37 protein-coding genes and 4 pseudogenes are annotated in these 43,103 nt (G+C 64.4%); 25 read left to right on the forward strand and 16 right to left on the reverse strand.

Annotated features, from left to right (window positions below; genetic code table 11):
• Nucleotides 1–130: 130 nt before the first annotated feature.
• Together FQ377_RS13360 and FQ377_RS15170 are read right to left on the reverse strand one after the other, a co-directional pair.
• Nucleotides 131–430, reverse strand: a pseudogene (locus FQ377_RS13360) (transposase); the annotation flags it as partial.
• Nucleotides 431–474: 44 nt separating this feature from the next.
• Nucleotides 475–876, reverse strand: a pseudogene (locus FQ377_RS15170) (class I SAM-dependent methyltransferase); the annotation flags it as partial.
• Between the two features lie 729 nt (nucleotides 877–1,605).
• Between FQ377_RS15170 and FQ377_RS13370 the strand changes: the two are divergent.
• The 4 genes from FQ377_RS13370 (at nucleotide 1,606) to FQ377_RS13390 (ending at nucleotide 6,472) form a co-directional block, all read left to right on the forward strand.
• Nucleotides 1,606–2,694 carry an IS110 family RNA-guided transposase gene (locus FQ377_RS13370; protein WP_148601719.1) on the forward strand — a complete coding sequence of 363 codons (1,089 nt, stop codon included), beginning with the start codon at nucleotides 1,606–1,608 and terminating at the stop codon, nucleotides 2,692–2,694.
• 13 nt (nucleotides 2,695–2,707) lie between these two features.
• Nucleotides 2,708–3,934 carry an IS256 family transposase gene (locus FQ377_RS13375; RefSeq protein WP_148601720.1) on the forward strand — a complete coding sequence of 409 codons (1,227 nt, stop codon included), beginning with the start codon at nucleotides 2,708–2,710 and terminating at the stop codon, nucleotides 3,932–3,934.
• Between the two features lie 225 nt (nucleotides 3,935–4,159).
• Nucleotides 4,160–5,386: a TniQ family protein gene (locus FQ377_RS13385; protein WP_136455056.1), complete on the forward strand. Its 1,227-nt coding sequence runs from the start codon at nucleotides 4,160–4,162 to the stop codon at nucleotides 5,384–5,386.
• Between the two features lie 492 nt (nucleotides 5,387–5,878).
• Nucleotides 5,879–6,472 (forward strand): recombinase family protein, encoded by a 594-nt coding sequence (locus tag FQ377_RS13390; RefSeq protein WP_136455057.1) that lies wholly within the window; start codon nucleotides 5,879–5,881, stop codon nucleotides 6,470–6,472.
• A gap of 76 nt (nucleotides 6,473–6,548) precedes the next feature.
• On the opposite strand, the gene FQ377_RS13395 is transcribed toward FQ377_RS13390, so the two are convergent.
• A complete protein-coding gene (locus tag FQ377_RS13395) occupies nucleotides 6,549–6,911 on the reverse strand; it encodes a hypothetical protein (protein WP_148601721.1) in 363 nt (120 codons plus the stop codon).
• A 239-nt stretch (nucleotides 6,912–7,150) separates the two neighbouring features.
• Between FQ377_RS13395 and FQ377_RS13400 the strand changes: the two genes are divergently transcribed.
• From FQ377_RS13400 to FQ377_RS13440, 9 genes are all read left to right on the forward strand, one after another.
• Complete coding sequence (locus FQ377_RS13400) at nucleotides 7,151–7,636, forward strand: hypothetical protein (RefSeq protein WP_136455059.1); 486 nt, start codon at nucleotides 7,151–7,153, stop codon at nucleotides 7,634–7,636.
• 110 nt (nucleotides 7,637–7,746) lie between these two features.
• Complete coding sequence (locus FQ377_RS13405) at nucleotides 7,747–8,691, forward strand: oxygenase MpaB family protein (RefSeq protein WP_246021307.1); 945 nt, start codon at nucleotides 7,747–7,749, stop codon at nucleotides 8,689–8,691.
• A 526-nt stretch (nucleotides 8,692–9,217) separates the two neighbouring features.
• Entirely contained in the window at nucleotides 9,218–9,688 is a 471-nt protein-coding gene (locus FQ377_RS13410; protein ID WP_136455060.1) for a hypothetical protein, read from the forward strand.
• A gap of 229 nt (nucleotides 9,689–9,917) precedes the next feature.
• On the forward strand, nucleotides 9,918–10,175 hold the full coding sequence (locus FQ377_RS13415) for a glutaredoxin family protein (protein WP_136455061.1): 258 nt from the start codon (nucleotides 9,918–9,920) through the stop codon (nucleotides 10,173–10,175).
• Between the two features lie 70 nt (nucleotides 10,176–10,245).
• Complete coding sequence (locus FQ377_RS13420) at nucleotides 10,246–10,809, forward strand: single-stranded DNA-binding protein (protein ID WP_148601743.1); 564 nt, start codon at nucleotides 10,246–10,248, stop codon at nucleotides 10,807–10,809.
• Nucleotides 10,810–10,949: 140 nt separating this feature from the next.
• A complete protein-coding gene (locus FQ377_RS13425; RefSeq protein ID WP_148601722.1) occupies nucleotides 10,950–11,594 on the forward strand; it encodes a DNA-binding protein in 645 nt (214 codons plus the stop codon).
• Nucleotides 11,595–11,658: 64 nt separating this feature from the next.
• Nucleotides 11,659–12,042, forward strand: coding sequence for a hypothetical protein (locus FQ377_RS13430; RefSeq protein ID WP_148601723.1), 384 nt, complete (start codon nucleotides 11,659–11,661; stop codon nucleotides 12,040–12,042).
• On the forward strand, nucleotides 12,039–12,296 hold the full coding sequence (locus FQ377_RS13435) for a ParB family protein (RefSeq protein ID WP_148601724.1): 258 nt from the start codon (nucleotides 12,039–12,041) through the stop codon (nucleotides 12,294–12,296). Before FQ377_RS13430 ends, FQ377_RS13435 begins: the two co-directional genes overlap by 4 nt.
• Nucleotides 12,297–12,875: 579 nt before the next feature.
• On the forward strand, nucleotides 12,876–13,976 hold the full coding sequence (locus FQ377_RS13440) for a DUF4192 domain-containing protein (RefSeq protein ID WP_148601725.1): 1,101 nt from the start codon (nucleotides 12,876–12,878) through the stop codon (nucleotides 13,974–13,976).
• A gap of 357 nt (nucleotides 13,977–14,333) precedes the next feature.
• On the opposite strand, the gene FQ377_RS13445 is transcribed toward FQ377_RS13440, so the two are convergent.
• From FQ377_RS13445 to FQ377_RS13470, 6 genes are all read right to left on the reverse strand, one after another.
• Nucleotides 14,334–14,528, reverse strand: coding sequence for a helix-turn-helix transcriptional regulator (locus tag FQ377_RS13445; protein ID WP_148601726.1), 195 nt, complete (start codon nucleotides 14,526–14,528; stop codon nucleotides 14,334–14,336).
• Nucleotides 14,529–14,530: 2 nt separating this feature from the next.
• The gene (locus tag FQ377_RS13450; RefSeq protein ID WP_148601727.1) at nucleotides 14,531–14,923 is read right to left on the reverse strand and encodes a hypothetical protein; all 393 of its coding nucleotides are present in this window, start codon (nucleotides 14,921–14,923) and stop codon (nucleotides 14,531–14,533) included.
• Nucleotides 14,924–15,110: 187 nt separating this feature from the next.
• Entirely contained in the window at nucleotides 15,111–15,917 is an 807-nt protein-coding gene (istB, locus tag FQ377_RS13455; RefSeq protein ID WP_136455815.1) for an IS21-like element helper ATPase IstB, read from the reverse strand.
• On the reverse strand, nucleotides 15,914–17,638 hold the full coding sequence (gene istA / locus FQ377_RS13460; RefSeq protein ID WP_148601728.1) for an IS21 family transposase: 1,725 nt from the start codon (nucleotides 17,636–17,638) through the stop codon (nucleotides 15,914–15,916). Before istA ends, istB begins: the two co-directional genes overlap by 4 nt.
• Before the next feature lie 217 nt (nucleotides 17,639–17,855).
• Nucleotides 17,856–18,767 carry a VOC family protein gene (locus tag FQ377_RS13465; RefSeq protein ID WP_148601729.1) on the reverse strand — a complete coding sequence of 304 codons (912 nt, stop codon included), beginning with the start codon at nucleotides 18,765–18,767 and terminating at the stop codon, nucleotides 17,856–17,858.
• 101 nt (nucleotides 18,768–18,868) lie between these two features.
• Nucleotides 18,869–19,438: an NADPH-dependent F420 reductase gene (locus FQ377_RS13470; RefSeq protein ID WP_148601730.1), complete on the reverse strand. Its 570-nt coding sequence runs from the start codon at nucleotides 19,436–19,438 to the stop codon at nucleotides 18,869–18,871.
• A 116-nt stretch (nucleotides 19,439–19,554) separates the two neighbouring features.
• Between FQ377_RS13470 and FQ377_RS13475 the strand changes: the two genes are divergently transcribed.
• Nucleotides 19,555–20,055 (forward strand): MarR family winged helix-turn-helix transcriptional regulator, encoded by a 501-nt coding sequence (locus FQ377_RS13475; protein WP_262364464.1) that lies wholly within the window; start codon nucleotides 19,555–19,557, stop codon nucleotides 20,053–20,055.
• Between the two features lie 368 nt (nucleotides 20,056–20,423).
• Nucleotides 20,424–21,676 (forward strand): annotated as a pseudogene (locus tag FQ377_RS13480) (IS256 family transposase).
• Here the strand turns inward: FQ377_RS13480 and FQ377_RS13485 are convergent.
• The gene (locus FQ377_RS13485) at nucleotides 21,673–21,969 is read right to left on the reverse strand and encodes a recombinase family protein (RefSeq protein WP_148601732.1); all 297 of its coding nucleotides are present in this window, start codon (nucleotides 21,967–21,969) and stop codon (nucleotides 21,673–21,675) included. The pseudogene FQ377_RS13480 and the gene FQ377_RS13485 overlap by 4 nt on opposite strands.
• 293 nt (nucleotides 21,970–22,262) lie before the next feature.
• Nucleotides 22,263–23,456 (reverse strand): alcohol dehydrogenase catalytic domain-containing protein, encoded by a 1,194-nt coding sequence (locus tag FQ377_RS13490; RefSeq protein WP_148601733.1) that lies wholly within the window; start codon nucleotides 23,454–23,456, stop codon nucleotides 22,263–22,265.
• A 148-nt stretch (nucleotides 23,457–23,604) separates the two neighbouring features.
• On the opposite strand from FQ377_RS13490, the pseudogene FQ377_RS13495 reads away from it, so the two are divergent.
• Both FQ377_RS13495 and FQ377_RS13500 read left to right on the forward strand, forming a co-directional pair.
• Nucleotides 23,605–24,500: pseudogene (locus FQ377_RS13495) on the forward strand (IS5 family transposase).
• 93 nt (nucleotides 24,501–24,593) lie between these two features.
• Nucleotides 24,594–25,157, forward strand: coding sequence for a GNAT family N-acetyltransferase (locus FQ377_RS13500; protein ID WP_148601734.1), 564 nt, complete (start codon nucleotides 24,594–24,596; stop codon nucleotides 25,155–25,157).
• Nucleotides 25,158–25,430: 273 nt separating this feature from the next.
• Here FQ377_RS13500 and FQ377_RS13505 read toward each other — a convergent pair whose 3' ends face one another.
• Nucleotides 25,431–25,844: an ASCH domain-containing protein gene (locus FQ377_RS13505; RefSeq protein WP_148601735.1), complete on the reverse strand. Its 414-nt coding sequence runs from the start codon at nucleotides 25,842–25,844 to the stop codon at nucleotides 25,431–25,433.
• A 305-nt stretch (nucleotides 25,845–26,149) separates the two neighbouring features.
• Entirely contained in the window at nucleotides 26,150–26,800 is a 651-nt protein-coding gene (locus FQ377_RS13510; protein WP_148601736.1) for an NAD(P)-dependent oxidoreductase, read from the reverse strand.
• A 96-nt stretch (nucleotides 26,801–26,896) separates the two neighbouring features.
• Here FQ377_RS13510 and FQ377_RS13515 point away from each other — a divergent pair, with 96 nt between their 5' ends.
• The gene (locus FQ377_RS13515) at nucleotides 26,897–27,271 is read left to right on the forward strand and encodes a winged helix-turn-helix transcriptional regulator (protein WP_222861883.1); all 375 of its coding nucleotides are present in this window, start codon (nucleotides 26,897–26,899) and stop codon (nucleotides 27,269–27,271) included.
• Nucleotides 27,272–27,282: 11 nt separating this feature from the next.
• On the opposite strand, the gene FQ377_RS13520 is transcribed toward FQ377_RS13515, so the two are convergent.
• Nucleotides 27,283–27,651 (reverse strand): hypothetical protein, encoded by a 369-nt coding sequence (locus tag FQ377_RS13520; protein ID WP_148601737.1) that lies wholly within the window; start codon nucleotides 27,649–27,651, stop codon nucleotides 27,283–27,285.
• A 599-nt stretch (nucleotides 27,652–28,250) separates the two neighbouring features.
• Between FQ377_RS13520 and FQ377_RS13525 the strand changes: the two genes are divergently transcribed.
• The gene (locus FQ377_RS13525) at nucleotides 28,251–30,179 is read left to right on the forward strand and encodes a ParB/RepB/Spo0J family partition protein (protein ID WP_148601738.1); all 1,929 of its coding nucleotides are present in this window, start codon (nucleotides 28,251–28,253) and stop codon (nucleotides 30,177–30,179) included.
• Between the two features lie 176 nt (nucleotides 30,180–30,355).
• On the opposite strand, the gene FQ377_RS13530 is transcribed toward FQ377_RS13525, so the two are convergent.
• Entirely contained in the window at nucleotides 30,356–30,784 is a 429-nt protein-coding gene (locus tag FQ377_RS13530) for a hypothetical protein (RefSeq protein ID WP_148601739.1), read from the reverse strand.
• Nucleotides 30,785–31,329: 545 nt separating this feature from the next.
• Between FQ377_RS13530 and mobF the strand changes: the two genes are divergently transcribed.
• Together mobF and FQ377_RS13540 are read left to right on the forward strand one after the other, a co-directional pair.
• A complete protein-coding gene (gene mobF / locus FQ377_RS13535) occupies nucleotides 31,330–36,108 on the forward strand; it encodes a MobF family relaxase (RefSeq protein ID WP_187393372.1) in 4,779 nt (1,592 codons plus the stop codon).
• Nucleotides 36,109–36,170: 62 nt separating this feature from the next.
• Nucleotides 36,171–37,214, forward strand: a complete 1,044-nt coding sequence (locus FQ377_RS13540) for a PDDEXK nuclease domain-containing protein (protein ID WP_148601741.1) — start codon at nucleotides 36,171–36,173, stop codon at nucleotides 37,212–37,214.
• A 123-nt stretch (nucleotides 37,215–37,337) separates the two neighbouring features.
• Here FQ377_RS13540 and FQ377_RS13545 read toward each other — a convergent pair whose 3' ends face one another.
• The gene (locus FQ377_RS13545; RefSeq protein ID WP_148601742.1) at nucleotides 37,338–38,735 is read right to left on the reverse strand and encodes a plasmid pRiA4b ORF-3 family protein; all 1,398 of its coding nucleotides are present in this window, start codon (nucleotides 38,733–38,735) and stop codon (nucleotides 37,338–37,340) included.
• A 301-nt stretch (nucleotides 38,736–39,036) separates the two neighbouring features.
• Between FQ377_RS13545 and FQ377_RS13550 the strand changes: the two genes are divergently transcribed.
• From FQ377_RS13550 to FQ377_RS13565, 4 genes are all read left to right on the forward strand, one after another.
• Nucleotides 39,037–39,429, forward strand: coding sequence for a hypothetical protein (locus FQ377_RS13550; protein ID WP_136455082.1), 393 nt, complete (start codon nucleotides 39,037–39,039; stop codon nucleotides 39,427–39,429).
• 163 nt (nucleotides 39,430–39,592) lie between these two features.
• On the forward strand, nucleotides 39,593–40,006 hold the full coding sequence (locus FQ377_RS13555; RefSeq protein ID WP_316245932.1) for a hypothetical protein: 414 nt from the start codon (nucleotides 39,593–39,595) through the stop codon (nucleotides 40,004–40,006).
• Entirely contained in the window at nucleotides 40,003–40,779 is a 777-nt protein-coding gene (locus FQ377_RS13560; RefSeq protein ID WP_136455086.1) for a hypothetical protein, read from the forward strand. The genes FQ377_RS13555 and FQ377_RS13560 overlap by 4 nt, the downstream gene beginning before the upstream one ends.
• 185 nt (nucleotides 40,780–40,964) lie before the next feature.
• On the forward strand, nucleotides 40,965–42,431 hold the full coding sequence (locus tag FQ377_RS13565) for a plasmid pRiA4b ORF-3 family protein (protein ID WP_262364465.1): 1,467 nt from the start codon (nucleotides 40,965–40,967) through the stop codon (nucleotides 42,429–42,431).
• Nucleotides 42,432–43,103: the final 672 nt, after the last annotated feature.

Consider the following 43,103-nt stretch of genomic DNA (forward strand, 5'->3'; position numbering starts at 1 on the left):
CCTTGCGGGCGACCGCTACCACGTCGCGGCGGAACTCTTCAGGAAAGGCCTTTGGCATGATGAATATCCTTCCACCCGCGAGGCTGATCCTCACAGGTCAGAAGTCAACCAAACCCTCAGCAGTCCCGAACTCTTCCCACGCGCTGTTCCAGAGCCGGGTGATCGCTGCGTACTTTTTGCCCCATTTCTCGTCGAGGTCCTCTAGCGCCGCCCTCGCGGCGATGTGGTTCGGGGCGGTGTAGATCGGTTTCACATCTCGCTTGAGCGCGTCCCAGTCCTTCTTCGACGCCAAGCGGAACGTGTTGCGAATCAAATGGATGATGCATGTCTGGACCGTCGTGCGGGGCCAGACGTTGCCCACCACCTCTGGAAGGCCCTTGAGCCCGTCGCAGACGAGGAAGAACGTGTCCGTGACGCCGCGTGCGCGAACTCTTCAATGACGGCGCTTTCGAAGAAGCCGAGGAGCAGCGCGCCGCCGGGGCGAAGCGCGCGGGCGAACTCCAGGAGGGGGATCCTGATCGTGCTGGGCTCGTGGTGGATGAGTGAGTACCACGACAGAATCCCGCTCACCGTTCCTGGTGCGGCATCAAAGGTCTCGAGGCTGTTGACACTGAACGGCACACCGGGATATGCGCTGCGCGCTCTGTCGACGAATTCGGGTACCAGATCCACACCATGTGCGGCAGCTCCGCGCTCACGAAGGAAGTTCGTCCAGTGGCCTGGCCCGCAGCCCGCGTCGATTATCTGGCCATCAATAGCATCAGCCCAAGAGGAAACGAGCTGACGGTCCAAGGGGTGCACTACATCCATCGAACCGAGGATCTCGGTGTACTCGGTTGCACGACGTGAGTATGCGTTGCCGACATCATCAAGCATGCATCCGAGTCTAGGCGGGGGCTACAGCTGACATCGCCGCCATGATCCCTATTGCCACTATTAGTTTTTTTAGTTCTAGGAGGACCAGTTCATGGTGTGCGCGACCACGTCGATGAGGAGGCTGTGCACATCCACCGTTCGCTCGAGGTGAGTGTTCCCGCGTTGGTGAGGTAGGTGGGTGTGTGCAGGCGGTCCGTTGGTTCCTGCTGTCCAGGTGTGTGCGGGACAAGCAGCGGAGCGTGGGGAGCTTGTGCCGTGCACAGGTGGGCAGGAGGCGAGCCTCTCTAGCGACCAGTGATTAACCCCGATCCTTTGAGCACCACTTAGTTCTGCTGTCATTTTCAGTAGTAGTGCCCCTTAGAGTGGTGTAGCGCATGGTGGCTGGGCTCGTCGATTGAGACGTGGACGCGGTCACCGTGTGGTCCTTCGAGAAAACTCTCACATCCACTCGAAAGGCATCTTCACGATGACCGCTCCTCATATTGTTGACAGTGATGATGGAGGTGGCATCCCCAGGAGGGGGTCTGACTCGATTGTCGACGGGCGTCGTTGACTGCCTTTGCATGGGATTTGTCGATCTTCGCCCTGGGGATGCCATGCACGTGACCGGTCGAACTGCGTGACCTCATAGGAGCGCGAGCAGAAGCCCTCATCACTGTCCTGTCCGCCAGCTCGGACCGGTACGTGCCAGTCCGCACGGTTGGCATTGAAAGGCAGGGATAGAGACGGATGACAAATGACCTTATGGCACTGGATGTGTTCGGCGGCGTGGATACTCACTCGCGAACTCATCATGTGGCAGTTGTTGATGGGCTCGGTCGGGAATTGGGAGATCGCGAATTTCCTGCAACGCCTGCTGGCTATGACGCACTGCATTCGTGGTTGGTGGGCTTCGGTCAGCTCGTGCTCGTCGGGGTTGAGGGCACAGGCTCGTACGGGGCGGGCTTGATGCGTACGCTCACCAGGGCCGGAACCAAGCTCGTCGAGGTGGATCGCCCTGACCGGACGGCCCGACGAGCTCAAGGAAAGTCCGATCCATTGGACGCCTACGCGGCCGCTCGAGCTGCGGCCTCGGGCCGAGCGGCCGGCACGCCGAAGTCGCGGGACGGGATTGTCGAATCAATCCGTTGCCTGCGGCTTGCGCAACGCTCGGCCATCAAGGCTCGGACGCAGTGCATCAACCAGATCCGGGCGCTGTTGGTCAACGGGCCCATCGACCTTCGTGAGCAGATGAGACCTCTATCCACCTCGCAGATGCTCAAGCGGCTCTCTCACCTACGCCCCACCGCTGATTTCACCCGACCGGACTCAGCATGCCGGCTAGCACTGAGATCGCTGGCACGGCGCCACGGGGACCTGGATCGTGAGATCAAAGAGCTCCACCATGTGATCGCTGATCTCACTGAACAAGCCGCACCGGAGCTACTCGAACGCCCCGGCGTAGGTGTTCAGGTCGCGGCGCAATTGCTGATCACGGCAGGCGATAACCCCGACAGGCTCGGATCCGAAGCCTCTTTTGCCCACCTGGCGGGAGTTGCTCCTGTCCCCGCGTCCTCCGGGAAGCGGCAGAACCGCCATCGCCTTAACCGAGGCGGCGACCGTGCGGCGAATAACGCTCTCTACACGGTCGCTCTTGTTCGCATGCGATACCACGAGCCCACGCGCGCTTATGTCCAACGCCGCACCGCGGAGGGACTGTCGAAAAAGGACATCATTCGTTGCCTCAAACGCGCGATCGCGCGCGAGATGTTCCGGGTCCTCACAACACCATCGAAGCCAATCACACAGTCCGCACCACCGGTTCTCCTAGCAGCTTGACGTCTATAGGAGCATCCCTGCCCGCCTCCTTGGTGAAGCCCTTGCCGATTCGTCGCCGGATCTGATGCGCAGTCTGCTGCAAACGATGATCAACGCCCTCCTGTCCGCTGACGCTGACGCGGTGGTCGGCGCCGAGTGGGGCAAGCCCTCACCTGACCGGCTCGCCCAGCGCAACGGCTACCGGCACCGCGAGCTGGACACCCGGGCCGGCACGATCGATGTCGCTGTTCCGAAGCTACGCTCTGGCACCTATTTCCCGGAGTGGTTGCTCGAGCGCCGCAAACGGGCCGAGACTGCGCTGATCACCGTCGTGGCGGACTGCTACCTCGCCGGCGGCAGCACCCGCCGGATGGACAAGCTCGTCAAAACCTTGGGCATCAACTCCCTGTCGAAGTCCCAGGTCTCCAGGATGGCGGCGGAGCTCGATGAGCAGGTCGATCAGTTCCGTCACCGCCCCCTCGGGGACGCCGGCCCGTTCACATTCGTTGCCGCGGACGCACTGACGATGAAGGTCCGCGAAGGCGGGCGGGTCATCAACGCCGTCATCCTGATTGCGACTGGCGTCAACGCCGACGGGCGCCGCGAAGTCCTCGGCCTACGCGTGGCGACCTCCGAGACCGGGTCCGCGTGGAACACGTTCTTCGCGGACCTCGTCGCACGCGGTCTGACCGGGGTCCGCCTGGTCACCTCGGACGCCCACCGCGGGCTGGTCGAGGCCATCAACGCGAACCTGCCCGGAGCTTCCTGGCAGCGCTGCCGCACCCACTACGCGGCGAACCTGATGTCGGTGACCCCGAAGAGCCTGTGGCCGGCCGTCAAAGCGATGCTGCACTCGGTGTATGACCAGCCCGACGCCGCTGCCGTGCACGCCCAGTTCGACCGGCTCCTGGACTACGTCCAGGACAAGCTCCCCGCCGCCCACGAACACCTCGATGGTGCCCGTGCGGACATCCTTGCCTTCACCGGCTTCCCCGAAGGGCTCTGGCAACAGATCTGGTCCAACAACCCCAACGAACGACTCAACAGGGAGATCCGCCGTCGCACTGACAGCGTCGGGATCTTCCCCAACCGGGACGCGATCATCCGCCTCGTCGGGGCGGTCCTCGCCGAGCAAACCGACGAATGGGCCGAAGGCCGCCGCTACCTCGGCCTCGACATCCTCGCCAAGAGCCGCCTCACCCTCGTACCCGACACCGGGAACGAGGTGACCGACCAGCCCGCCCTCGAACTCAGCGCCTAACCGAAACCAAGACCAGAAGGATCACCAACCGCTACACCACCTCCAGGGACTTGACCATCTGCTGACCCGAAGTGAGGGAACCATCGGGGAACTCACCCGCCTGCTGACCGCTGCGGCGATCGCCGCCGTGGAAAGCGGAGAAGAATCAATCAACCGCCGCACGCTGAACTTGGCTGGCTATGACGGTCCCAGTGCCCGGCGCCAGAAGTTTGAACGTGATCTGAAGTGAAGCCCACGCACTGGCCCCTCCACCCCGCTCCGGTCCAGGCCGAGGCTCTCTCCTCCTGGCTGCGCCGGCTCGCTAGCGCTTACGGAATGGAAGCCTCCGAACTACTGGCGCACGGGCTGGGTCACGGAAACCTTCAGGACCAGGAGCTCGACCATAATCCGCCAGCCACTCTGTTGACGGAACTAAGCCGGCGCAGCGGTGTCAGCCGAGACCGGGTGGCCGTAATGAGCATGATCGGCTGGACACCATGGCTGTTCGACAGCATGAACCCGGATCCCGAGGCCTATCGCGCCTATGTCCACCAGTTCTCAGTGCTGCTGCCGCACAGACGACGCAAACTTCACGATCCCGCTCAGTGGCTACCTTGGCTGCCAAAGCACAGGATTCACAAGGCCTGCCGTGAATGCCTGACATCTACCGAACCCGTGGCGCTTGTCCTTTTCTGGCAGCTGCCGCTCATGCTGAGCTGTCCGAGTCATCGCCGCCGCCTCGAAACCTACGCGGGCCAGGCGCCGGAATACCGGCGGTGGACCTTTGTTGCCGCTGCTCCATCGCAGGTATCGGACTCCGTCGCACTTATGGATCAGCGCACCTGGCAGGCGATAACGACAGGATCGGTCAACCTACCCCGGCGTCGTGTCCACGCAGGCATCTGGTTTCGGCTGCTGCGGACCCTTCTGGATGAGCTTTCGGCCGTCGAAGCACAATGTGGGCGGCGACAGCTGGAGGAGATCCGCCTTCTCTGGGAGCACTGTGGATACCCGTTCCGGGCCGGACTACTCCTCTGGCGCCCGTTCGAAAGTTTACCGTGGTCGATTCAACAGCAGCTACTCGAGGCCGCCGCCCTAGCCATGGAACACATCGAAACCGGCACGCTCACCGCGTCGGGAACCCTCGCTCACCTCCTGTCGCCCGAACCTGACCGCAGGATCAACGACGGAACCCCGCCGCGTCCTTCAGGAAGGCAGCCAGCTAGGAAACAGGCCAGCGCGCCAGCTGTGCGGGCTCTGGACGACCTGTGGAAACAAGCGGTCGATGCACAAGAGGCCGCCGTTAATGCAGCCAGAGGAAACTCCGCAAGCGCCCAGCAGCTCTACAACTTCGCACTGTACGGCCGCAGGACTGAACGATCCGTGCGCAGACTCCAGGACGACTTTGTCCAGCTTCAGATACCTACCGACTTCCTGTCGGACACTAACAAGGGCTGTGCAGACGAGTACTGAAATCTGTGCAGACGCGTACTGAAAATGACAGTTTTTGTCATTTTCAGTACGCGTCTGCACAGCGAGCCGCGTGTTTTCGGGGTTGTGCAGGCGAGTGTTGAGCACTGATTTTTCCGTACTCCTCTGCACAAATGTCGTTCTCGCTTACTACTCCTCTGCACAATAGGGAGGTAGCGGGGTGAATAGGGGAATCTGTACGTATTGGTGAGTCCGGCACGTTGACCATTCCGAAGGTCACCTGTGATCGCGCCGTTGGCAACGCAGACGATCGTCGGCGGGCCTGAGGCTAATGTGGCTGCACCGTCCCACAGATCGTTCCCCTTCCTGTGACACGGGAGGGCTGTGCGGACGAGTACTGAAATTTGTGCAGACGTGTACTGAAAATGACAAACTTCCGCTAGAACTCAAGATCCTGACTGTCTCGTAAAGTCGTCTCGCTGAAATGTGTCTCAGCGGCCGTGTCCTGAGGGCTTTGTGAGGCAGACTGTTGGAATGAGGCAGCTTGGATACACCCGTGTGAGTACATCGGCCCAGGATGCGAAGCTGCAGCTCGACGCTCTCGTCGCCTCCGGGGTGCAAAAGCGCGATGTTTTCGCTGATGTCACTTCGGGTAGCAGGACCGCGGTGGAGCGGCCCGGAATGAAGAAGCTCCTCGAGTACGCCAACGAAGGGGACACCGTGGTGGTGTGGCGCGTCGACCGGTTGGGTCGGTCCCTCATGGATGTGCTGAACACGGTGAACCTGCTGCGCGAGCGGGGGGTCCTGGTCCGGTCCCTCTCGGATGGCATCGATCCGGAAACCTCGACGGGACGGCTGATGCTGAACATGATGGCCACCTTGGCGGAGTACGAGCGTGAACTCATCGTCGAGCGCGTCAATGCCGGCCTCGTTGCGGCCAGAGAGAACGGGACCCGCTTCGGCCGGCCACCATCGAACCCGAAGGTCATCGCCGCGAAGCTCGACGTCGTTACCGACGCCCGCAAGAAGGGAAAGACCGCAGCAGAAGCCGCGCACCTCGTCGGCTGGAGCCGCGCAACCCTGTACAGGCACCAGCAAACCCATGCTGGTCAAAGCCATGAGGGCTGAGCCCTTTCGACATGACCAGCAAAAATGCGAGCTCGCCACGGTGATGCTGGTACCCGTCCCGAACCCTTGCCGGTAGCTAGTTGATCGTGACTGTTACCCTGCGACCACCGGCTCCACTGACGGTGACGGTGACTGTGTCATCCGACGTGCTTCCCCCGCCGCCCCCGCCGTCATCGTCGCCACCCACGATCTTGTCGTACACCGAGATTGCCAGGTCGACGACGTCCTTGAGGCTTATCGAAGCCACCTGGCCTGGAGGCTGGTCTTCGTTGCTCGGAGGTCGTTCGTCTCCGTCTCCTACCACGGGCTTTGTTTTGAGGTTCCCCTGCACTGTGACGATTTCGCCGGTGTCGAGCACGATCCTTTGAACCATGGGTCGCATCCGGCCTCGACGGCCTGAGCCGAGGACAATTTTTGTTTCTGGGAGTTCGATTGACATGGCAATTTCCTTCGGTTGATTGCACCTGAAACCACTTTCCCCAGTAGCTCAATCTTCCGCTTCTTGGCTTGTCAAGCCAAGAACTATAGTCCAACCATCTGATTAAGATCGTGGAGAAGGGGTCGCCGCCGCTGCTGTCCTGATCATTGCCGGGACTGTGCGCATGGAAGGGCGCAGACCGATCTCGCAGCGCCGGCGGCTTGGTCCGGTCCGGTGACGTCGTGGTAGGGGAGCGGGTAGTGAGGCAGTCCAGGGCAGTAGAGGACCGGTTCTGGGAGAAGGTCGTCAAAGGCCCGGAGCCCAATGATTGCTGGGTTTGGATCGGGGCGATCGCCGACGACGGGTACGGCCGGTTCTGGGTCACCCGCGAGGGAGGTCAGCGGGCTTTGCGCCCGCAACGCTATGCCTACGAAAAGCTCACCGGGCAGACCCTGCACCCGGGCATCATCTTGTTGCACGCGTGTGATGTGCCTTTGTGTGTCCACGCCAGCACAGGGCCAGACACGCATCTGGTACCAGGGACCCAGGCGCTGAACATGCTGGACAGGTCCCGGAAAGGCCGGCACGCCAACGCTTCGACCTTCCGGTGGCGCGGCGTCGGCCGCGCCCAGTTCCGCGCCCAGTCCCTCACACTGCGCACAGCCCTCCTCGAGCACGGATGGAACGAAACGATCATCCGGCCCTTGCTCACTGGCATCGACCCCGAAGCGCCGACCCTTTTCTGACAATGCGAGGGCGCCGCAGTCATCGGCGTGTCAGGGCAGTGTTCTACGCTTCGTAGTGGAGTCCTGTCCTTGGGTGTCCGTCGTACCCGACCTACCGTCGTTGGAGCATCATGCCTGTGAGCTCGATCCCGCGCCCCGCCGAGCTGGGCCACCGCGTCCGCAGCGCCTTCCGCGCCCGGGTCTCCGGTGACCCCACCGGGGCACCTGACTGGGTCCGCGACATCGCCCTGGTAGGGGAGGGACCAGGCTTGTTCGAACCCGATGGCGTCGTCTGGCAGGTCCACGGCGGCCTTTCCACTCTGGTCGGCGGCGTCGCGGCCCTCCTCGGCCAAGGCGCACACCCCCTCGCCATGGCCGGGGTCGCACGGCACTCCTCCTACCGCAGCGACCCCTGGGCCCGCCTCGCCGGGACCGCGCGCTGGCTCACCATTACCACCTTCGGCTCCGCGGAACTCGCCGAGCGGGACTCGTCACGGGTCCGCCGCATGCACGGGCGGGTCCAAGGCACCACCGAGGACGGCCGCGCCTACTCCGCCTCCGACCCCGCACTGCTGCGCTGGGTGCACCTGGCCTTCACCGATGCCTTCCTCGGAGCCCACGAGGCCGTCGGCCACGACCTTGCCCCACGGTTCGGCCGCAACTGGGCTGATACCTACGTCGCCGACTGGTCCCGCAGCGCCCGGACCCTCGGAGCCGAAGACCTCCCGCTCAACCGCCAGGAACTCGCCGAGGCACTGCGCGCGCTTGAGCCTGACCTGGAACCCGTCCCCGCCGAGCTCCTGACGTTCCTCTCCGCACCGGACGGACTGAACCGGGCCGAGCGGATCTTCTACAGCGGCATCGCAAGCGCCGGAGCGTTGGTCATCTCTCCGTCCGTGGCTCCCCTCGCCGGGGTGCCCGGCCGCGGCGACCGCTCACTCGCAAACCGCCTCCGGTTGCAGCGCACCCGACTGCAGTTGCGGACCTTCCAGCTGGCCCTCGGACCACATAGCCCCTCCGTGGATGCGGCGCGCTACCGGCTCGGCCTCGCCGGCCCCCCGGACTGGCTCGACTAAACCTCGGTCGCTGCTACTGCCCCGACCACGCTCACTACGCGTGGCCGACGCCGATGAGTGAATGAGTATTTGAGTAAGAGGCGGTACCGATGGGTGCCGGCCCTTCATCGTTGCTGGGGTTCCCGGTCGGCGGCCGTCGTTGTCTTGCCTGTAGTGCTTCCCTGTTCTCCGCCAGGGCTCCGAGCAGGGCAATGGTCCTGCGCTTCGCTCCGGCCTGATGAGGTCCGGGCGCTCCTTCGTCGCACCCGACCCTGACGTTTTTGCTGCTGTCCTACGGATTGTGCGCCCCCGCTCCACAGCGTCAACCGGCTCCGCCGGCAGCGGGCACACCCATCCTGTCCGGCGCTCCTGCCTCGCTTATTTCCTCCCAGAAAGGGCGCACCCTTGCACCTACGGCGTTGAGCACTGCTCCGTCGGGAGCGAGCGAGCGAGCTCGCCAGCAGGCAAAAAACATGAGGGGAAGGGCAAGTACCAGCTGGCTCACCACAGGCCCTCACCCCACCTCGTGACCGAAGGAGCACCGATCATGAACGCTGACTACATCACCACCGATACCGGCGAGGCCGTGGACGCCCCGACCCTGCCGTCCTACTGGGGACCCGATAATTGGCAGACTGAGGACGACGGATACGAATGGTTCCGTTGCCTGGACGGCACACCGTGGACCGTCGTCACCCGGTGGGGGACCGAAGGGCACCCGCTCGGAAACTTGTACTCGATGATGGTCGCTACCGCCGTTCACGAGGATGAGCGCGGCACCCTCTATGGGTACGGCAGCTACGCACAGGGTCGCACCTACGCTCTGTGGTTCCGCTGCGAGGCCGCATTGCACGCGGAGATCACCGAGACGGCGTTCTTCTTCTGGAAGGACGGTCAGAGCCAGGGACCGGAAAAGCTCCCAGCGACCGCCGGAGAGCTTCCCGCCGAGTACACGGTGCCCTACCAGGCACCGGCACCGGTCAAGGACACGCCACGAGCAGACGGCGCACCCTTCTAGCTGGCAGGCCGGCACCGGTGGCCGTGTGTGCCCTGTCCCTTACACGGGTAGGGCACACGCCCCACCACCTGCCAGAACAGCCGTAGAAGAGCAGGAAACAGCACTAAGAAACATTGAATAGACGCGGTAGAAGCCTGTTTATTCAGATGAATAAAAGCTAGAATTGTTAGTAGCAGCGCAGCAGTCGACTCCCACTAGAACCCGCCACGTAACCCAAGGACTGAGAGCTATGACCGTCACCGTCTTCGAGAAGCCAACGGGATGCTTCGGATGCAAGAAGACCAAGGAACTGTTCGACGCCGCTGGCGTCGAGTTCGTGGCCGTGGACATCACCACCGATGACCAGGCCCTGACCTATATCACCGAGGAACTCGGGTACAGCCAGGCGCCGGTCGTGGTGTACGAGAAGGACGGCAGCGAAGACCACTGGTCCGGACTGAACCCGGCCAAGATCGCCCAGGTCATCGCCCTCGACACCACGCCATAGCCCACTCACTCATCTACTCATTCACTCATCGCTGGCAGCAGCGCACCCATAGAGAAGGCAGTTGAGCATCATGGCCGGAGACACCATCATCACCGTCGTCGGGAACCTCACCGCGGATCCCGAACTCCGCTTCACCCCCTCCGGGGCAGCGGTCGCGAACTTCACGATCGCCTCCACCCCGCGGACCTTCGACCGGCAGGCCAATGACTGGAAGGACGGAGACACCCTGTTCCTGCGCGCCTCGATCTGGCGTGAGGCGGCCGAGAATATCGCCGAGACCCTCACCAAGGGCACCCGCGTCGTCGCCCAGGGCCGGCTGAAGTCCCGCAGCTACGACACCAAGGAAGGCGAGAAGCGCACCGTCATGGAACTCGAGGTCGACGAGGTCGGACCGAGCCTGCGCTACGCATCCGCGAAAATCACCCGCACCCAGCGCAACAACAACGCCAGCAGCATCGGGGGAGGGAACAACCAGGGCGGGGCAGGGTCACAGAGCGGCCAGCAAGGTGGCCAGCAGCGGGATCAGGCATGGCAGGGGCAGCAGCCGGCCGATGATCCCTGGGGAGCCCCGGCGAACACCGGTGCCAACGCTGGCGGGTGGGGTAGCGGCCCCGACGCCGAACCACCGTTCTAAACGCTGCGCGTCCACGGCGCCACAGGTGGCCGCCCCAAGGAGGGTGGCCACCTGTGGGCCTCACACCAGGATCTCGTATTGCGCGAAGTGCTAGCAGAGTAGTAGTAGTATTACTCCTACTACTACTTTAGGAGTCATCAATGACCGAAGAGGCTGTTCCTACCGGACCATCAGCGGGTGTTGGTCCTGTTGACGCGGGGGCTCCGGTGAAGGAGCGGGTGTATGCCGCTGCGGAGAAGATCAGTGCCGAGCGTAATCCGACGGTGTCCAGTGTTCGGGAGGCCGCCGGGGTGAGCAATGCTGATGCGACCCGGTATTTGAGGAAGTGGCGGGAGGAGAAGGCAGCTGCGGGTTCGCGTATCGTGGCTACGCCGCAGTCTGTGTTGGAGCAGGCTGCGAGACTGGCTGGTTCTGTGTGGGCCGACGCCGTGGCCCTGGCCGCCGATCAGCACGCCGTCGTGGAAGCCCAGTGGGCCAGGGACAGCCAGGACAAGGACACTGAACTGGCTGAGCTCGTCGCGGACTTGGACAAGGTCACCACCGACCACGCCGCCGAGGTCACGGGATTGCGGGCCGAGCTCGCAGCGGCCACCGATCGAGCCGGCGCCGCAGAGTCCAGGGCAACCCAGACAGAGGAAGCCGCCGCTACCGCTCACGCCGAGATCAGCACCCTGAACAGTGACCTCGCCGCAGCCCGGGCACGCGCCGAGACCCTGCAGCACGCCCACGACGCCCTGATCCAACGCATCACCCCGGAAAACACGGCACAACAACCCCGCCAGTAACCCATAGTGTGGACGCGCAGAACCTCCACGAAGATCAGGGCCAAGGCAACCGTCAGGAGCAACCATGACCCACATCTCGAACGATCACTTCAAAGCCGCGCTGGTGTTCGTCGCGGCCGCGCGGGAGTTGAAGAACTCCGCCGGATGCTACACCGACCCGGCCCAGAGCACCGAGGCGATCCAGGAACTCCACGGCGCCCACCAGCACATCGTGCAGGCGCTTCAGCACCTGCACGCCTGGCACACCGTTGCACGCCCAGGGCAGGAGTACGAGGCCGGCGACCAGGAGAGCGTCCAGGCGGTGGAGGAGACCGCGGCTGAGCTCGCCGCCGCGGCAACAGCAGCCCAGGCCGTGGTCGGCGTCCTGCACCGGGCGCAACAGGCCAGCTCCCGAATCCGGTATATCGGGCAGTCCGGGCAGCTCGCGGAGCCGGATGGTGGGGGATGAGTAAGCGCAAACCGGCGTCGTTCACGCCGTACTTCACCCAGGCCGACGCAGACCAGGTCAGGGCAGCGTTCCTGGCTACAGGGCAGGCCGAGGGTCACCGGTCTGTGACAGACTTAATCGAAGCGGCTGTGCTGCGTGAAGTGAAGCGCTTGCAGCGCAAGCACAACCAGGGCAGGCAGTGGGACCCGGTACCACCGGGGGCGCTGCGCCCAGGCCGACGGACTCTCGCGGAAGAGAAGAACCGGGCCCAATAGATTTCCCTTGGTAGGGAAAGTAAGAACGGAAGCGGGACCCGTGTGGTGCGGGGCCCGCTTTCACTTTTAAGACATGGATCACTGTTACTTCGTGGCTTCGTTGTAGGCGATCGACGATCGACAGCGAGATGCGGCCGCGCTTACTTGGTGTGTGGCCGCTATCCGATTGCGTGGGTGGCTGGCGGTCGTTGTTGTCTTGCCTGTAGTGCTTCCCTGCTCTGCGCTGGCGCTCCGAGCAGGGCTGTGGTCCTTCGCTTCGCTGCGGTCTGTGATGGACCCGGTCGCTCCTTCGTCGCGCCCGGTTCCAGATGTTTTTGCTGCTGTCCTTCGGATTGTGCGTCCCCGCTCCACACCGTCAATCGGCTTCGCCGACAGGGGCCGGCCACAAAGCCTCTAGGCGCTCCTTCGTCGCTTATTTCCTTCGAGGTTTCTGGCAGGCCCGCACCCTTCGGGTTGACAGTGCTCCGTCGGGAACGAGCGAGCGAGCTCGCCAGCAGGCAAAAAACGCACGGGGAAGGGCCAAGTACCAGCTGGCTCACCACAGGCCCGGACCCACACCTACCAAGAAGGAACACCACCATGAACGAGAACACCCAGCACAACGCCCCGATCAGCGTATCGACGGCCGCTGACCTGCTCGCCTACGTCCCGGCCGTGCTTGGCTTCCAGCCGCGTGAATCCTTGGTGATCGTCACCATGCGCGGCAAGACAGCAGGCATGACCCTTCGGAACGATGCCCCCGCCGAGGGCGTCCGCCCGGTCGACTACGCACGGACCATCATGGGTTACCTGCTCGCGGACACCGCCGCCGACGGCGTCCTGCTGTTCGTCTACACGAACGAGGTGGCCGACGCCGCCCTCTCGGGCGAGAACAAGGACGCCAAGCCCTACATGGACTACGCCAAGGCCATCGAGACCGAACTGGAGCGGGCCGGGTGGGTCCTGCGGAACGGGTGGCTGGTCACCGACAAGGGATACACCACCTACTTCTGCGAAGAGAGCGGGTGCTGCACACTCAACCCGCTGGAGGAGGTCCATGACAGCACAGTGAACGCGGAACTGGTCTACCGCGGATACAGCACCCGCCCGAGCGTGGAAGCCATGGCCGTAGACCCGGCATTCATCGGGTCGAGGGACGCTCACGCGACGATCATCCAAGCGACGTACTGGATCAACAGGCTGGGTGCCCCGGATGATCTGGAGTTCGATCACCAGAAGATGCGCGACGCCCGCGCCGAGTGGAACGAAGCACTGGGAGAGGACGTCGACGAGACGGCCGCGTGCGAACTGGTGTCCTACCTGCACATCAAGTCCATCCGGGACCGGCTCATGGCCGATGCGATCAGCGCAGCCGACGACGAGCCGACGTTCGGGAAGATCCTGACGGGCCAGTACGAGGGTCGGCCGGACTGGTCCCGCGTGGACGCGACCGAGGACCTGCTGATCAAGGTCCTCGCGTACACGCCAGTGGAGGACCGCGCCCCGCTGTTCTGCTTCCTCGGGTGGCTGTGCTGGTACCGAGGATCGTCCTCGGTGGCCATCGCCTACTTCACGAAGGCCGTGGACGTCGACGGGCAGCACCGGCTCTCCCGCCTGCTCCGCGAAATGGTGGGCCGCAGCTACATCGCGGTACCCGCACGGAGCGAGGCCACCGCGTACCCGCAGGGTAGGCGCCACTAGCCAAGCACCCGGTCACGGGGCCAGCTAGACCATAGGCCGAGGGCCGGACACCCCCACGGGAGTCCGGCCCTCTCCCCGTTCACCGGACAGCAGGAGCACCACGGGGGAGTGCCGGCAGTTTTGGTGGGTGCGCGGGCGGCGGCCTCCGCCGCCAGCTCCCCCGGCCGCCGCCGAACACGCTGACGCGATCACGCCTACCAGCCACGAGCTGCACCTATTGGGTTGGTCCGCCAGGCGACCTCCGAGTGCAGTCTGTGCCAGCATGACTATGTCAACGTAAGCGGGACCCGCGGGGACGGTCTAAACGGTACCCACTTCGGAGTGATGACAGGTGTTTGAGGTTGGTGCTTGAGTGGGTTAGTCCTCGGGGAAGAAAACGTCCTCGATGAGTAGGTTGAAGTACTTCGCGATGCGGAAGGCCAGCGGGAGTGCTGGGTCGTATTTCCCCTTCTCGATGGCGATGATCGTTTGGCGTGAGACGTGCAGCAGTGATCCGAGGTCGGCTTGGGAGAGTCCTGCCTCGAGGCGAAGGTCTATGAGTCTGTTGCGCATCGTCAGACGTGAGAGCGCAGTTTCAGGGTGTACCTGATGTAGTAGCTGGCGAGGAGGATCGTCAGGTATCCGGTGATGAGTATCAGGGATAGGTGTTGTAGTTCGAAGACCGCGATTCCCGCCAGGAGTGCGACGGCTAGAACGAGTGCGTCAACGAAGCCTTTCGCGGCTGTGTCATTGGCTACCTGCCGCTCGAAGCTGTCGGCTTCTGCGCTGAGCGTTCGTCGTTCACGTCTCCGGCGAAGCAGGTAAGACCCCATGCCTCCGGAGAACACCACCAGCCCAGAGGCAAGTGTTGGCCAGATTCTCTGATCATCCGGGGCCGCTGCCCCCCATGCTGATGTGCCGATGAGGGCAAGGATGCCCACCCCGGCGAATATGAGGTAGTTCTTCATGTTCTTCCTCCAGGTTGGTGTAAAGGTCCCTTAACACCAGCCTAGGAAATAGGTCTCTTGATGTAAAGGTCCCATGACACCAGGGGTCGCCGGTCGCGGAGCCGTGCAGGTTCTCGAGCGCGTTGATACTCAGGTGGAGCTTCGGGGGACTCACTTCGAAGAGATCGAGTAGCTGTCTCTCGATTGGTCAGGTGGCGTGTTGGGCGCGGGTGTGGGCGAGGCGGTAGGAGTCGGTGCCGGTTTCGATGATGGTGCCGTTGAACGTCAGCCGGTCTACGATCGCGGCGCAGAGGCGTGGGTCGGTGAAGGTTTTCGTCCAGCCGGAGAAGGACTCGTTGGACGCGATCGCGATCGAGTTGTTCTCTTCTCGTTCGGTGAGGACTTGGAAGAGGAGTTCGGCGCCGCGGCGGTCGAGTTCCATGTAGCCGAGCTCATCGATCATGAGCAGGTCGACTCTTCCGTAGCGGGCGATGGTGCGGGCGAGGTTCTTCTCGTCGGCGGCTTCGACGAGTTCGTTCACCAGGCGTGTGGCCAGGGTGTATTTGACCCGGAAGCCTTTCTCCGCGGCGGCGGTACCGAGGCCGATGAGGAGGTGGCTTTTGCCGGTGCCGGAGTCCCCGATGAGACACAAGGGTTGCCCGCGGCGGACCCAGTCCCCGGTGGCCAGGGTGTTGATGGTGGCCGGGTTGATGTTCGGGTTCGCGTCGAAGTCGAAGTCCCCGAGCCACTTGTCCCGTGGGAAGCCTGCAGCTTTGACGCGTCGGACCGATGAACGCCGGTCGCGGTCGTCGCACTCGGCTAGCAGCAGTTCGGCGAGGAACCCTTGATAGGACATCTGCTCCTTCTGCGCTGTGGTCGTGGCTTCATCCACGACGGCGCGGATCGTGGGAAGGCGGAGCCTGCGGCAGGCCTGATCGATCGCTGCGGTGGCTGCTTCCGCAGTGAGCCCTCGTCGTCGTCGCAGGGTCGTGGTGATGCTGGTCGTGGTGGTCATGATGCTGATCCCTTCTGGGCTGCGTCACTGATCGTGGTTCTCATGGTGTTAGGGGTTGCGGGTTCTGTCCGGTCAGGCAGGCGTAGGAGCTGGTCATAGGCGGCAACCGACGGCAAGGGACGCCTGTCGGCGGGCAGGCCGGCGATGACAGCGGCCGGGTCAGCGAGACGGCGCTGAGTAAGACTGACAACCCGTCGCTCGGGACCACGAGCTTGTTCACCACGATGACGGCCCAAACCGGACCCACCCAGCGACTCAGATATCGACTCGTGAAGGGTTTGGTGCCGGCGGGCTTCGACGGCGACGACATCAGCGGTGACCGCTCCGACGGTCAGGGCAGCGGTGATACCCGCGATGACGTCCTCGGCTGCCATCGACCGATGCAGGAGAAGAACATCGATCAGGGCCCGGGTTCCGCCAGCATCCCCGTCGGTTTTACGCGCCGCGGCCCAGAACGCTTCGTGGGCGGAGGTGAAGACCCCGGATGCTCGCGCCTGGGCCAGTGCGGTCGACCCTGGCAGGGCGCCGGGTTTGTGGTGGAGGACCTCGAGGTAATGATCCAGGTTCACGCTCTGGCCGTGCTGGGTCACGACCCTAGGGTGCCTGGCGATCTCGGTGCGGCCTTCGAAGACCACGACCTCGGAGGCGCGGAGGAACACCCGCACCGGGCGCCCGATGACCCGGGCCGGAACGGAGTAGGAGGCCATCCGCACCCGGATCAGGCTTGAGCGGTTCACCCTCGGCGTCAGTATCAGGCCCGGTTCGAACCGTTCAGCAGTAATCGGGGCGAGCAAGGACCGCTCCACGGCGAAGTCCTGGGCCACGGTGCGAAGACGGTTACCGACCCGGCGGTCCTCGTCCTCGATGTCCCACTGCCTGATCTGGTCGTTGAGCTCGGCCAAAGAGTCGACGACGGGCATCGGGGACAGATGGGTCCGGCGGAACCGGCCCACCTCGCCCTCGACGCCGCCTTTCTCGTGAGCGCCCTTGATCCCTGGCTGGCAGTAGAAAGCGTCGAACCCGTAGTGGGACCGGAACAACACCCATCGCTGGTTCTCGGTCCGTTGCCTGCCGGTGCCGTAGATGACTTTCACGACCGCGTCGGTGAGGTTGTCGTAGCGGATGTGTCGGGTTGGAATGCCGCCGATGTCCTCGAACGCGTCGATGTGGCCTTCGAGGAACGCTTCCTGGGCTTGGGTCGGATAGACCCGGTGGATCGCTTTGCCGGAGTTCGACAGGCGGAAGGTGAACATGTGGCACTTGGTCTTCACCCCGGCCAACACCACCCAGACCTCACCGAAGTCGACTTCTGCTTCCGCGCCCGGTGCGTGTTCCTGCGGGACGAAGACCTCTGGGATCCGGCCTACCTCCGCGTCGATCTCAGGGCGACGTTTGCGGACGTAGTCACGGACCGTCGAATAGGACAACTCCTTCGCGCCGTGCTCGCCAGCGAGGCGAGCGAAGATACGCCTGGCGGTATGTCGCTGCTTACGAGGAGCCTCGAGGTCCTCCCAGAGCATCCCATCGATCGCGGTCTTGAATGCTTCCAGCCGGGGCGCTGCGCGTACCCGGGGTTTACGCTCTGGTGGTTCTGCCTGTTTCAGCGCCTGCCGGACGGTTGGTCGGCCGACACCATGACGCCTGGCCAGCTCCCTGATCGATAGGCCTTCCACGCGCGCATCACGCCGTATCCGCGCAAAAACGTCCACCCGAGACTCCATTCGAACCTCCACCTTGAGCAACCAAAGAAGCATTGCCACAACGGTGAAGGTGGGTACGGCTTAGACTGCCCGCGACACCCCCGAAAGACCGAAGTGGGTCCCGCTTAGATTGCCCTGGTGGGTACGAACAAAGCTGCCATAGTCACGTGCAGGCGGGGGAGCGCGTTCAGCGATGAGTTTGCAGTACTTTCGCCCGCACGACTGAAGCGTCGTGGTGTTACTGAAGGATCACTTCGTCGAACGTGGTGCCGGCGACGCTGACCGTCACGCGTGTGCCCCACGGGTCATTCACGGAGATGATGCGAGAGTCTCCGGTGAAGGGAAGGGACCGTGCGGAAAGCCTTGCCTGCAGGGCGTCAAGGTCGTCCTGGCCCGGCACCGTGACCGCGAGGGAACCCAGGCCGAGGCGCGCGGCACGAGGGCCGGCTCCCTGGCTGTTCCAGGTGTTCATGGCGATGTGGTGGTGGTAGCCGCCGGCGGAGGCGAACAAAGCGCCCGCATATTCGGTCTGGGTGATCTCGAAGCCGAGCGCGTCGATGTAGAACGATCGGGCGGTCGTGAGATCTCCGACCTGGAGGTGCACGTGCCCGACCGTCCCGGGAAGTGAAGGCCCCGCATCAAGGGACGCCTGGTCGAGGTGGCTCTCCAAGTAGTTGTTGGGGTCGAGATAGGCGGTGGTCATACGGATCTGACCCTCGTCATGGGTCCACTGGTCGCGGGGCCGGTCAGTGTAGAGCTCGACACCGTTCCCCTCCGGATCGGTGAAGTAGAACGCCTCGCTGACGAGGTGGTCGCTGGAGCCAACGAAACGACCCTTGGCGGCGTTGGCGGCGCGGTAGACCGTTGCGGCGAGACTCGATGGGTTGTCGAAGAGGAAGGCGGTGTGGAACAAGCCCGCCTGGTGACGGTCACCGGCCGGCAGATCCGGAGTGTGGATCAGCCGCACCAGTGGGACCTCACCTCGGCCGAGGACGCGGTGCACCTCCCGTCCGACAGCGCGGTCCTGCACCGGTTCCATCGCGAAAGCCCCGCTGTAATAGGCCGACATCGCCTCGAGGTCACCGACGCGCAGCGTCACCGCTCCCATCGAAGTGGCGGGATTGATGAAGCGCTCATCTGTCATGGTCATGGGTTACCTCCAGAAGCATTTGAGGGTTGCCGATCAAGCGGCATACGAGGAATTTGGCACCCCCGACGACGAGAGCGTCACGGGCGATGAGGCATCGCTTGTCAGCGGACGACGCCGAAGCCTCCGGTCCAGCTGATCTTCTCGCTTGCCGCGAGGGTCAGCTGCAGGAACCCGACAGCCTCGAGTTCGTGAGCGCGCTTGAGCGAGCCTGCGTCGATCGCCTCCACGCCACCGGCTGTCACGAGGGAGGCGAGGTTCTGCTTAGCCGTCTCGTCATCGCCGGCAATGAGTACCGTGGTCTCGAGCTCACCGATCTTCGTCGTGCCCAAGGTGGCTGCGAAGTTCGTGTTGAATGCCTTCAGCACGTGCGATGAGGGGAGCGCAGCGGCCAGACCGGCGGCCGCCGACGTGCCGTCGGCCACGACGAGGGAATCAAAGGTCGAGAAGTCGAGCGGGTTGGTGATGTCGACGACGATCTTCCCCGCGAGCTGGTCCCCGTGACTGGCGACGATAGCCTCGAGCGCGGGATAAGGGACGGCGAGGACGACGATGTCGCCGGTAATAGTGCCTCCCTCGGACCCGATGTGCTCGACCGAGGCGCCGCCGGCGGTCAAGACGCTTGCGATGGCGGTACCCATGTTGCCGGAACCGAAGATGGTGACCTTTGTCATGATGATGCTCCTCGTGCTGGGCCGCCCGGCATCGAAACCAGAGCGGGGATTGGTTGTTTCTACAACCAATATACCCCGTTTAGTTGTAGATGCAAGTTTTCGCTATGCTGTTGGCTGTGACTGAGACACAGTGGCTTTCCCCGGACGAGCGTGCTGCCTGGGTCCGGTTCACGGCAGTACTCGAACTGCTTCCAGCGGCTCTCGACCTCCAACTGAGCCAGGACGCCGGCATGACCCACTTCGACTACTTCACACTCGCCATGCTCTCTGAAGCCCCTGACCGCGTCCTGCGCACCAGCGCTCTCGCTGCTCGCACCAACGCAACCCTTCCCAGGCTTTCCCGCGTCCTATCCCGCCTGGAGGCGGCAGGATTCGTGGACAGGGCACCCGATGAGGACGACCGCCGGGCCACCAACGTCACCCTGACCGAAGCGGGGTGGGAGAAAGTCGTGGAGACGGCCCCCGGACACGTCGCCGCCGTCCGGCGACTCGTGATCGATAGCCTCGCTCCTGAGCAAGTCACCCAACTATCAGCAATCTCCACCGCACTGCTTCGGCAACTCGACCCCGAGGGCCGCATGCTCGCAACCGACAACGACAGCCACGAACAGCACTGACGCAGCCGAACCGCCTCGTAGCAAGAAGCCGTCACCCGATTCCCTCATGAAATGGCTCGTGTGCAGGGGAGTGGGATAGCAGCTGACCCACAGGTGGACGGCTTTGAGCTCAACCCTTCGGGCTCCACCAGCCCACAGGTGGATGACCAGCCAGCAGTTGCAGGCGAGCTCACCTTCCAATACCTAATGCCACTAATGGTCCTATTGGCCCCATGACCTCTTTTCTAGTTAGTAGGTTCACTCATTTGCGCCCACGCTGGCAGGAGGCTGTGCACGCCCAGGGACTGTAAGAAAAACGGTGTGTGAGGTTCGGCCTGATCCGGAAGGAGATGGCCGTGGAGGACTTCACGACCGAAGTATCAGAGGCGATGATCGATCCTGTGACGGGAGAGATCATTGACCAGAAGGACCTCGCTGAGCGACTGCTCACGCAGGCCAGGGAGCAGGGTGTGAGCCTGGTCGGCCCCGGTGGGCTGTTGAACCAGCTGACCAAGAATGTCCTCGAAACCGCGCTGGAAGCGGAGCTGACCGAGCACCTCGGACACGAGCACGGGCAGACGCCGATCGCGGCGAACATGCGCAACGGGACACGGGCGAAGACGGTGCTGACGGAGATCGGTCGGGTTGAGATCGAGGTGCCGCGGGACCGGGGCGGGTCGTTCGAGCCGGTGATCGTGCCCAAGCGGAAACGGCGCCTGGACGGGCTTGACGAGATCGTGCTCTCCCTGTCGGCACGTGGGCTGACCACGGGTGAGATCGCCGCGCACTTCGAGGAGGTTTACGGGGCGAGAGTCTCCAAGGACACGATCTCGAGGATCACGGAGAGGGTCGCCGGTGAACTCGCGGAGTGGTCTTCCAGGCCGCTGGATCCGCTTTATCCGGTGTTGTTCGTTGATGCGATCGTCGGTGTTGGTTCGGGATGGGCAGGTGCGGAACACCCCGTTCTACGCCTGTCTTGGGCGTCACCACGGATGGGGAACGTGACATCCTCGGGATCTGGGCTGGTGACGGCGCTGAGGGCGCCCGGTTCTGGTTGCAGGTCTTCTCCGAGCTGAAGAACCGGGGTGTCGAGGACGTGCTCATCGCGGTCTGTGACGGGCTCAAGGGCCTGCCGGAGGCGATTACGACGACGTGGCAGCGGACGGTCGTGCAGCAGTGCGTCGTGCACCTGATCCGCAACAGCTTCCGTTACGCGGGCCGGCAACACCGGGACGGGATCGTCAGGGCCCTCAAACCGGTTTATACGGCTCCGTCCGAGGCTGCGGCGAAGGACCGGTTCCAGGAGTTCACAGCTGAGTGGGGTCAGCGGTACCCGGCGATCGTGAAGCTCTGGGAGAGCTCGTGGGCGGAATTCGTACCCTTCCTCGAATACGACGTCGAGATCCGCCGGGTCATCTGCACGACGAACGCGATCGAATCCATCAACGCCCGCTACCGGCGAGCCGTCAGAGCGCGCGGACATTTCCCGAACGAGGCCGCGGCGCTGAAGTGTCTGTATCTGGTGACCCGGTCCCTTGACCCGACCGGCGGCGGCAGAGCACGCTGGGTGATCAGGTGGAAGCCGGCCCTGAACGCCTTTGCGATCACCTTCGCGAACCGGTTCGAGAGAACCAACCACTAATGAAATGCCGGACCCCACACACCGTTTATCGGACAGACCCCGGCCCGGACCGCGGCGGTCTTCTCCTCATCCAACTTCGGCTTCGGCCCCGGACGCCGTCCGGCCGCACGGGCCCGGGCCACGCCCTCGAAGGTGCGCTCACGCAGCAGATCCCGTTCCCACTCGGCCAGCATCAACAGCATGTTCAGCATCAGCCGTCCCGAGGCCGTGGAGGTGTCCAGGTCCACGTCCAACGCCTGCAAGCCGATCCCCCGATCAGCCAGGGCCTGCACGGTGCGCAACGCATCCGGCAGGGACCGGCCAACCGGTCCAGACGCATGACGACGAGGGTGTCTTCCCCATCACGCAGGATGGCCGGTCGCACTGATCCTCTACGGTCGAGACGGCGGGGATGTCACACCGTTATCGGCAACGGCATGCCCATCTCGGCCCGGTGCATCCTGGGCATCGCGCTATTGTTGGGCATCGTGACGACGCCGCCAGAGCGGACCGGGCACCCATGCGGCACCGCGCACCCCACTTTGGCGGAGTGCGCGGTGCGGTGGAGAACCACCCAGACTGAGCCTGACGAAACAGGCGGCGTCGCTCAGCGGGCGATCATCCCGTGGGGGTCGATGACGAACTTCTCCACGGAGCCCTGGTCGAACTCCGCGTAGGCCTGGGGTGCCTCGTCCAGGCTGATCACGCGCGGGTTGACCATCTCCGTCAGGTACGGCATCCGGTCCCACAGGATCGACATCATCAGCTGGCGGTTGTAGCGCATGATGGGCGCCTGGCCGCCGATGATGTGGGGCGACTTGATCCAGGCCTTGCCGAAGTCGACCGGGAAGGTGCCCTCCTGCTCGGCCTTCGTCTCCGCGATCGGGTCCGGCCCGTAGATGCCGATGATGCCCGTGGCTCCGCCCGGACGGGTGATGTCCAGGACCTGGTTCACGGCGGCGATCGGCTGCATTTCATCGGCCGCGGAGCCCAGGCCGTGGGCCTCGGAGCCGACGTAGTCCACCGCGCAGTCCACCATCGGCTCGCCGAGGATGTCGTTCACGGCGTCCTGCAGGTTCTCCGTGGCGGAGAGGTCGATAGTCTCGCAGCCGTGCTTGCGTACCAGCTCCAGCCGCGAGGCGTCCTGGTCGCCCACGATGATGCACGAGGCGCCCAGCAGCCGAGCGGCAGCCGCGGCGCACCGGCCCACGGGGCCGGCACCGGCGATGTAGACGGTGGAGCCGGGCTTGGCGCCGGCCGCCATGAGACCGTGGAACGCCGTGGGGAGGATGTCCGAGAGCACGGCCAGATCCAGGATCTTCTCCATAGCCTGCTCCTGGTCCGGGAAGCGCAGCAGCTGGAAGTCGGCGTACGGCACGAACATGTACTCGGCCTGTCCGCCCTGGAAATTGCCCAGATTGAAGCCGTAGGCGGCGCACGCCTGCTCCGGGTTGGCGGTCTCACACACCTCGGTGCGGCCGGCGCGGCAGTTGCGGCAGCGGCCGCAGGCCACGTTGAACGGCACGGAGACGAGGTCACCCTCCTTCAGGAACTGGACGTCGCTGCCGACCTCCAGCACCTGGCCGGTCATTTCGTGACCCAGCACCATGCCCTCGGGCACGGGGAAGGACCCGCGGTAGATGTGCAGGTCGCTGCCGCAGATGTTGGTGGCGACGATCTTGAGGATGACGCCGTGCGGGGCGGCGGAGCCGTCGGGCATCTCCAGCTTGGGGAAGTCCAGCTCGTCGACGCGCACGTCCTTGATGCCGTGGAATGCCACGGCGCGGTTCTTGGTGGTCATGGAAACTGTTGCCTTTCTGTCTCCAGCGAGGCCCCTGACGGGGCGGGAGGAGGGGCGAACCCGAGGGGGAGTCCCGGTCACGGGCTGTACGGAAACACTAGGGTGTGTCTGACAATGAGTCCAGGGGCCGGCTGGCACCTTGGAAGGCATGTCCCGGTTCCACATCCTCTCTGATGCTCAGTGGGAGCTGATCGCCCCGATGCTGCCTACTCGCACGGGCCGGCAGGGCAGGTCGTTCTCGGATGCGCGGATGATGGTCGAGGCCATCATCTACCGGTACCGGTGCGGGATCGCCTGGCGCGATCTGCCCAAGGTCTTCGGTCCGTGGCAGACCGTGTGGACCTGGCATCGACGCATGGCCGAAGAAGGCACCTGGGACACGGTGCTGGCAACACTGACCGCCGCCGCGGACGCGGAAGGCCTGATCGACTGGTCGGTGGCGGTGGACTCCACGATCGCCCGGGCACATCAGCACGCCACGAACACCACCCGCCACACAGGGGGATGGATCGAACTACAAGAATCCGCGTGAAGAGCCGGCCGATCACGGCATCGGACGTTCTCGCGGCGGGCTGAGCACGAAGATCCATCAGCTCGTCGACGGTGCAGGGCTGCCACTGGTCAGCCTGATCACCCCTGGCCAAGCAGGAGACTCGCCCATGCTGCTGCCGCTGCTGGAACAGCTGCGTGTGACCCGGCCGGCAGGTCGGCCCCACACCCGCCTGGACGCGGTCCTGGGCGACAAGGCGTACTCATCACGGGCGATCCGCACCCATCTGCGCACTCGTGGCATCAAGACCGTGATCCCCGAGCCGGCGGACCAACAGGGCCACCGGAAACGCCGGGGCTCCCACGGTGGGCGGCCCGTGGGCCTCGACGCGGCCGCCTACAAAGGGCCGCAACGTCATCGAGCGCCAGTACGCCCAACTCAAGCAGTGGCGCGGGCTGGCAACCCGGTACGACAAGTACTCCACCGTCTACCGGGCTGCCGTGGTGCTGAACGCGGTGATCGCGTGGTCCAAACGATTGTCAGACACGCCCTAGGTGAGACCAGCCCATGCTGTTCGTAACCACGCTGGTACAAGGCTGTGCACATCCACCGTTCACCCGGGGACTACTTTCGTGAAGGTGTTCGTCATGACTATCGCCCCGCTTGCGCCCACCGATTTCCCGACACCAACCGTCGATGCTGTTCTACCGGCTGGGTGGGACAGTGACCAGGCACTGGTGTCCCGGGACCTTTCCGACGTGTCCACCCGTGAGCTCAGGGTGCTGTGCAACCAGCTATACAGGTCGCTGGACATGGACTTTCCGCCCTATGGGGCGCAGGAGGACTACGCCATGGTCGCCGAAGAGCTTGAGCAGCGGGAAGCTCGTGCACGGCAACGAATTGAACCGGCCGCACCCGTCAGTGCGCCACGCGAGACGTTCCGAGACAATCCACTGGGTTCACGGTTCGAGTTCTTCCATGACGGAGTGATGTCCGGGTACGTGAAATACGACCTGCGAGCAGGGCACATCTGGCTCCTGGAAACGGTAGTGACCGAACCCTACCGAGGCCGAGGACTTGAGTCGGTCCTCATCCGGGAGGCTCTGTTAAACGCCCACCAGCGCCGCCTCAAGGCCATGCCGTACTGCCCGCACGCACAAGCTTTCCTCACCGCAAACCCACAGTTCACCACACTGATCCCCGCAAGCTAAACGGCTACCCAGCGCCAGAACCCCCGGGTGCATCAGTTGTGGATGCACGGACGCCTACGAATGGACGCGGTCTTCACTTATCTCGCCCACTACACAGCCGACGTTGTTTCCGTAGAAGGCTGATCCTGCGGAACTTGTTACTCAGCCATAGAGCGCTGCGAAACACACGCCATTTACCGCTGTGAGTCACACTTATCGGCCGATCTCAAAGGACCCACACATCCGAAGCGTCCCGGAAGCGGATCGTCTTACGGGGTGGTTGCTTCGCAGTTTCTAGTTGACGAGCTGAAAGCGTTCGAGAATCACTGCAGTCTCATCGCGGACCGTAAACGCAGGGTCCGTTAGGTAAGAGCGCATCTCTTCACCGTGCCAGTACTGCTCGTGATCTACACGCCACTGAGCGACGGTGATATGCCCCTCTCCCTCATCAATGACATGGCGGAGTGGTACCTGATCCAATCTCGCTTGGTCGACCTGCACTGTTTCGATGATGGCGACAGGCTGTCCCGCCGAATCAATCACTGCCTGCCTCCTTCCCACTGCTGGTAGCGGATCACCTTCGACGGCGTACTCCACAAGCAGCGATGTCGTCGTGGTCTTTGTACCCGACAGGATGGACGCGACCAGCGAGTCTCGAAGCGGCCCTGGGAACCCGAACTCGGCGTTAGGTAGCGGTGGCTCAGTCATGCTCCCACTCTCGCACTTCACTAGACCAGGCTTCACCTCACGCTGGAACGACCCGGACGCTTCGACTACGGGACGGCGTTGGTGGGCTACCCCGCCAACGAGGCTTCAAGAAGCCCGCCATGTTAAGGAAAAGTCACACGCGGCTCATCGCCGAAAGTGTCTTATGGACGACCGTTCACAAACGGCGGAACGTGGTGTCAGTTGATGTTGAGGTCTGTCCAGTCCAGCAGCGCCGACCGCGCTCTCGAGCGTGCGGTAGGCGCTGTTGGGGGTGATGCCAAACTTGGGCACCCTGAACTGATGGCTCAGTGAATAGCCGTGAACCGTGCTCGATGGTGAGTCGGGGCCTCGATCTCGTCGACCACGGCAATCGCGAGGTCGGCTGCTGAGATGGTGGAGTTGCCGTCGGAATCCTTCAAGAGCACGTCACCTCCGAGCACATAGGTGCCCTTATTGGCAGTGCCGAGCCATGAGCCGAAGTCGGTGGGCGGGCTGACGAAGAACCAGTCGAGGGGCTCGGGTGATGCCTGCAGTGCCGCGTAGACGGTTATGCCGGTTTCAATTTCCGGCTTCACCTCAGCGGGAAGGTGGTCTTTCGAGACTTCCCAGAGCGTCGGCCCGCCTACTTCGGTGTGCAGCGACGACGCGCCACCGGTGTAACCGAGCCGGGTGGGAGCTCCGGCGAGGCGGGAGATGAGCACGTCCATCACTCCTTCGAGCTTGCCGACCATGTCGCCGCGCGGGGCAAGTGCCGAGTAGACAACATCACGGCCGGGCAGAACGGCGTCGAGGACGTCACCGTCGACTACCGAGCCAATCACGTAGTCGACGCCCTCGATGCGGGTCGTTGGTTTTGTTCGGCTGACCGAGGTGATTTCGTGCCCGCGCTTAGCCGCCTCCGCGACGACCGCTGCTCCGGCGTAGCCGGTGCCTCCGAGAACAGTGATTTTTGCCATGATTGCTCCTATACTCTCTGCTGGTAACTTAGTTACCGTAGTCCACCTGGTTGGAATGTGGAAGTACGCACTTTGAGGTAAGAAAGGACATTCGCGGTGACTGTCATCCCGTGGGACCCTTACCGCCCGGACTGTCCGTCTCGGCGGCTGCTCGATAGAATTGGTGATCGTTGGACGGTGCTGATCATCGGTGCACTCGACTCTGGACCTATGCGATTCGGGGCCCTTGCTGCCGAGGTCGGCGGTATTTCGCAGAAGATGCTGGCCCAGACACTGCGCTCGCTCGAACGCGATGGGTTCGTCACTCGCACGGCCTATGCCGAGATTCCGCCGCGCGTCGAGTACGAACTGACACCGCTCGGCCGCTCGCTACAAGGACCTCTGCGCGCACTTGAGCAGTGGGCAACCGCGAACATGTCGGAGGTCGTAGTACACAACGATGAGTACGCCGACGCGGACCGCATGTCCTGACGTGCTTCTGCTCAGGCCAAGGCCACCTTCCCGCGGCGGATCGTGTTGGTGAACAGTCGGACGGTATCGACGGCTCCGACATAGTCCCCGGCGGCGCAGATCCGCGCGTGGTAGGCGCCGGAGCAGATAGGGGTGACACTCAATGCTGCGAAATAGCTGCCATTTATCGCTGCAATCCACACTGTCTCGTTTCCCATGCCCGTTTGATCTGTCGCCAGTGCCCCCCGCCAGCCGCCGCCGGAGCCCCAGACCGTCTCGAACGTGGCGCAGCGCGCAGCGTGCACCAGCAACCACACGTCCACGACTCCCTTGGGCTGGGCGGTGATCAGCAGGTCCTCTTCCCACGGTGGTGCGGCCACTTCGCGAAGGTCGATCACCACGGAGCACCCCCTACGAGCCCATCGAAGATCATGCCGAGGACTCTGCCGGTGGATTCGGTAGCGGTCACGCCCACGGAGGTGGTGTACGACGTTCCCCGCGTGATGCTTCGTTTAGTCAGGCCTTCAAGGCCTGCATCGTGAGGTTGGAGTTCACCTTCACCGCGGTCTCAGCGGGGTGCCCAGCAAGCGCCGAGCCCTACTGCATCGGCCTCGCTTCGCTCGGGCTGTAGAAGCCTTTTTTCTGTTTTTGCTGCTGTCCTGACGGATTGTACGTGTCCGCTCCGGCCGGTCTAGCCCCTCCTTCGTCGGGGCCTGCGGTGCAGGAAATGTCCCCGCGGCGCTCCTTCGTCGCTGATTTCCTCCGGGAATTTCCTTCCCCTTGCCCTGCGGGTAGATAGGCCTCCGTCGGCCACAGCTCCGCAAGCTTCGCCAGCAGCCAAAACAACGGGGGGAGAGGGGACGCTGGCCGGAACAACTTGGTCCGCGCCCGCACCCGTTTCCAGCCGCTTGACAGACATAGAAGCGTCGGGGAAGGGCCACCACAGTCCCGCTGGCACACCACAGGCCCGGACCCACACCTACCAAGAAGGAACACAACCATGTCCGTTCTGGAACAGATCAATCCCGCCCAGCTGACCATCGACACCAACGTGCGCGCCGAGGCCCAGCTGGACAAGGCTTTCCTGTCCTCCATCAAGGAGCACGGAGTCATTCAGCCCGTCGTCGCGCACCGCACCGAGGACGGCACCCTGCACGTCCTGTACGGCCAGCGCCGCACCCTCGCCGCCGTCGAGAACAACCTCGACACCATGCCCGTGTACGTGGTCGACTCCCTCACCGAAGCCGACCGGCTTGCCAAGCAGATCGTGGAAAACGACCAGCGCCGCGAACTGACCGACCACGACCGCGCCGAAGCGTTCCACCAGCTGTCCCTGCTCGGTGTGTCAGCCACGCAGATCGCCCGCAAGACCGGGGCGAAGAAAACCACCGTTGACGCGGCCCTGAAAGTCCGCGCCGACGACACCGCGACCGCGTTCCTCGCCGCTGGCATGACGCTGGACATGGCCGCAGTGATCGAGGAATTCGCCGGAGACACCGAAGCGATCGTGAAGCTCGAAACCACGGCCAAGGAGAACCCGCAGAGCTTCGACCACACCGCCCAGCGCATCCGCGACGACCGCGCCCGAGAGGCCGCTGTCGCGGCCGCGAAGGCCGAAGCCGAAGCCGCAGGACTGACCCTCATCGAGGACGACTCAATCGCCTACTACGACTACAAGGGACCCATGGCCAAGATCGGCGACCTGCGCACCGCCGACGGCGGCGCGCTGACAGTCGAGGACGCCGACGCCGCCTACGTCCGTTGGACCTACTCGGGAGTCGCCACGACCTACATCAACACCGACTGGAAGGCCGCAGGCTTCACCAAGCCCGACGCGCCCCGCGCCGGGAAGATGAGCGAGGAGGAAAAAGCCGAACGCCGGACCGTGATCGAGAACAACAAGGCATGGGACGCCGCTGAGGTGGTCCGCATCAACTTCGTAAAGGGACTGCTCAAAGGCAAGACCGCCCCGAAGAACGCACTCCGCTTTGTCGCCCACGCGATGGGAGTCCATGCGTACACCGTCGCCGATGGACTCTCCAAGCACAGCGACTTCGCCGCTGAACTGCTCACCGGCAAGGAGCCAAAGGCCACCGGGTTCGGCACCAGCTCGGAGCTGGCGAAAATCACCAGCCGCCCCAACGCCCGTCACGAAACCAACGCCCTCGCGATGGTCCTCGCGGGATACGAGAAGCGTATGAGCCGCCAGTCATGGCGCGGGTCCGACCCCACCGCCAAGCACTACCTGACGCAACTGGCCACATGGGGCTACGAACTCAGCGACGTGGAACGACTCATCACCCACCCCGCACCTGCACCAACCCCGAAACCAGCACCGGCACCCGCGCCAGAGACGCAGGACGCCGAACCGGTCGAGACGCAGGACGAAGCTCAGGACGACGAGCCGGAAGCGCAGGCAGAGCCGGGCGAGACGTTCGAGGAAGTCCACGCGGACGAGGAGGAGCTGATCGCCGAAGAGTACGCGGCCGAGTTGCTCCCTGCACCGGTGGTGCAGGGAGCAACAACCCTGCACCACCAGCCCCGGCCCGGGCAGTCAGGGCAGGGAAGCGTAAGCCGGTCAACTCGCCGCTGGTGGGCGGGGCGGTTCGCCGCCGCTACGGGAACCTCGAGCTGTGGTCGCCGGCGACGAACCGCCGTCCTCGCACTCAACCTCGACCCGGCTCCGGTGCCGCGCACCAGGTACGCGCGCCACGGCCGCGCCACACACCGACACGATCCGACTTACCTCGCGGCCGACAACGCCGCCGGCTTGCGAGCCGTCATCCTCCACGCCACACCGAAGTTTGATCCGGCTGCGAAACCGAAGATCCACGCGACCGGCACCGACCGGATGACCTCGGAGTTGCCCGCGAGTAGGAACAGCACGGCCAGTGTTCCGGCCAGAACCAACAGTGCTACCCACGCATGACGCGAGCCGAAGCGGAAAAGCCAGATCCCCAAACCCGCAGCAGCAACGAGAGCTGCGAAAGGCTGCCACGTCACAGCGGCTGCACCGAAGACGATGAGGGCAAGAGTCACGCAAGCGATGGCACTACCAAGAACCAGAAATCCCAGCCCAGATTCATGCCGTCGGAGCCTCACCCGCTACGCGGCCTTTGTCTCGGCGGCAACCTGCTCCGCAACGTCGTCCGCTGTCACCGCCAGCGCCGGCTCGGTACGCCCTTCCCTGAACGGTGAGCTGGTGCCGGCCCCGTCCAGGGCTCGCTTCATTTCGGCGGTGCTGAGCCCGAGTCGCGCGGCGACAGCTGCGCGGCTCTCGCCGGTATCGAGCATCTGCTGCACCTTCACGCCGGCTTCCTTCGCAGCCGCCTCGGCGTCCTGCTCGGCTTTCGCCAGGATCGCATCGGCCCGCTCCCGCGCCTCGGCGCGGATCTGCTCGGCCTGCTGCTCCTGCTCGAAGAACTCCGCCGCCAGGTCAATCAACCGCTCGTGCCGCTCGGTCAGTTCCTGGGCTTTCGCCCTCGCCTTTTCCCGTGCCGCGACCTGCTGCGCTGACTTCCTCGGTGCTGGCATGATGACCCGTCCCCTTCACTCATCCTGCGTTCAAAACCTGTACCTGATCCTGCCCCGGCCACGACTTGCGAACCGACGCACTTTCCCTGCCAAACCTAACGGTTAGCGGCCGCCCACCACGGGCAGACCTCGACCGATCACCGGCCATGCCCGACGTCACCGCCGGCACCCATGAGATAGCCATGCGGACCTCGCTGACGCTCGGACTAGTTTTAACGGACGTTGACCACACGTGGACAGCTCCGAGATAACCCAACGTCTCTCCGCTGCCCACCTGGTGGATAACGTCCGTCTGCGGTTCCACACAATCGAACGAACCGTGGATAACGGTGAATCGTGTTACCCACAGCCCATTCTCATGTGCACAACCGCATCACATTCGTGATGGACCAATCGTAGTGGCTTCCACGCGGTTCCATCGCGTTTCCTCCTTCGTCGTCACCTCACGATTTCACCCCGTTCCAACCATCACAATTTGTCACACCTCATGCACTGTTGTAACCGAGGTCGACAGTGCCCAAAATCTGCGTCAGAATGAACCCGTGATGACCGTCCATAAGCTCAGCGCCGGGGACGGCTACACCTACTACACGTCCGAAGTCGCCAGCGCCGACGAGCTGCGCGCAGGCGACCGGGAGCTTGGCGACTACTACACCGTCGACGGGATGCCGCCGGGCCAGTGGACGGCACACTCCGAGCAGCTCCTTGGTGTCTCCGGTGAGGTCACCGAAGCGCAGATGGCTGCCCTGTTCGGGCAGGGAATCCACCCCAACGCCAAAGCCCTTATCGCAGAAAACGGGTCCGGAGCAGACACCGCCCTGGGCCGGAAGTACGCCCGCTACACCGCCGCCGACACGGAGATGACCAAGCGCCTGGCAGAGGAACACGCCCGCGTCCGGCGCACCACCGGTGTCGACCCGGACAAGGCCCAGGAGCACGAGATCCGCTTCCGGGTTGCTGGCGAGCTGTTCCGCGAGACCCACGGCCGGGACGCGAAGTCCAACGAGGAGCTGGCCCGGTTCGCGACCGTGCAGACCACCCCGAAGCAGCAAACCGTCGCAGGCTACGACCTGGTGTTCGCTCCGGCGAAGTCTGTGTCCCTGCTCTGGGCGCTCGGCGGCGACGAGGCCCGCAAGACCATCGAGGCCGCCCACCAGGAGGCAATCGCAGAGACGATCACGTTCCTCGAGGACAACGCCACCTACACCCGGCGCGGGCAGCAGGGCATCCGGCAGATCGACGTCGACGGCGGCCTGGTTGCCACCCAGTTCCGGCACTACGACTCCCGTGCCGGAGACCCGCAACTGCACGACCACGTCGTCATCGCGAACAAGGTTCTGGGCTCCGACGGGAAATGGTCGTCCCTCGATGGGCGCACCCTCTACAAGATGAACGTCGCCGCATCCGAAACCTACAACGCGAAGATCATCGAGAAAGTCTGCGCCTCCCTCGGTGTGTCCCCGGTGGCCCGGGCAACCGGTCGGGGGGAGCCGGTGTACGAGATCGCCGGCATTGACCTCGACGCGATCGAGCACGCCTCCTCGAGGCGTATGGACATCGCCGGGGCCATCACACGCCTGGAAACAGAGTTCACCCATAAGCACGGGTACGCACCGAACGACAAGCAAAAGATCGCCCTCGCCCAGCAGGCGACCCTGGAGACCAGGCCCACGAAGAAGAGCGCCAGGCGCTTATCCGAGCTGGTCCCCGAATGGCAGGACGACTACCGCACCCAGCTCGGGATGCCGATCGGCAAGGACCTCCTCGAGCACGTACAAGCCGCCTCGATCACCCCGCGCGGCCCCCTGGTCGCGGACCTGAACGTACACGACCACGCACGCCTGGTCGTGCACGAGCTCTCCGGCAAACGCGCCACCTGGGGCCGGCACCACGTCATCGCCCAAACCCGACGCCACCTCAAAGAAGCATTCCCCGGACAGACCATCACCGACGACACGGTCATGAAAGTCACCGACGCCGGCACGGCCGCGCACAGTCTCCAGGTCACCCCGGATTCGATCACCCCGAAGCTGTACGAGTTCACCCGGGCGGACGGGATGAGCCAGTATCGCCAAGCGGACAGCGCCCTCTACACCTCCCATGAGGTCTTGGCCGCGGAGGACAAGATCCTCGCCGCCGCGCAGCGGACCATCATTCCAGCCGTCTCCACCGAACGCTTCGAGCAGGTCCTCGCCGCCCGCACCGAAGCCCTCACCGCCACCGGCGGAGTTCAGCTCAGTGACGCGCAGATCAACCTCGCCCGGGTCTTCGCCACCGACGAAAAACTCCTTGCCCTTGGTATCGGTCCTGCCGGGGCAGGCAAGACCACGAGCCTGTCCCTGGCCGCCGACGCCGTCCGCGCCAGTGGAGGACGGGTCATCGGACTGGCACCGACCGCGGCCGCGGCCGCGGTGATGAGCTCGGATATCGGCGCCGACGCGAACACCATCGACGCGTTCATCTACACCCACCAGAACACCACCACCACGACGGGCAGCACCGATACCAACACCAGCGGCGCGGACTGTGCCGCGGGTGCTGCTCCGGGATTGCGGGCCGGGGATGTGATCATCGTGGACGAGGCCGGCATGGTCTCCACCCCGCGCCTGGCCGATGTCGTCGCCGTCGCCGCCCGCCACGGCGCCGTGGTCAGAGTCATCGGAGATGACCGGCAGCTCGGGGCCATCGGCTCCGGCGGGGCGCTGCGCCTGCTGAACACCGACGTCGGCGCGGTCCGCCTCGAGGAAGTCCACCGATTCACCAGCGACGGAGAAGCCGCCGCATCCCTGGCCCTGCGCGAACCACCCACCGTCGGTGCCGATACCCCGTTCCACTGGTATCTGGAGAACAAGCGCGTCGTCGCAGGGACCACCGAGGCCATGACCGACACCGCACTGCGGGCATGGATGACAGACCGCGGCGAAGGCAAGACCTCGCTGCTGATCGCCACCGACAACGCCACCGTCACCGACCTCAACGCCCGCGCCCAGGCCGCCCGGATCGCCACCGGCGAACTCACCGACAACGGCGCTCCCATCACTAACACAACCGTCTCCGTGGTCCTCGGGGACGGGTTGCGCGCCTATACCGGGGACACCATCGTGACCCGGAAGAACGACCGCACCCTGCAACTGAACCAGGGCAAAGACTTCGTGAAGAACAACGACGTCTGGACCATCGACAGCATCACCACCGGTACCCCCACAGCACCGAGCACCAGTGCGTCCAGCGCACCAAGCTCCTCGGGCTTCTCGATGGGCGGCGGTGAGAAAGCCGACGGTGAGTGGATCACGTTGCGCCACGCCGGGCACAACGCGCTGATCACCGTCGACGCCGACTACCTGAACCGGCACGGGCAGCTCGGCTACGCCGCAACCGTGCACCGCGCCCAGGGCGCAACCGTTGACACCGCCCACGCCATCCTGGACGAGACCACCGACCGGGCCGGCGCCTACGTCGCCGCCACCCGCGGGCGTGAGCACAACCAGCTCTACATCGGACTCGGCGACGGCACCGAGCAGGACACCACCCGCGACACTGTCCTGGACACCATCACCGCCGCCCACGACAGGTCCCTGTCCGCCCACGAAACCACCCGCGCCGAAGCCGTCCGCGTCGGAGACGTGAGCACCCTCTCCAGTGTCTATATCGACGTCGAGAACGGGGCGTGGGTCGCCAAGACCCGGCAGATCGCCGCCGACGTCCTCGGACCGAAGCGCGCCGCCCAGTTCACGTCCCTGGAATCCTGGGGAGCGGTCGCCGCGCACATGCGCACCGCCCACGACCAAGGACTGAACCCCGCCACACTGCTCGGTGAAGCCGTGAACATGCGGAACTTCGCCAAAGCCAAGGACGTCTCCGCCGTCCTCGCCTGGCGCCTCGAACAACGCGTGGAAGAGGCCGGGGAGATCCTGGCCAACGCCGGCCGCCGCCCCCTCGGAGCGATCTCCGACGACCACCTGCACCGCCTGGCCGACCAGGCAGCGAAACGTCCCACCACCACCACCACCACAACGACGGAAGCCCCACGCCCGGAGCTGGGGGAGGCGCGGCTGGACCCACAGTGGGCTGCACGCCCGTACGCGCACATGCGCACCCAACGCCTCACCGAAGCCCACGCCACCACCAGCGAGCAGGTGCGCGGGATCCACCCGGCGGCCGCCGTCGACCTCGACACCCGGAAAACACTGTGGAAGGCCCGGACCATGGGCGCCGAGCTCGAGCGCCGTGCCACCCTTTCCCCGGCGCAGACCGCGATCGAGCGCACCACCCGCGGCGAAGACCCCCGCACCGCCCACCAGATCACCGTGGCCGAAGCCATCAAGCACGAACAGGAAGTCCGCCACGTCGCCCTACCCCCAATCGATCCCGCCGTCGCCCGCCCGGACATCGTCCCCGCCACGGTGAGCGAGGACCTGGCCCCCACCGGCCTGTCCCGGGATCGGCAGGTCCCGGCGTCGTACCGGGCCGAACTCGACCGGCTCCGTGTCCATCTCGGAGACCGGATCATCATCCGGGGAACCCAGCTGGCCGAAGAAACACCCGCCTGGACCGCCGCCATCGGGCCGGTGCCGGCGAGAACAGGCAAAGCCGACGAGTGGTACAGCATCGCCGCCGAGACCGAGGCGTACCGGAACAAGTACAACATCGGCGCCCATGAGACCACGCTGATCCCGAAGCAGTACCGGCAGGACCCCGTCGCCCAACGTCTCATCGCCCGCGCGACCGCCCTACACAAACACAGCGCCCTCACCAACAAGCCACCCATCAGCGCCGAGCAGACTCAGCAGCGTGCCGACGAAGCCGCGATCACCGAACGCATGAACCGGGAGCAGGCCGCCGCTCAACGGGTCATAGACCGGTTCCTCGCCCGACGAGCCACCTCCAGTGACCCGCTGCCGGAGCCGCAGCAGCGCGAAGCCCGGATCGTGGACGCCATCTCATCCGAGACCCCGGCCACCACGGATGAGAAAGACACGGCCGCGGCCGAACGTGTCCTTGCCCGACACCGCGCCGCCACCGACGTAGCAGCGCAGAAGTCGCAACCCACCACACCAGGGACGGCGTCCGGCAATGAATCCGATACAGCGCCAGACCCGCAGAAGCCGACCACGAAGGAGCCCGCCATGAGCCAGGACAAGGACGCTGCCACACGCACCTCCAACCCTGGTGGCCTGAGCCAGCGCCAGGTAGAGCTGATCAACAGCAGGAAAGCCAGCGCCGCAGAACGGCAGGCACGCGAGCGAGCAGCGCAGAAAGACGCGTCCTCGGTAGCACGTCGAGCCGCCGACGCAGCAGATCGCAGCAGTGGCAGATCCCTTTAGCTGACTGGCCCTGGCACTTGTACAGGCATCGTGGCTGGATGCCGTGCTGAGAGGATGAGGAGATGACGAGTTCCAGGATCGCCTTGCCCGATGACTACGGGACGACCTTGCAGGCGTTGAAGGACCGGGTGCGCGAAGCCCGTCATCGGGTTCAGCGAACGGTCAACACGCAGCTGATCGAGCTGTACTGGGGGATGGGGCGCGAGGTACTTGCCCGACAGGAACAGGACGGGTGGGGGAGTAAGGTCATTGCCCGGCTGGCCGACGATCTCCGTCAAGAGTTCCCTGATATGAGGGGCTTGTCCGCGCGGAACTTGCAGTACATGGCAGCCTTCGCGAGACAGTGGCTTGGGGATTCAATTGCGCCACAGGCTGTGGCGCAATTGCCGTGGGGCCACATTCGCACGCTTCTCGATAAAAACCTGGGCCCCGAGGCTCTGCGCTGGTACGCCGCTGCAGCCGTTGAGTACGGGTGGTCCCGGAATGTCCTGATGAACATGATCATGAACAAGTCCATGGAGCGCACCGGGACCGCGTCGTCGAACTTCACCCGCAGTCTGCCCTCGCCCGAGTCGGAGCTGGCTCAGCAGGCCGCCAAGGATCCCTACGCCTTCGAGTTCCTCGGACTATCCGGAGATGTTGCCGAACGAGACCTCGAGCAGGCCCTCATGGACCGCATCGTCGATACTCTGCGCGAACTCGGGCCTGGGTTCGCGTTCGTTGGCCGGCAGGTGCATTTCGACGTCGAGGGCGACGACTTCTACATCGACCTGCTGTTCTTCCACGTTGAGCAGTTGCGTTACATCGTGATCGAGCTCAAGACCGGCAAGTTCCAGCCTGAGTACGCCGGGAAGCTGAACTTCTATGTCGCCCTGGTCGACGACAAACTCCGACGCGAAGCCCATGCCGACACCATCGGGATCCTCATCTGCGGCGCCAAGAACGACCACACCGTCCGGTACGCCCTCGGACGATCAGACTCACCCATGGCAGTTTCGACCTACTCGTACGAGAATCTGCCGGCAGCGGAACGACAAGCCCTGCCGGCAGCCGACGAGCTCACCGCAGCCTTCGATCAGATCGGTTCACGTGACATCGGGGAGTAGGTCCGTCAACTGTTGCTGGTGAGCCGGTGTGTTCGGGATCGGCGAATACCGTTGCTTTCACTGCGCAACTCGGTCTCCGAGGACGTGGGTTGCCGCGGGACGGTGGTTGCTGGTTGTCGGTGGTTATGAACGAAGTGCTGCGCGGGCGAAGGCTCGCCCCTGCGGCGTGACGGTGTTCGTTTCCTGCCTGTCACGGTCGGTGAGGGCACCGAGGTTCAGGAGCACTTTTCGGGTTCCGGTGAGAAGTGCGTGGACGGCTGTGGGTTCCAGCTCATCTCCGGAGCGGGTCCTCCAGCCGAGGGCGCTGAGTCCGAAGGCGACGGCGTCGAGGTAGTCGCTCCATTGCGTTCGATTTCCCGCTGCGAACTCGAGGAGCAGCAGCAGGGCAGCGTCGCGCTCGGAGTCATGGTGGTGCCGGTGCGCTAGGGCGCGGGCAAGGAGAAGCCAGAGTCCGGTGGGGTCATCGAGCAGGTGCTTGGCGGCAGAGGTGAGGATGAGTCGGCCTTTGAGTTTACGGACCAGGCCGAGGCGCTGGGCGCTTTCGCGCAGCTCGAGGATGGGCAGGGTTTGGTCCTCGCGGTTGGCTTTACCGATCCACCGCTCAGTCCAGCCGAGCTCAGTCATTGCCTGGTGAACCACGATGGGCGGAAGCCAGCCTGCAGCGGTGAGCCTCACTCCGTCATCCCCAATACGGCGGATGAGCCAAAGATAGGGGGCGATCATCGTTTCGGCAGCGCGCGCTTCCACCATCGCGGGTCCGTTGAGGCCGGCGGCGTTCAGGTAGGAACGGAACTCACGGCGCAGTCCAGGTGGCAGTCGGTTGGTGAGGTCCTGGGTCAGTGACCCACCCGCGAGGCTTGGCTCGATGATGGAGGGAGCGGGGAACAGCAGTTCGAGTTCGGTGTTCACGGCGTCGAGATCCAGCTGTTCGGGATCGAAGTCCTGCCACGGCCCGGCTGTCCAGGCGACCCAAGCCCTCATGTCCTCGTGCTCGTCGTGGCGGGGGTCCGCTAGGGCGTCGAGTAGGTCGTGGTAGCCGCTGATGCCGCCGGAGTCCTCCAAGGGGGCCCGCCGCGCCCCCTCTACGAGGCGTGCCCTGGGGGCGTTGGCGGGAGCGGGGATACTGCCGGTGAGGTCGAGACGGTGGAGCCAACCGTCGCCAAAATCGTATTCATAGAACAAAGGGCCGGAACCGGAGGTGAGGAGCTGGCCCAAAGACCAGTCTGTCTCCGGGAGCCCGTCGTCGCCGTCTTCAAGCAGGTCCCGGGAGACCCACCGCCGAGGTCCCGAGAGTTTCCCGTCCATGGGCCGCAACCGCGTGTAGGGGTCGGTGTCCGTGAAGGAGTGCAGGTGTGAGTTCCTCCAGCCGACGGCCGCCTGCAGGACCTCGTGGATCCTATCCAGGGTCAGCGAAGAATCGACCTCGATCAGCCGCCAGATGGCCGGTTCGCTACCCTCGATCGATACTTTCACCCGCAACAACGCCGACCCGGGATCTTCACCTCCAGCGCGTATCGTCACGGCACCATCCTGCCAGTCCTGCTCTTCTAGGCGGTGTCCCGCCCAGGTTCTGATGCCTGTTCAGTCACCGCCAGTACGAGGCACCCATGACATCACATCAGCCATGGTCCGCCCGCAGGGGGGCAGAGTTCAGCGCCCGGACGCCCGACCACGGAGGAGCACTATCACCGTGTCCTAGACAGCAGATCCCGCAATAGGATCACTTCAGGTTGACATAAGGTAGATTATCGGTGATTCAGGGTGTGATCGAGAGTGTGATCTAGGCGTGGATTCTCGAGTTCATTCATGGGATGCTGAGCGCATGGCAGCTGTCACGGGAGCACCCACTGACCTTCAGGCCCACCGGGACTCGATCCGACTTCGGGAGGACCGGCTCGTGTATGAGCTACGGGAAATCCTGGGCGCCAAATTGGTGGCCTATCTGGGGTCCGTGAAGGAGACCCGTGCTGTCCGGCAGTGGGCCGATGGTGAGCGCAAACCGTCTGCGGAGGTCATGCAACGCCTACGCGATGCCTACCATGTAGCAGCGTTGCTGCATCAGCATGAGACGGCACCCGTCGTTCAGGCCTGGTTCATGGGCATGAACCCCCAGCTCGATGACGTGCCGCCGGCGCGACTGCTGCGTGAAGGGCGGCTCGAGGACGCCGGACCAGCAGTATTGGCCACGGCCCGCGCCTTCGCAGCCGCCGGCTAGCCCGAGCCACCCTGAACACTGCCGACGATCACCACAGCTCCAGTGGTTTGGCGGATCGGCTTCACCCCTGGGGTGGAACGCTAGCCGTACGCCACTGACAACCGATTCCCTTCACGAGATTTGGTAGATTTTTGGTCGCTTTATCGAGGTTCAAGGAGTAGATTTGAGTGTTATTAGTGAGGAGTTCGACGTCATGAGCATTGCGACCACCACGGGCTCGGCCCACGCCCGCACCGCCCGCCTGGGTATCCGGGAAATCGTCCGTCGCCTCAACGCCGCCCTGGGCGCGACGCTTGTGGCAGCTCTGGCAGGGAGCAAGGACCGGAAGATCAGCTACAAATGGGCTCAGCAGGATGGCCCTACTCCCCATCAGGTGGCCGTGAAACGCCTGCAGTTCGCCTACGCGCAGTGGCTCGTCGTCTCCGAGGCCGAGGGAGAGCATGTGGCACGGCTCTGGTTCATCGGTGCGAACCCATGGCTGGATCACGACTCGCCGATCGACGCGATCCGGGACGACCGGTTCAAGGAGATCGCGGCCGCCGCCAGCGCGATGATCGACGATGGGTTCACCGGTTGAGGCGGACCTGCCGCACGACCGGACTCGCCCTGGTCAGCGGGCCCACCCAGGCGTATCGCGTCGCGAAAGAGTCCTACGGGCCCCTGAATCCCCAGGAGCGTGGGCTGCTCAGCAGCGATCGTTCCGCTTGGTACCGGTTCGACACGCCGGGGCGGACGATCTACGCGGCCGAGGACAAGAAGACGGCTTTCCTCGAAGCTCTCTCATGGGCGCGCATGAGAGCCGCCCACGCCTCCTACCTCGAGAAAACTGCGGCGTTCTTCGGCGCGCCCGTCGACACCATCCGGCACGAGGTGCAGGAGCAATGGCATGCCAACGGCCATATGGCGCCGGGGTGGATCCCGGCCAACTGGCGTGATGGGCGGCTGCTCTTCGAGCTCACCTTCGAACCCGGCTTATGGGTGGACATCGCCCACGCAGATACGATGCACGCACTGAACGGCGCGTTGAGCAGCCTCCTGTACGAGATCGACGTCGAGGAAACCCTCACGCTGTCCGAGGTCACCAGCGGCCGACGGGAGATCACGACCGTCCTTGCGGCCTGGATCAAGGATCAGGTTCTCGACGACGGGTCCTACCCCATGGGGATCAGGTTCCTCTCGAAGCACGGCGCAACCGACACCGGCTCCGGGTACTGCTGGGCGTTCTGGCTTCGCCGCGCCGACATAGGCCTCAACGACGACCCCGTCGCCGCGAGCACAGGTGTGGAGATCCCGGAGAACGATCCCGCCTATGCCTTCGCTCTCTCCCGACACGACATAAAATCGCGCTGATCAGCCCTCGCCCACAACCCCACCTCCGAACACGCCCTGACCGACCCGCCCACCGCCAGGAGTAGAACCTGACGACCTCACGTCAACGGAATCATCACCGGTTCAGCTGACGCTCTCAGGAGAATTTCCCGCGTGTTGTCGGGGTGACTCGGGGCATGACGCCTCGGAACTGGACGTGACCGGAGGTGCACGCTGACTCCCTGGAGGTGGTGGGCTGGCAGGATGGTGGCGTGATGATGAGCTCCGTACCCGAAGAGCCGCGGCCGATGATCCTGCGGGTGATGGTCTCCCTCGAGGGCAGCGAGCCTGCGATCTGGCGGCTCCTGGACCTCGATGCCTCCCTGACCCTGGACAGGGTGCACGAGGTCCTCCAGGTGGCCGTCGGCTGGCGGGACGCGCATCTGCATTCCTTTACCGACACGGACCCCTATCAGCGGGTGCGGCCCGTCAACGGGATCTCGCCGGCATCCCGGCGCTGGGTGTCCCAGGACCTGCTCGAGGACAGCGACGGGGCGCTGCCGGAGCGGGACTTCACTATCGGCGCGGTTCTCACCCCCGGGTCCGGGCCCGTGTTCTACGAATACGACTTCGGTGACAGCTGGACCCACCGCCTCGATCTCATCGAGGCCCTTCCCGCGCCCGCCGGCGCCCCGCGGGCGCGGCTCGTGGACGGGGCACGCCGTGCACCGCTGGAGGACTCCGGCGGCATCGATGGCTACCACGAACTACTCGACGCCCTCACGGACCCCGGCCACGACGACCACGACGACCTGACAGCATGGGTCGCCTGGACAGCCGGACCGTGGCAGGACTTCGCCCCCGACCAACTGGACGCCGATGGCGTGAACACCGAACTGACACGACTATTCACCGTCAGCGACACCGTCGGTAACACGGTCGGTGAGACCGACGACCAGCCCGGGGCAGAGCGCCAACCACTGGTCCAGGACATCACCGATCGGTTGCCTGCTGGGATGCGCCGCGAGTTTCGGTCTTACCTGAACACCGCGGACCTGGATGAGCCCGCGCTGGTGGACGCGGGCTTCGCCGAAGCGATGACCGCCCCCTATTCCTGGCTCATCCGCCGGATCGGCCTCGACGGCCTGAATCTCACCGCCGCCGGCTGGCTTCCGCCCGCGGTGGTCCATCAGGCAATGGTCGAGCTCGGCTGGGCTGAGCACTGGCCCGGTAGGGCCAACCGTGAGGACCAGACCCTGCCTATCCTCCGGCTGCGCAAGAGCGCACAACGCCTGCGACTGATCCGCAGGATCAAAGGCCGGCTCGTCCTTGGAGCTGCCGCCAAGCGGCTGCTCGAGGATCCCGTCGGGCTGTGGCACTTCCTCGCCCACGCCCTGACAAATCGGACTCGGCATGACGCGGAGCGGGATGCGACCGTCCTGCTGCTCATCGAGATCGCCGTCGGAATACACGCCGACTGGGATGACTGCCTCGATGCCGTCGCCTTCGGGCTCGGCGCCCTCGGTTGGCGGACCCGCGCAGGCACCGAACTAGAGGCCGGAGACGTCCACGGACTGCTCAGCGAATCCCGGGAGGCGCTCCGAAGCCTAGGCATTCACACAGGCTACGGACGGACAACAAGCACGGTCACCCCGCAAGGATGCACCTTCGTCCGCGCAGCCCTCCACCCCTAACCACCCCAGAACCCCTCGAGGATCCGATCCTTCAGGGCCGGGACCTGTACCCCAGACTGACGTTCACAACTTCGGGGTACTCCGTTCCGCCCTGAAGGATGCTCGTCCACGGCGGCTCACCCAGAGCGTCGCGACGTGGCTGTATGAAAACACTGATGTCAGTGGTGTCCACTTCAGCTCCAGGCATCGCGATGACCTCACCCTGTGGGCTGTCTTCGAAAGACCCGAGGACGGCCCAATGCCGACGTGCATTACCGACGCAGAGCATCACTCCTTCACCGGTACGGAGCCTGAACTGATCCGCGCTCTCCAGCTCCTCGATCTGCAATGGAGCTGAGCTCAAGCCCGAGCTGACGTGCGCCGGATCGTTGCACGTGATTGTCCAACAGCCCGTTGGACAATCACTTCTCGACCACCAGCGTCAGCTCTGAAGTAATTGCGAGACAGGTCCTGGTGCATTCCGGGGGGGGGGGGGGGGGGGGGCGGGGGGGGGGGGGGGGGGGGGGTGGGGGGGGGGGGGGGGGGGGGGGTTTGGGGGGGGGCTTGTCGTGTTGGTTCCTTTTTTACCCCATGGTCGTGCCCCTGCCCAACCCTGTTTACAGTAGGGTGTGTCGCCGTTACATTAAAAAAATAAAACATCTTATTAGTATGTATAATTGTCTGTCACGGTCG

It is taken from the genome of Arthrobacter echini (assembly GCF_008107445.1).
Classification (GTDB): Bacteria; Actinomycetota; Actinomycetes; order Actinomycetales; family Micrococcaceae; genus Arthrobacter_D; species Arthrobacter_D echini_A.

Excerpts from the sequence above, each read along its gene's own strand:
- FQ377_RS13470 (WP_148601730.1), bottom strand. The coding sequence starts at position 19,438 with ATGACAAAGGTCACCATCTTCGGTTCCGGCAACATGGGTACCGCCATC.
- FQ377_RS13530 (WP_148601739.1), bottom strand. The coding sequence starts at position 30,784 with ATGCCAGCACCGAGGAAGTCAGCGCAGCAGGTCGCGGCACGGGAAAAG.
- istB (WP_136455815.1), bottom strand. The coding sequence starts at position 15,917 with ATGACCACCACGACCAGCATCACCACGACCCTGCGACGACGACGAGGG.
- FQ377_RS13490 (WP_148601733.1), bottom strand. The coding sequence starts at position 23,456 with ATGACCACCAAGAACCGCGCCGTGGCATTCCACGGCATCAAGGACGTG.
- FQ377_RS13440 (WP_148601725.1), top strand. The coding sequence starts at position 12,876 with ATGAACGAGAACACCCAGCACAACGCCCCGATCAGCGTATCGACGGCC.
- FQ377_RS13420 (WP_148601743.1), top strand. The coding sequence starts at position 10,246 with ATGGCCGGAGACACCATCATCACCGTCGTCGGGAACCTCACCGCGGAT.
- FQ377_RS13405 (WP_246021307.1), top strand. The coding sequence starts at position 7,747 with ATGCCTGTGAGCTCGATCCCGCGCCCCGCCGAGCTGGGCCACCGCGTC.
- FQ377_RS13435 (WP_148601724.1), top strand. The coding sequence starts at position 12,039 with ATGAGTAAGCGCAAACCGGCGTCGTTCACGCCGTACTTCACCCAGGCC.
- FQ377_RS13505 (WP_148601735.1), bottom strand. The coding sequence starts at position 25,844 with ATGACTGAGCCACCGCTACCTAACGCCGAGTTCGGGTTCCCAGGGCCG.
- FQ377_RS13550 (WP_136455082.1), top strand. The coding sequence starts at position 39,037 with ATGGCAGCTGTCACGGGAGCACCCACTGACCTTCAGGCCCACCGGGAC.
- FQ377_RS13395 (WP_148601721.1), bottom strand. The coding sequence starts at position 6,911 with ATGTCAATCGAACTCCCAGAAACAAAAATTGTCCTCGGCTCAGGCCGT.
- FQ377_RS13410 (WP_136455060.1), top strand. The coding sequence starts at position 9,218 with ATGAACGCTGACTACATCACCACCGATACCGGCGAGGCCGTGGACGCC.
- istA (WP_148601728.1), bottom strand. The coding sequence starts at position 17,638 with ATGGAGTCTCGGGTGGACGTTTTTGCGCGGATACGGCGTGATGCGCGC.
- FQ377_RS13430 (WP_148601723.1), top strand. The coding sequence starts at position 11,659 with ATGACCCACATCTCGAACGATCACTTCAAAGCCGCGCTGGTGTTCGTC.
- FQ377_RS13500 (WP_148601734.1), top strand. The coding sequence starts at position 24,594 with ATGACTATCGCCCCGCTTGCGCCCACCGATTTCCCGACACCAACCGTC.
- FQ377_RS13510 (WP_148601736.1), bottom strand. The coding sequence starts at position 26,800 with ATGGCAAAAATCACTGTTCTCGGAGGCACCGGCTACGCCGGAGCAGCG.
- FQ377_RS13390 (WP_136455057.1), top strand. The coding sequence starts at position 5,879 with ATGAGGCAGCTTGGATACACCCGTGTGAGTACATCGGCCCAGGATGCG.
- FQ377_RS13540 (WP_148601741.1), top strand. The coding sequence starts at position 36,171 with ATGACGAGTTCCAGGATCGCCTTGCCCGATGACTACGGGACGACCTTG.
- FQ377_RS13445 (WP_148601726.1), bottom strand. The coding sequence starts at position 14,528 with ATGCGCAACAGACTCATAGACCTTCGCCTCGAGGCAGGACTCTCCCAA.
- FQ377_RS13415 (WP_136455061.1), top strand. The coding sequence starts at position 9,918 with ATGACCGTCACCGTCTTCGAGAAGCCAACGGGATGCTTCGGATGCAAG.
- FQ377_RS13450 (WP_148601727.1), bottom strand. The coding sequence starts at position 14,923 with ATGAAGAACTACCTCATATTCGCCGGGGTGGGCATCCTTGCCCTCATC.
- FQ377_RS13425 (WP_148601722.1), top strand. The coding sequence starts at position 10,950 with ATGACCGAAGAGGCTGTTCCTACCGGACCATCAGCGGGTGTTGGTCCT.
- mobF (WP_187393372.1), top strand. The coding sequence starts at position 31,330 with ATGACCGTCCATAAGCTCAGCGCCGGGGACGGCTACACCTACTACACG.
- FQ377_RS13370 (WP_148601719.1), top strand. The coding sequence starts at position 1,606 with ATGACAAATGACCTTATGGCACTGGATGTGTTCGGCGGCGTGGATACT.
- FQ377_RS13525 (WP_148601738.1), top strand. The coding sequence starts at position 28,251 with ATGTCCGTTCTGGAACAGATCAATCCCGCCCAGCTGACCATCGACACC.
- FQ377_RS13465 (WP_148601729.1), bottom strand. The coding sequence starts at position 18,767 with ATGACCATGACAGATGAGCGCTTCATCAATCCCGCCACTTCGATGGGA.